Consider the following 54,834-nt stretch of genomic DNA (forward strand, 5'->3'; position numbering starts at 1 on the left):
AATGCTACGCCGACCCCGGCGCCGACCACTTCACCCGCATGGACCCGATCAAAGCCAAAAACAACGCCATCAAAAAACTCAACAGCCTCGGCTACGACGTCACCATCACCCCGGCCACCGCAGCCTGAGTCGCCTTACTTTCGTATTAGGTCCGGTCCGGAACCGGATGTAGGGCACAAAGCCCCGGCCTCGCCTGACCACCAAAATCCGCCTAACCACCAAAAATGTGCTGCCAGACCTAAGCTGGTGGCAAGGGGAAGGTTGTAGTCCCTAGCAGCAACACCGAAGAAAAGGTAGAGGCAGCGTCATGAGCGAAGAGTCCAGCCAGAAAAAGATCGACGAGAAAGTCGAAGCCCTTGAGGACCAGCAGCCCACCCATGAGTTCGAGCACCAGATCAGCGGCGAGGAGTGGCACGGTGATGCCGCCGACCAAGCCAACGACCTGCGCGAATACGAGGAGGAAGCGGAAATCCGGGCGCAGTCACGCCGCCCCGGGGAAGCGGACAAGTAGCGCCAGCGGGCACAACTACTGCCCCCACTGGCCGCGGCTTTGCAGATACACGCGGATGAAGTGGCCTGGCAAGACCACTACCCACGTGACCCGCTACCGAAAGGGCGACGGCGGCGGCCCGCTGATTGCCACCGTGCGGTGCGCCGAGCACACCGATCCGCCGTCCTGACCCGCGTGGTGGACGCGTCCCCTACGTGCGCAGCCTGATCCGAAGTCTCCCGGCCGCTGGGTCCCGGTCCTTTCCAACGGGCGCGCGCCCGTCTACCAGGATGAAAAGGCTGTTCAGGAAACTGCCGGGTCCATAAGCCATAATCACCGCATGACTGAACCCGCGCAGGAGAACACACCGCCCCACGGCGCCACGACAGCTGTCCTGGACACCGGCAGCCCCTCACCCCGGACGGGCGGCCCCGCACGCAACGCCCTGGTCAAGGTCCCGGAAATCACGGCCTGGTTCTGGGTGGCCAAAGTGCTCACCACCGGCATGGGCGAGACCACCTCGGACTTCCTGGTCCACCATCTGGACCCGGCCGTGGCGCTGGCGCTCGGCGCCATCGGCCTGGCCGGTTCACTGATCCTCCAGTTTGCCGTCCGGCGCTATATTGCGTGGGTCTACTGGCTGGCGGTGGTGATGGTGAGTGTGTTCGGCACCATGGCCGCGGACGCCGTGCACGTGGTGCTGGGTGTGCCCTATGCGGCATCGGCGGTGTTCTTCCTGGCAGTGCTCTCGGCAGTGTTCGTCATCTGGTTCCGGACCGAAAAGACGCTGTCCATCCACAGCGTGGACACCCGGCGCCGCGAGGTCTTCTACTGGGCGGCCGTCCTGGCGGCCTTCGCCCTGGGCACCGCCGCCGGCGATATGACCGCGTACAGCCTGGATCTTGGCTACTTCGCGTCCGGCATCCTCTTCGCTGCGGTGATAGGCGTGGCCGCGCTGGCGTACTGGCGCCGCTGGATCGCCGCCATCCCGGCGTTCTGGTCCATCTACATCCTCACCCGCCCGCTGGGAGCGTCCTTCGCGGACTGGACCGCCGTGGGCGCGGACCGTGGCGGCCTGGACTGGGGAACAGGGCCGGTCAGTTTGGGGCTCGCCTTGTGCATCGCGGCCGTGGTTGCCTCCCAGTCCATCGCAGGCAAGAGAGGCTGACGGCGCCCGGTCACAGCTCGGCGGGAACCCAGCCCGGGTCCTCGACCGCCGCTGAGCCGTCGCCACACAAGCTCGGTGTCGCTACGGCGTCCCGGCGGGCTCCAGCTCCCGGACGCGCTCCGGAACAGAACGGACGACGTCGGGCTCCAACCTTTTGGAGGCCCAGCGGCGGATGGGGCGCTCCACAAACCTGAAGGAGAGCCAGGCCATCAGCACGGTCAGCGCTGCCGCGAGCGGGACGCGGAGCCAGAGTGACGGGACGAGCGGTATCAGCAGGAGGTAGACGGGCAGGTGCCAGAGGTAGGCGGCGTAGGAGAGGTCGCGGCCGGGGTTGGCGAGCCAGGGGTGGCTCAGGATGCGTGAGGCGAGGCCGGCCGGGCGGAGGACCAGCGAGCCGATGACCAGTCCGGCCAGCAGCGCCAGGACGGTGGGACCGCCGCTCCAGAAGACATCGAACCAGGTGCCGGCCTCAATCGGCTCCTTGAGGGCGAACACGGCGGCCACCAGGGCGAGCCCGGCGAGCGGGCCGGCCCAGCGGGCACCGGCCTGGAAGGTGGCATGGACGCGGGAGCCCGGGCTGACGGAGGTAAACACCAGGGCCAGGGTGCACCCGAGCAGGAGCTGGTCGGCCCTGGTGTCCGGCCCGTTGTACAGCCGGGCAAGGGGCGCCCCGTCCAGCACCAGGAGGAGCCGTGAGACCAGGAACCCGGCTGCGAGGACGGCGGTCAGCCAGGCGACGGTGCGGACCTTCCAGAACCGCAGCATCACCAGCAGGACCACCGGCCAGACCAGGTAGAACTGCTCCTCGACGGCCAGGGTCCAGGTGGGGCTCAGCGCGTTGCCGCCGGTGGAGGCGCCGAACATCCCGAAGTTGGACAGGTTCATGACGTAGCCGGCCGCCGGGATGGCGTCGGCGGCCTGGCCGCCCCACCCTGACTGGGGGAAGACCAGTCCCCCAGCGACCACCACGGCGCAGACCGCCAGCAGCGCCGGCCAGAGCCGGGCCAGCCGTTTGGCATAGAAGACGCCCAGCTTCAGCCGGCCCGTGGACCGGTACTCCTTCATGATCAGGAGGGTGATCACAAAGCCGCTGAGCGTGAAGAACACGTCCACGCCGATCGATCCGCCGGGGACGAGTTCCGTCACGGTATGGAAGAGGAAGACGCCGATGACCGCGATGGTTCGCAGCCCGTCCAGGGCGTGTTTCCGTCCGGAGATGAGCCCGTCTCCGGGCGCAATCGGACCGTTCGCTGTTGTCGGGGTTCCACTACTTGACCAGAAATTCACTCATCCAGACTACATAACGTTTCTATAACTACGCTAAGTGCCGGCTGGGTAAACCCTTAGCGTGAGGCTCTAGACACGAAGGTTACGCGCCCGAACTTTCGTGCCTCATACGATCTCTGACTGGGGACTAAACAGCACAAGAACCTCTGACCGCCGGATGGCCTAACCATGTGACTCCGTACCAAATGCCGACGGCGGCGGCTTGTCGACCGCCGCGTACGTTGCGCGGAGCACTTTTAGCCCGACGCCTAGATTCGCTTACCCTCCGGGCGGCTCGCTCGACCGGCGATTGGGACTACATGAGGCGCACGTTGCCTGCCGCAGGCCATGTCGCCAACCTGAATCTCCTTTGTGGTCACCGTAGATTTTCCGTCACCAGAAGAGTGTCTTTTACCCACGGCGTAAGTTCACGGCGCATACGGCCGGTTCCTACTGCTCGCCTCTTGACGGATAATAGGAAACCCAACTTTCATCCGGCAACTGTTCCTCTAAGTTGTAGCTGCTGATCTGCTTTTCGCCCATCCGCTTTGAAGCGTTCCACGGCGCCAGTTCGTAGTCTTCAGTGAAGTGATCGAGTTCAGACCCCTCCTCGACGTCCAGAATCCTGTAATTCCTGACGAGGTGGGTCGACTTCCGAACATGCTCGGCCAGTGCCGTACGCGTCGCTACTACGGCCTCGCCGGCAGCCAGCAACGCCTCGTTGCGCGTGACCAGAACGATGTGGATTTTCATGGCCGCGGTCCCAACAGGTTCCGCAGCTGCCAACGCCGCGAGTTCTCTTTCCTTCTGCTTCAGCAGCCCTATCAGCCGGTCCGTCTCTTCGTTGTGTCGTTTGTGCTCTTCAGACGCCCTCATGAAGACATGGTAACGAACTGATGGTTTGGCCTCCTACGTAGGGTCGAGTACCACTGACGCGTCGCCCACTGCCGGAGCCGGGCGAGGCAGTGCCACTGCGCCCAAACAAGACCATGGCACGCAACTGAGACCTGCTGCAAGCCGAAGAGCGCAGTTCTCCCGGACCCTAACGCGACGCGGTGGCAGTCTCATCGTCGTCGGCGGTGATGAGGATGTTGCCTTCGGAGATCGACTCGGACAGGACGTCGTGCTCAATGGCGGTGGCCAGCGGCTTTTCCTTGATGAAGACGAGCACGACGGCGGCGATAACGGCCAGCGGGACCATCCAGATGAAGATGGGAGTCAACGCGTCACTGTAGGAGGAGACGATCAGGTCCTTGATCTCAGCCGGCAGGTGGTTGACCACCGCCGGGGTGAGCGAGTTCGACCCGCCCGTTGTGCCACCGCCGGTTGCGGCGGCGGGCAGGCGCTCGCTGAGGAGGTCTGCCAGCCGGCTCGCGAACAGGCTTCCCACAACGGCTGAACCGAGGGTGGCGCCGATCTGGCGGAAGAAGTTGTTGGACGCCGTGGCGGTGCCCACTTCCCGCAGCGGAAAGGAGTTCTGGACGATCAGGACCAGTATCTGCATGCTCAGGCCGAGCCCAACGCCCATCACGGCGAGGTAGGCGCAGATTTCCCAGAKCGGCTGTCCGGGCTTGAGGGTGGACAACAGCACCAGGGCCACGGCCACCAGCAGCGAACCGGCGATCGGCATCCACTTGTACCGGCCCGTCCTGCTGACCAGCTGGCCGGAGCCCACGGAGGCCACCAGGAGGGCGCCCATCATGGGGATCATCAGCAGGCCGGATTCGGTGGCGTTGACGCTGAACGCCATTTGGAGGTACGTCGGGAGGTAGCCGATGGCGCCGAACATGGCCACGCCGATCAGCAGGCCCGCGAAGGTGGAGAGGTTGAAGTTCAGGTCCTTGAACAGGTGCAGCGGGATGATGGGCTCCGCGGTGCGGCGCTCGACGAAGACGAACGCGACGGCGGCCACGACGGTGACGGCGATCAGGGACAGGATGATGGGGTCAGTCCAGTCGTACTTGCTGCCGCCCCAGGTGGCGAAGAGCACCAGGGCCGTGGTCGCGATGGCCAGCAGGAGCATGCCACCGAGGTCCAGCTTCGGCTTTCCGGTGTGCTTGGGCAGTTTCAGGAAGAAGAAAGCACCGGCGAGGGCCAGCAGCCCCAAGGGGACGTTGATCCAGAAAACCCAGCGCCAGCCGGGCCCCTCGGTGAACCAGCCTCCCAGCAGCGGTCCGGCCACGGAGGAGATGGCGAAGACACCGCCCATCAGGCCCATGTATTTGCCGCGTTCGCGGGCCGGAACCACGTCGGCGATCACGGCCTGCGAGAGGATCATGAGACCGCCGCCGCCCAGGCCCTGGATGACTCGGGCGGTGATGAGCATGCCCATGTCGTTGGCCAGCGCGCCGATGACGGAACCGATCATGAACAGCATGATGGCGGCGATCAGCAGGGACTTGCGGCCCATCAGGTCACCGAGTTTGCCGTAGACGGGCATGGTGACGGTGGAGGCCAGGATGAAGGCGGTGATGACCCAGAGCATGTCGCTGACCCCGTGGAGTTCGCCCACGATGGTGGGGAGCGCTGTGCTAAGCACGGTCTGGTTGAGCGACGCGAGAAGCATGGAGAGCATCAGGCCGACGAACAGCAGGACGATGTGCTGTTTCTCCGGGGGTTTCGCCGCGTCCGGGGCGGTGGAACTGGTCATGAGAGTTTCCTTTGCAAGTGGTGAAAGAGTGCGAGGCCTGGGGCCAGTTCCGCGGGGGTAAGCCCTGCGGCGGGGTCAAAGTCGGGGGATGTCGCGGTGAACTTTGCGGGAACGGCGGCGAGCATGACCAGCATCCGCGCGGTCTCCCCGGGGCCAAATCCTCCGGCGCCGCCGGACCAGGACGGATCGTGTGCCAGTGCAGCCACAACTGCTTCGCAGACCAGGGCTTCACCCTTGGTCATATACTCCATCTGGCGGCGGTGCAGGTTCGGGTACCGCTGCAGCAATTCGCGGCGCCGCCGGGTATCCGTGCCGCCCAGCGCTGACCGGGCCACGGAAACCAAGAGCAGGGACACCTGGCCAAGAAGGTCGGTCGCGCCCTCGAGTTTCGCGGCTTCAGCAGGATCCAGGACCGGTTCGCGGAGGCCCAGGACCGCGTCCTCCTTGGCAGGGAAATAGTTGAAGAACGTCCGGGGTGACACCCCCGCATTCTCAGCGATGACCTCCACCGTGGCCTGCTCCAGTCCGCGATCTTGGGTGAGCGACGCTGCGGCGTCGTGGATTGCGGTCCAGGTTTCACCCTTTTTACGTTCGCGCAGATTGGGAGTGGAGGGTTGGGACATTGGGATATTTTTGCACAGCTGCAGTTAGTGCACAACTGCAAGGATTGAAGACGGAATTGCCTTCCACCTGCAGCGCCGTCTTCTGTCATGGAACGGCTGTGTCAGCCGCCGAAATGGCTCAGCCGAACTGGGCCCACGGACTCGGCGCGGATAATCCTGGCTTCAGCCAAATCGCGGTCGTTTCGTAGCCGTCTTTGACGACTGTGGAAAATCCCCAATGGTCAGCATGGATGGCAAATAGATCCCCGCGGTCAATCACCCTAGCCTGCTCAAAAAATCCAACTGTTTGTCCAAAATATCGCCACACAAATTGGGCTGGCGGTTCTGCCACCGCGTCATTTTTCTCTACCAGAAGCCGGAGCGGACGACGACTGGCTCCAGCTTTATGTCGGTCCATCGCGGCGTGGGCGCATCTGCCAGGCACGGCACGCGAAGCCGCAGCGACCGCACCAGTGGACCAGACGGAGGTGGACCAGCAGGTGCCAGAAATAACTGCCGTAGGACACGTTGCGGCTAGAGTTTGCCAGCTGGAGGTAGCTGAGGATTCTGGCGGCGAAGCCAGCCGGCTGCAGGACCATGGAATCCGATGACTAGTTTGATCAGGAGCGCCAAAGGCGTGGGGCCGTCGGTCCAGAATACGCCCGGGGAACGTCACCTTCTCAGCTTAAACACCCTGGCCAGCAGGACGAGCCTTGCCACCGGCCCTGCCCATGGGGCCGACTGTGCGTAGGGCGGTGGGTGCTTTGAGCCCCGGGGCGACGCTCATCAGGGTGAGGGTCGGAGCAACGCCGAGTTGCAGTTCGCCGGCCCTAGTCGACAGCCCGGAGTAGAAGCGGTTCAGCGGTGTGCCCCTACGACCAAGGCGAAGTGGAGCAGGAGGAATCCGTCGGCAATCAGAGGCGTAAGCATGGACTTTCAGAACCGCAGCAGGGCCACAGGAGCTACGGCCAGAACACATAGAACTACACCTCGAAAGCGAGGGGCCAGATGTGACCTGAGGGGAAGGTCACTTCCCTCCCAGAGTCCAGCTCCGAGACTGTGCGGGAGTGGAAGACTCCTGCCACTTCTGGTGCCGCCGGAGGACGTCGGCCGCGAAGTGCTGTTCCCAAGCTCATCCAGCTCAGGAGGACGTCCGACACACAAGTGCCGAAAACGCCACATCTCCGGCGCCCAGGCATACATACCCATTGCCATGCTGGCCGGCAAAAGCTTCCTTACCAAGTTCACGCGCAGACGCTACGGTTCCGCGACGTATTTCGTGTGCGCGGGCTGAGCTAAACGCGGCACAGGTACAATAAGCAGGACCACACGAATATTGCCGTTCTGGGGGCGTGCCGTGGGGCTGCCCCTGCATCAACTTGGGGGACCCCGTATGGATTTACGCGACTACCTGCGCTTTTTGCGTCGGCACTGGATTCTAATCTTTACGGCAACCCTGTTAGGCCTACTCTGTGGGGGCGGTGCGACCATGCTCGTGAAACCTACGTACACCGCAAATACGCAACTCTTCGTGTCCATCCAAAATTCAGGAACCGTTCAGGAGCTACAGCAAGGGAACACGTTTAGTCAAGCCCGCGTTCAATCCTACGTCAAGACTGTTACGACGCCCGTCGTACTGCAGCCGGCAATCGATGCACTGGGCCTGTCGATGAGCCCGGGCGAATTGTCAAAGCAAGTCAAGGCCAGCACGGACCTGAACACAGTCTTGATAAATATCTCCGTTGAGAACTCCTCAGCAGTACAAGCCGCCGCCACGGCCCAGGCAGTTGCCGACAGCCTCATACGAGCGGTAGATACGCTGGAGAAGCCCAAAACAGGGGGGACTTCGCCGGTTGGCTTGTCAATAATTACGCCAGCCATTGCCCCGACGGCTCCGTCGGCCCCGAACACCCGGCTGAATTTAGCCGCCGGTCTTATCGCAGGTCTTGCGGTTGGTCTAGCGGCGTCCATTTTACGAGCGACCTTGGATAATCGGATTAGAGGCGAGTCCGACCTCCGCCAAGTAACGGACGCTCCCCTACTTGGAGGCATCGCATTCGATCAGGACGCCATGAGAAAGCCGCTCTTAACTCAAACCCGACCACAGAGTCCAAGAGCCGAGTCATTTCGGCAACTTCGAACGAATCTACAGTTTAMGAATCTTTCGGGGAACGCCAAGACGGTACTCGTGACCTCGTCACTACCAGGCGAAGGCAAAAGCACTACGGCCACTAATCTCGCCATCGCATTGGCTCAGGCCGGTCAATCCGTCTGCCTAGTTGATGCCGACCTGCGGCGCCCTATGGTCAGCGAATACCTAGGACTAGAAAGAGACGCAGGCCTCACGACGGCGCTAGTGGGCGCCGCGGACATTGACGACCTCCTGCAACCTTGGGGTGCCGACAACCTTTACGTCCTGGCCTCCGGCCTTATCCCCCCAAATCCCAGCGAACTCCTAGGGTCCGAAGAGATGCGTCAACTAATTCTGCGTCTAGAAACTACATTCGACACGATTATCGTCGACGCCCCGCCACTCCTTCCCGTCACGGATGCTGCAGTCCTCTCACAGCACGTGGGGGGCGTCCTCGTCGTTGTTGGGGCACAGAAACTGAAGAACCAAGACCTAGAGAAGTCATTGAATGCATTGAGTATGGTCGATGCGAAACTATTGGGCGTCGTTCTAAATAGACTCCCTGTAAAGGGACCCGACGCTTATGCATACAGTTACTACGGCACAGGAACCATGGACCGAAAGCTTGAGAACAGTTCGAGTGCCCAAGTGGAGCCGTTGACCAACACCTCTGAGCCTGAATTTGACGACCACGGCGGAACCTATCGACCGGCGAGAAGCTTTCGTCCAGGCGTGCGTCAATAGCCACCTCCTTATAATCGTACGTTTAGCATTTATTCGTACTATAAATAAATCTCAAGATTGATGATTGGAATAACCGAATGAAGGTCGTAGTAACTGGGGCAGCGGGATTCATTGGCGGTAATCTCACGCGCGAACTCCTGCGGAATGAAAACGTTAGTGTGGTCGGCGTAGACAATTTCACAAACTATTACAATCCCGAAATAAAGCGGCTGAACGCTAAGTCACTCACACACGAGAGGTTCCAGTTAGTCGAAGCGGACCTCGCGACGGCTGACTTATCAGACATATTTGCAGACGCCACTGCCGTCTTTCATCAGGCAGGCCAGCCCGGCGTTCGAAAGTCTTGGGGCACCGACTTCGGCACGTACACCAGAAACAACGTAGACGTTACACAGAGGCTTCTTGAAATGGCCAAAGTGACAAGTACTTTGAAATCATTCGTATATGCTTCTTCGTCGTCAGTGTACGGCGACGCGGAGGGATACCCTACCCGGGAATTGGACCTTCCGAAACCTATGAGCCCATATGGCGTCAGCAAACTAGCCGCCGAACACTTGGTCACTCTCTATGCCAAAAACTTCGGAGTACCCACCACCTCGCTACGGTATTTCACAGTCTACGGACCAGGCCAGCGTCCTGACATGGCTTTCAACAAATTCATCAGGGCTGGCCTTCTAGGCGAAGACATTACGATTTACGGGGACGGTGAGCAAGTACGAGAGTTTACTCACGTTTACGACATCGTGAGGGCTAACCTAGCCGTGCTTGATTCTTCCCCTGCTCCCGGCTCGGTTATAAATTTGTCGGGCGGCTCGTCCGTCACCGTAAATGAGACTCTAAAGATTCTGGAGTCGCTGTTGGAGCACCCCCTTAACATCAATTACGGGGCGACAATACCTGGAGACGTCTTCCGAACCGGGGGCAGCACTGACCGGGCCCAAGAGATTCTGGGTTGGTCACCTTCCATCAACATACAAGATGGCTTAGAGTCCGAGGTTCGCTGGATGAAGGGGTTGCCCCAGACGATCCTCGAAACCTTTGGCCGGGTCTCCCCGTGACAGCCGTGACAATGGTGTCAATCGGCCTGCCCTACACTGACCAGGGCGAAGAGCTTTCGCTCGCCATCAAATCCGTACTCGCGCAGACTCACCAGGACTGGGAGCTGATACTTGCAGGAGACGGCCCGAGCCCAGAGACATCAAGAATTGCCCGCCGTTTCGAGGATCCCAGGATCAGAGTGGTCGAGAGCGCCGAGAGGATAGGTTTGGCTGCCACGCTGAACCGCATAGCCGAGGACGCACAACACCCTTTGCTCGCACGCATGGATGCTGATGACATCATGCGTCCCGACAGAATTGAGATCCTGTGTGGGGCCTTTCAGTCCGACCCGACGCTAGACTTGGTTGGCTCTAATGCGTACCTCATCGATGACGATTCCGAGCTAATAGGTGCGTTCGTCGAGCATGCTCTGCCAACATCCGGGGAAGGATTCCTTAGGAGCAACGCATTCTCTCACCCCACCGTCATGGGTCGGACTGAATGGTTCCTGCGGAATCCCTACAATGAGGAACTTCTTCGGGGGCAAGATAAAGAACTTTGGTTAAGAACGTGGGCATCAAGCAAGTTTTGCAAGCTACCCGATCGGCTCATGTATTACCGTGTGTCTCGCCTTATGTCTTCACAGCGGTTGCGACGCAATGAGGCTTACAACCGGCGGATAATGTCAATGTACTCTCATTATGAGTCTTCGTCGCTTTCAAGATTCAGTCGCATCTTTTCTTCGTACCTCAAAGAATTCATTCTGTCGTTTTCGAGTAGACCCTCGATCGCAAATCGTCTATATGACCGAAAATGGGTCGAACTTGAACAAGATGAACGTGAATCTGCCCAGCAATATCTGACAGTCCTCCTGGGGGCTAACGTCTGTCGCGTCACGGACGAGGAAGTTGCAGCCGTTACCGTAACTTACGGATCACGCCATGAAATGGTCCAAAGAACTGTCGAAGCCGCCCTTGCGGCTGGGGCCTCAGAAGCAATCGTCGTAGATAATGGATCGGAGCCGCGGTCACGGGACGCATTGGATGCTTGGGCTCAATCCGATCGCCGAATAAGCCTCCTTCGTTTCGACAACAACGAGGGCTCTGCGCCAGCCTTCGCCCGGGGTATTAACGCTTTTCTCGCGAGTAGTCGCGAATACCTGTGGCTCTTGGATGATGATAATAAGTGTCAGGGCGACACCCTAGAAGCATTATTGTCGGTCCTCCAGCAGCAAGAGGCTCTATCCAGCAAACCCCAAGCCGTACTCCCAGTTCGCTCCGAAAACTCCCACCACCAAGCAGTCCTTGCCGGAGCACGCGTAGAAAACGTGTATCCCAAGCCTGGATCCTTTATGTACTTTGACATCGTTGCCTTCGCCAATAAGAAGCTTCGTCAGTTCAAAAGCGCAAGGCCGAATCAGCACGTAAAAAATAGAATGGTCCCATACGGACCGTACGGCGGGCTTTTGATTGGACGTCAATCGATCGGGCAAATTGGCCTGCCTAATAAGAAGCTCGGACTATACGAGGACGACACAGAGTATACATCCAGAATTACTCGAATGGGCGGACAAGTACTTCTCTGTCTGGATGCGCGCATTGAAGAAATCGATCAGAAATGGTCCCGCCTTGGCAACAAAAATGGCCTTGCCGGACTTGTACATTCACACGATTCTGCGCGCGCTTATTTTGCGGTGCGTAATAGAGTTCATTTCGACGCATCTCGCATTACAACAAGAACACAGGCATTGCGTTTTGGCTTTAACCGCTTCATATTCACCGTCGCCGCTCGCAGCCTGACTTTAGTTCACAGCGGACCCACTCAACTCCCGGTGATTCTCAAGGCAATAAGGGATGGCGCAGACGGAAATCTTTCAATATCGTTTTCGACCGCCATCGACACTGCCGGCTAGACCGACCATGGTTCTAGCATTTATCGCAATATCAACGTCTCTGATAGTCATTGCCAATTTTCTGCGCATGCCTTGGCTCAACCCGATCACTGCACTCGTTTTTCCCTGGGGGACGGTCATGGTCCTGGCTTCTCTGCCAGGTGCCCTGAACCCGGGCCTATCCTCGGCTCTTTGGACCATGGTCATGGTTGGTTTCGTCGCCATAGCAGCAGGCTCACTGACAGGATGGATTATTGTTGGAAAAACTCCAGCTTCTCGTAAGTCGCAGGAGGAAGTCCAGACGACTCGCGTTGGCTTTTTCCATAAGATACTGACCGTCGTACTCGCTGGTTACGCTGTCGTGCAAGGCGTGGATGCGTGGCCAGTACTACAACGTTTGGGTGGTATCCAAGCGATTTTTTCCTCCTCTAGCGCCCTAGGCAATGAGTATAAATACCAATATTCACAGGACCGTCTGGCCACAACAAGCTCCGCTTTAGATAGTGCTTCCTTCGTTACAGGCACACTGGGTTACATACTCTTTCTTGGCCACCTGTCCCTGTTTACCGGGGCCATACTTTGGCGTTCAGGGCGACGGTTGCTCGCCTCGATTCCTCTCATCTTGGCAGCTGGTTACAGCCTATTCAGCCTCCAACGCACCTCATTTTTTATGTGTTTTTTGATATTTGTCGTCACGTACATCTACAGTCGCAGACTGGATATTGGGGTTGTCCAAAAACGTGCCTCATCAAGGACTACGGGAAAGCTAGCGGCACTAGTCTTTGCAGGCGTTGTTTTGATTCCTGTTCTGCTGTATCCCATACAGCAGAGGAACAACACCTCACACAACTCCACAGGCCTTGAATCCCTCGCTCAGTATCTACTATCTTCCGTCGCGGGCCTAAATGCGCGGATAAATTCTGATCTGGCAATCGCTGCGCCGCCTGCTCAATTGAGCGGTGAGGTTGCACCCACAGAAGGACTCGGCGCTTATACTTTCACCGGTCTATTCGCTCTGATGAAACGACTCGGACTTCCTGTGCCTGTTGCTCCTCATTCCCTTGACTATTACTCTGTCGAAATATTTGGCGCTCCCTTCACGACCAACACAGGGACATCGTTTCTTGATTTCTATCTCGACTACGGATGGACTGGAGTAGTGATGATGTCCTTTATCCTTGGACTCATAGCCGCACTGTCGTTGCGTCTCTTTTTGGGCGGAACAATTTCTGCCCTTCCAATATCCGTCATGCTAATTGTTTCTATTTTTTGGTCCTTTTTTGTTAATGCTTTAATGGGCGACTTCCGATACTCATACATGACATTCCTGGCATCCTTCTTGATTCGTTGGATTCTATACGGGCATCGAAACCATCAAGTTAGTTTTCAGTCAAAGGCAGTATCCGCGCGACTTTTTACGAAAGGTGTTTAGCGTGAATAGGGATGGGGGCATCCGGAGAATAATAACCTCCGGCGCGAGTCGCATGCTTGGCTCATATGTTTTCGGTTTTGTCACGCAGGGGCTTTACTTTGTGGTGATTGCCCGCACATTGGGAGCAAGTGAATTCGGGCTCTTCGCTGGCGCAATGGCCCTCGTAGCAGTTCTGGCTTCGCTGGTGGGCCTAGGATCAGGCAACGTATTGGTGCTTAGGAGCGCTAGGGAGCCTGGCGTCATCAACGCACAACTTGGCACTTCATTAATTTACATACTCGTGTCTGCAATTCCATTTGCTGCAGTCGCACTCGCGCTCGGCTTGGTCTCTGGACCGAATTTCTTTGCCGTCCTGATACCTCTAGTCTTTTCTGAAATATTTACACTTCGACTATTTGATCTGGCCCAACAGGTTTTTCAGGCCACAGAACGCCTCGGACGGACTGCAATTTGTGGTATTTTGGCCGGGTCCTTACGGGTTGGCTCAGCTTTGGTTTTCACATTAATCCCTGATCCCAGTGCTCGCGGATGGTCATATTGGTACGCCGCTACAACGGCCGCGACAGCATTTATCGTGATAGTTTGGGCAATTTCGTCGATCGGACGGCCCGCGTATAGTCTTGCAAGTTTGCGCTCTACCTGGCGCCTAGGATTTTTCTTTAGCTTGGGAACGGCTTCGCGCACGCTATACATGGACGCGGACAAGTACATACTTTCCTCGTATGGGCTTCTAGCCGCGTCTGGAGGCTTCTCGGCTGCCAGCAAGATAGTGACAATGGCCTTTGCCCCGATTCAGGCGCTAGTTTACTCGCTCAACACGCGGCTCTTCCGAGCCGGGCAAGCAGGACCGCGCGCGTCCTGGGCTGTTATACGCAGGCCGCTATTCTTGGTCATTGCATATGGTGTTTTTTGTAGCATTGCCCTAGGTATTGCCTCGCCGCTTGTCCCCATTCTACTGGGGAGTAGTTATACAGAAGCAAGCCATTACCTCTTCCTGCTGGCTCCTCTAGTGATGTTTAACGGCTTGCATTATCTGTTCGGCGATGCCCTAATGGGGCTTGGCCGCCAGGCTCTTCGCAGTCTTATTCAATTTGGTGCGGCGTGCGCCGCTGTAGCCACTAACGTTCTACTAATCCCTGTGATAGGAGCAAGCGCCGCCATCTTGTCCGCTCTAGCATGTTCGGTGACCTTAGCTGGGGTAATGAGTCTTATCTTTATGCACACGTATCGCACATCCCCAGCCACATCAGAATCATTGATCCTTGACTCCAAGGAAGACGGGATAAATACGCGTGTCTAGACAACTTAGAGTAATTCATGTGACTCAGGCTAGCAGCGGGGGAGTATTGAACTCCCTCATCCAACTTGCGAGGTCGCAATCCTCGGTGGGAGTAGCTGTTTCAATAATATACAGCGCTAGGGTCGACACGCCGGCAGTTGAGAAACTCATTGAACTGCTGGGGCCGGACATACGGCTAATTAGGGCTCCTGGGATAGGAATGGGACCTCTCGCCGGAATACGGCTATTGGGGGCCATTCTTCGGGGATTTCGCGAGATAAAACCTGATGTGGTCCACCTGCATTCCTCGTTCGCCGGCGCGATTGGTCGGGTCGCGGCCTTCTTCACCTTTCGTCAAAGTATCACCTACTACAGTCCTCATGGTTTCGCCTTTCTGCGGGAGGACCTTCCCCATTGGAAGCGGCGTATGCTCGCGACTATCGAACGAGTTTTGCACCTTTCTGGCAGCTCCATGATTCTTGTATCCCAGTCTGAGCGTCATGCTGCTAGTCGTAGCCTTTCTGGCAAGCGCCTATTCGTCCTCGAAAACGGGATCGCAACCGACTCCTTGCCAGGGAGGAGTGCCCCTTCTCACCGCATAACCATTGGAAGTGCAGGTCGTGTCACTTATCAGAAGGCACCTTGGAACTTCTCTAAGCTTTCAGCGGCATTGAGTAGTAGGGCGGACTTTCTGTGGATCGGGGGCGCTACCACAGCCGAAGCTGAAGAGTGGCTCTCTCCCGCGTCAGTGACGGTGACGGGGTGGTTGTCTGAGGAGGTTGCCCTATCTCGGCTGGCAGATCTGGATATCTACGTCTCGACGTCTCTGTGGGAGGGACTGCCCATATCGGTAATCCAAGCGCAGGCTTTAGGCATCCCCTGTGTCGTTTCCCGGTGTATCGGCAACGTTGACCTCGTCGAACATGGAATCACTGGCTACCTCTACGAGGATGAAGACAGTCTCGAGGAGCTGGTGTCTGAACTAATCGAGAATGAGGATCTGCGAAATCGTATTGGTGAAAATGCCAGAATCCACGCCTTGGCGCGTTTTGATAATCGCAAGCTTGGTCCGTTGTCTATGCATATTTACAAAGGAAAACGTCCAGAGTTGGAGCCAACACATGTTTGAGGATCTCGAAAGAAATTGCAGCATATCCGGGACTGGAAATGTGTCCTTTCCCAACAGGGTGCTGACTTTTGGAACGATGCGGTACCAAGCGGTCTTCCTGTATCGGCTTTCCGCGCGGCTCGGAGTTTTAAGCCCGCTTTTAGGCTTTACGGTTAAACAATTCAACCACTTTTGGACCGGAGCGGACATTGCCTGGCAAGCCTCAATAGGTCCCGGTCTGGTTCTATTTCATCCCACGGGCGTCGTAATAGGACCCGATGTCACCATCGGCACCAACTGTGAGATGCAACAGGGTGTCACGATAGGCGGATCAGGCCGCAAGCCACATGGCGAGGCGGACTCCCCGTCCATTGGCGCTGGCACCAAGATTGGAGCAGGTGCTCGATTAATTGGAAGCATCCACGTCGGCCTTAATGTAACAGTTGGTGCCAATGCCGTCCTCATCCGGGACGTACCTGACAATTCCATTGCTGTCGGAGTTCCCGCGAAGGTCCGCCCGATTTCATGACCTTGGTAAGAATCATTTCCTTTAGCTTTACTAATTTTTGAAAGGACATCCTGCATATGGGGGGTGGGGTAGTTCACGCTGATCCTTGGCGTTCAAGATACGTCCGACGGCTTCGAGCAATTGACGCCTTCGTAATAGTGTGGGCCGTTGCGGGTGCTTTCGGTATTCGGTTTCGGCTCACTGAGGTTTCAAATTCTAACTCGCAGGAAAGCGACTACGTGATATTCGCTACGGCACTCGCCGTGGCATGGTGGTTGATGCTTGAGTTTTGGGGAGCACGTGAGTTCCGTGTGTTGGGTGCAGGATCCGAGGAGTACAAACGCGTTATCGCTGCCTCTGTTTGGCTCTTCGGCTTCGTGGCAGTTGTCTCGTACGGCCTTCGCATCGATACAGCCCGCGGTTTCGTTGGATTAGCCTTTCCCGCAGGAGCTCTTGGACTCCTTGTCGCTCGATGGCTCATCCGTCAGCATCTGAGTATCGAACGAAAGCATGGCCGCAGCAGCTCCAAAGTCTTGATTATTGGAGGTCCGCATTCTGCCGCTCACCTCGTCAGGTCTCTTAGCAGTGCTCCCGCTGCCGGATATCTGCCAGTCGCAGCGCACCTGCCGGGCGCATCCCAGGCCTCCGTAACCGACCAGCACCTCACAGTCCCGGTGACAGGAGTGGAAACTGATTTTGAATCAATATTGTCCGTCATTTTGGAGACCAACGTCGATGCAGTCGCGGTTTCTGCCGGAGTGAATCTGCACCCCCAAGATCTGCGTCGCTTGGGCTGGGAACTCGCTGCAAGGGATATCGGGATGATTCTTGCTCCTGCGCTCACCGACATTGCAGGTCCACGCATTCATACCCAGCCAGTGGCTGGCCTCCCACTCATCCACGTATCGACGCCCAAGCTGACGGGTGGTAAGAAAGTTGCCAAGCGGGCCTTCGATATCACAGTTGCTGGTCTTTTAGTGGCAGCCCTTTCGCCAGTATTCCTGATACTCGCTCTTCTGGTCCGCGTAACGGATCCGGGTCCAGTCTTTTACCGCCAGGAACGAGTCGGACTGCGAGGCACTACATTCAGCATGCTCAAATTTCGGTCCATGAAGGTGGACGCCGACGCACAGCTGGGCGCCTTGCTCGATGCGCAGGGGACCGCCAGCACTCCCCTGTTCAAGATCGAGAATGATCCCCGGATAACCGGCCTAGGGAGCATTTTGCGCAAATACTCCCTGGATGAACTGCCGCAGCTTCTGAACGTGCTCGGCGGCACCATGAGCCTCGTCGGTCCTAGACCTCAGCGGGCAGGAGAGGTCGCCCTCTACGACGATGCAGCTCACCGTCGCCTATATGTCAGCCCGGGCATGAGCGGCTTGTGGCAGGTTAGCGGAAGATCGAATCTAAGTTGGGAAGAGAGCATTCGCCTCGACCTCTACTACGTTGAGAACTGGTCGCTGATGGGTGATGTCCTCATTCTATTCAAGACTTTTAGAGCCGTGTTCGCCAGCGATGGCGCTTTTTAGAATTCGGGCAGAGCCCTCTAATGCTTAATTTTTTTTGTTGAATTTTCTCTGGGGAAGGTGCCTTTAATGCGTATTACAGTTATTGGGTGTGGATATCTAGGTGCAGTACACGCTGCATGTATGGCGAAGCTTGGTCACGAGGTGGTCGGTATAGACGTTGACGAGCGCAAAGTCGCCGAACTTTCTGCGGCCCGCGCCCCGTTTTTTGAGCCCGGGCTGGAAGATCTGTTGCATGAAGTCCAAGAGACCGGCCGGCTGTCATTTACCACTGAGATGTCTGCTGCCGCGGGAAGTAAGGTGCACTTCATTTGTGTTGGTACACCTCAGAAGAAGGGGGAGAACGCCGCAGACCTAACTTTCGTGGATAGCGCCCTGCGCGGTCTACTGCCCTACGTCGCCGCGGGTGACGTCGTTGTCGGGAAGTCCACCGTTCCCGTAGGTACCGCAGCCCGGCTTGCGAACGAGGTCGCCGGAGTACAAGCTGAAGCTCACTTGGTCTGGAACCCGGAGTTTCTCCGTGAAGGCCACGCAGTTTCCGATACCCTTCAACCTGATCGTTTTGTATATGGCTCGCCTACTGGGTCCGAGGACCACCCTGCTGTACAAGTTCTGGACGAGGTTTACGCTGTTCCACTAGAAGCTGGCACCCCACGACTTGTCACAGATCTTCCCACCGCTGAGCTCGTAAAGACTGCTGCTAACTCCTTCTTGGCCACCAAGATTTCTTTCATTAATGCGATGGCCGAGTTGTGTGAAGCGGCGGGAGCTGATGTCACGCTGCTGGCCGATGCAATCGGTATGGACGATCGCATCGGGCGAAAGTTCCTCAACGCTGGCATAGGATTCGGCGGCGGCTGCCTTCCAAAGGATATTCGTGCATTCATGGCACGCGCTGGCGAACTAGGTGCCGATCAGGCATTGACCTTCCTTCGGGAGGTGGATGCCATCAACATGAGGCGAAGGACCCGTGTCGTCGAACTTACGCGCGAACTCTGCGGCGGATCCCTCATGGGACAACGCATCACTGTCCTGGGTGCCGCCTTCAAACCACAGAGCGACGATGTGAGGGACTCCCCTGCCCTGAGCATTGCCGCACAGCTACAGCTCCAGGGCGCGGTTGTCACCGTCACGGATCCCGAGGCGCTGGGCAACGCAGCACGTCGGTTCCCCGAATTGCACTACGAAGAAGCTACAGAGACCGCGCTCGAACGTGCCGATGCCCTTCTTCTCCTCACTGAATGGAGCGAGTACCGCGACCTCGACCCGTACGAGGCCGCCACGCTGGTCTCATCGCCTCGAATTCTCGATGGCAGGAATGTCCTGAATCCCAGCAAGTGGCGGGCAGCGGGCTGGACCTACCGCGGACTTGGCCGTCCCTAACCATGAGACACGACCATCTTCAGGACGAATTGGCGCCGAACAAACAGAAGGACAACAGGCAAGGCATAGCCGACGAGAAGTCAAAGCGACTTAAGACAATCGGTCTGCCAGCGGTTGCCCTAATTGCCCTCCTTGCCGCTGGAGGTGGTTGGTTGGGTCTAAAAGCCGACTCCGTCAAATCGAATCTGGAAGCCGCGGCCGCACTCATCCCGCAGCTAAAACAGGAGATTGCGGCATCGGATCCGGAATCAGCACAGAGGACTGTCACTGAGCTGCAGGTCCTAACCTCAGCCGCACAGCAGTCAGTCGGAGACCCTGTATGGACATTAGCGTCAGGTCTGCCCTGGGTCGGACCAAATCTCAACGCCGTAGCGGAAGTGGCCCGTTCCGCCGACGACGTGGCCAGTTTGGGGCTGGCGCCGTTAGTGAGTGTTTATGGTTCCCTCGACTGGAACAGCCTCTTACCTGACGCCGCCGGTACCGATCTGCAGCCTCTCAAGTCTGCTGCCCCAAGCGTTGCAGCCTCTGCTTACGCTGTTCAAGCCTCGTCTGAGAGGCTTGAATCAATCGACGGCGGCTCGCTCTTTCCCCAAGTTGCGGCACCATTGGCAGCCGCGACAGAGCAGCTTAAGCAGGCCACCAGTGCGCTCAACAGCGCAGCGGATGCGGCCCGCCTAGCTCCTGCCATGCTGGGCGCAAGCGGTTCTAGAAATTACCTGGTGATGATCCAGAACAGCGCAGAGGCGCGGGCCTCTGGAGGCATCCCTGGAGCGCTGGCCGTTTTGAGCGTTGAGAACGGAAGGCTGACCTTGGGCGCGCAAAGCAGTGCCGGGGAGGTGGGCGTCATGTCTCCGGCCCTGCCCGTTGACCAGGAACAGCAACAGATCTATTCGACACGCTTGGGTAAGTACATGCAGGACGTCAACCTCACACCCGATTTTCCTACGGCCGCTGCAACGGCTCAAGCAATGTGGGAGCGAAAGACTGGGCAGCGCGTTGACGGGGTCATCTCCATTGACCCAGCAGTGTTGAGCTACATTCTTCAAGCAACCGGGCCAGTGCGGCTGACAGGGCCGGAATCGGATGTCGTCAAAGCAGCCGACTTGCCCACTGAATTGACTGGCAAAAACGTGGTGCCCACGCTTCTCTCCGACGTCTACGCAAAGATTAAGCAGCCGAAGCTGCAGGACGCCTATTTCGCCGGTGTGGCCAAAGAAGTCTTTTCCGCCCTCTCCAGCGGTAAAGGCGATGCCAAAGGACTCATCAGTGGCCTGACCCAGGGTGTCGAGGAGGGGCGGGTACTTGTTTGGTCCGGTAATAGAGACGAGCAGTCGCTCATCTTCAAATACCCGCTCAGCGGCTCCATCACAGGACCCAGCATCTCGCCAGCACAGTTCGGCGTCTACTTCAATGATGGCACCGGCGCGAAAATGGATTACTACGTGAAACGGACCGTGCAACTCATTCAGGAGTGCCCTGCGGGTGATTACTCGCAAATCACTGTCAGGGTCACGAGCACCAATACCGCTCCGTCTGATGCAGCAACGTCGTTGCCTGCTTATGTGACTGGAGGAGGGAAGTTCGGCATTGCGCCGGGCACGGTCCAAACCAATGTGACGGCATATGGCCCGGTTCAAGCAAATCTGGCTGGCGCGAGTCAAGGTGGCCAACAAGTTTCTGTGAGCTCAAACCGTCACGATGGGCGACCCGTCGGCACGACAACGGTGACGCTAACACCAGGGGAAACCAGCACCGTGGACATAAAGTTCAACAAGATCGTTCAACACACCACCCCCGAAGTTCGGGTTACGCCCACCGTCCAGGACCTCAAAGACGTGATTGTGGGTACCGAATCTGCGGCATGCGCTCCGGCCGGGTAACGGGCCTGTGAACGGTATGTAAAGTGTTTGGACTCACTTTGGATCCGTGACGAACTGGGTGGTATCGTCTTCTTGGGCAGGACACGAGATTCACCCCAATGTCACATGGGGATGGGGAATCTCCACACACAATGTGACATCAATGGTTTAAAAGGTCTCAGGGGGACAAAAATGAAGAAGTCTATAGCTGCGCTCGCGCTTGCAGGGTCAATCGCACTCATCGGCGCAGGGCCGGCCATGGCCGGTCCTGCCGTCCCTTACCCGGCACCGAGCACGGGTACCACGGTTTCGGCCACTATCGTAACGCCGGGCGGAACAGTCATCCTCACCGTCGTTGGCGGTTTCCGGGCCGGTGAAACCATCACCATCACGGTCACCTTCAACGGGGTACCGCAGGCGATCAGCAACAATGTTGGCGGTAGCGCAAGCATGGCGGTTCCGTCCAGGATTGGCATCGTGCCCCAGACGGTAACGAGTACCTCTACCGTGACTGCGAACGAAAACGGCGGCTTCTCGGCCCCGGTAACACTCGGCGCCGCTGAAGGAACCTACACCATCACCGCAGTCGGCAACGCCTCCGGTCACTCGGCTTCGCAGACCGTAACGGTTGACGCCGCGGCTGGCTCGGGTCTGGCTAACACCGGCGGTGGCGCACCGCTTGCCAACACTGGCGGCGGCGCAGGCCTGGCCAACACGGGCGCCGATTCCGGCCTAGTTCTTTGGACCTTGGTTGGCGCCGGTGCACTCGCGGCGGGTGCAGCTTCGGTAGTCGTAGTCCGCCGCCGCGCCAAGACCGACGCATCAGCGTAACGTAACACCCACAAGTACTAACGTAGAGGGTGGTTCTCCGGGCAACCGGAGAACCACCCTCTTGCTTTTAAGTTTCGACAGGCTCAACCGCCGAGCGGTCGGGCGCAATTACCAGACCTGGGAACACCTTGAAGTACCTTGAGAGCCATAAGCTCTGGCGTTTCATGCTGGCGGCCATGCTGGTCCCCCTGACACTGATTGCCTTCTGGCCGAGCCCCGTTGATGCTCCTGTCCAAGGGCAACTGGCCGACGTCCTGAAGTTCCTCCACTCGCATGACGTTCCCGCATGGGTCAACTACCAATTTGTAGAAGCGTCAGCCAACGTCCTACTGTTTGTGCCGTTGGGCGCCGTGGCGGGATTGGCTTATCCAAAACGACCGTGGTGGCGGACCGGAATACTAGGGTTTCTCGTTTCCGGCTGCATCGAGCTGGGACAGCTGCTGTTTCTTCACAATCGATTCGCGAGTCTGGCGGACATTGTCACAAACTCAGGGGGGGCTGTCATAGGCGCCCTCTTGGCCTCACTGGTCCTGAGATGGCTACAGGACCGCCGCTTGTCAGCAACGGTCCTGTAGGCAGCTCACAAAGGCCACCGAGGTTAGCCCACAAAGGCCTTCAGCCACGTCCTCAGGTCCTCGCCGAACTCCACGCGCTCGGACGCCAGGGTGATGACAGCCTTGAGGTAGCTGAGCTTGTCGCCGGTGTCGAAGCGGCGGCCCTTAAAGACCACACCGTACACGCCGGAGCCCTCGCCCGAACCGGCAGCCAGGGTCTGGAGGGCGTCGGTCAGCTGGATCTCTCCACCGCGGCCGGGCGCCGTGTTCTCGAGGACTCCGAAGACTGACGGGTGCAGAACATAGCGGCCGATGACGGCGAGGTTGGAGGGCGCCTCGCCAACAGCGGGCTTCTCCACGAGGCTGTTGACCCGAACGAAGTCCTCGCCTTCAATGGCCGCGACGTCCGCGCAGCCGTAGGCGCTGATCTGGGAGGGGTCCACCTCGATCAAGGCAATGACCGACCCCCCGGTCTTCTGCTGCACCTCCATCATGGTGGTCAGTAGCGTCTCAGCCTCGTCGATCAGGTCATCGCCCAGGAGGACCGCGAAAGGCTCCTCCCCCACATGCTGCTGGGCGCACAGCACCGCGTGGCCAAGGCCCTTGGCCTCGCCCTGGCGGACGTAGTGGATGGGACCAAGGTCAGAGGCCTCCTGGACCGACGCCAGGCGCTGCTGGTCACCCTTGAGCTCCAGCGTCCGTTCGAGCCCGGGGGCGCGGTCAAAATGATCCTCGAGGGCGCGCTTGCTGCGCCCGGTGATCATCAAAATATCGTCGAGGCCGGCTTTGACTGCTTCCTCAACGACGTACTGAATGGCCGGCCGGTCCACGACCGGCAACATTTCCTTTGGCATCGCCTTGGTCGCGGGCAGGAATCGTGTCCCCAGCCCGGCAGCAGGAATGACGGCTTTAGTAATAGATTTCCCCATAGTCATGAGTGAACCTTACAAAACCGATGGAAGAGAATCGCAATTGGTGGCGTCATTTACGAGGGATTTTGAAACACCTTTTGTCAGGCGTTGGCCGCTTGGGTGACAGCAAGGTATGCGTGAAGCGCTTCCCCAGCCGCCCTAGGAGTGAAACCCGTAGCCTTGATTTTTCCCAGTTCGAGCGCACTGTTCAACGGCCGTGGTGCAGCCGCTTTGCCCTTGAAGTAGTCTTCCGTGCTAACGCCGGTGACGGCGTGCCTGGGCCGGCCTGAAGCCTCGTACACGTCTGCGGCGATGTCCGCCCAAGACTGCGGTTCACCGTCGTTGCTGAGGTTGTATGTGCCGTAGGCAGCGCCAGATTCGAGCAGGTGCCTGATGCCTGCGGCGATGTCCTCCGTGAAGCTGAGCCTCCCGATCTGGTCATTGACGACGGACGGCTCGATGCCCCGTGCGGCGAGGGAGGCCATGGTGCGGACGAAGTTGTTCCCTTCGCCGATGACCCAGCTGGTCCGCACGATGTAGTGGCGCGGAACCACACTGACGATTGCGTCGCCGGCAGCCTTTGTTTGCCCGTAGACACCCAGCGGGCTGAACGGTTCAGTCTCATCGTGGCTTTCGAGGGAGCCGTCGAAGACGTAGTCAGAGGAGACCTGGACGAGGGTGAGGTCATGATCGACGGCAGTCCGGGCCAGGCGGGCCACGGCACTGACGTTGATGGCCCAGGCGGCCGTGCGGCCTTCTGGTGTTTCCGCAGCGTCGACGGCGGTATACGCGGCTGCGTTGATGATCGTGGAATAGTTCTTCCAGTTCCGCTCCGTGAAGGCCGCTTCGCTGGCCAGATCGAAGCTGGCGCGGCCGGCGAACTCAACCGTTGCGTCGCCGTCGTACAGTTCCCGCAGGGCCCTGCCGAGCTGCCCGTCAGCGCCGACCACAAGGATCTTCTTCGCCGGCATCGGCACCACGTCTGCGAGTCGGGGATGGGCCTTGTCCTTGTCGGAAAGCTCAGCCTCCTCCAGCGGGACAGGCCAGTCGATGGCTGCGGTCTCGTCGGCGAGGTTCAGGAAGGTGTACTGCCCCTGGGCATCGGCTGACCAATGGTCGTTGACCAGATAGGTATAGGCGGTGTTGTCCTCGAGGGTCTGGAATCCGTTGCCGACACCTCTTGGGATGAAGATTGCCTGGCTAGGGTCCAGTTCGACCGTAAAGACGGCCCCAAAGGACGGGCCTTCGCGCAGGTCCACCCACGCCCCGAAGATCTTGCCGGTGGCCACGGAAATGAATTTATCCCACGGTTCGGCGTGGATGCCGCGGGTGGTGCCGGCCTTTTCGTTGAACGAGATGTTGTTCTGCACCGGACGGAAGTCCGGCAGCCCCAAGGCCACCATCTTTTCCCGCTGCCAATTTTCCTTGAACCAGCCCCGGTTGTCACCGTGGACAGGCAGGTCGTAGACAACGACGCCGGGGATCGGCGTTTCGTGGGCAGTCAGCTTCTTGGAGAATTCGATCGACATGAGGCTACTGGCCCTGTTCTTTGTACTTGGCTTCGGTCTGGGCTTTCTGCGGGCGCCACCAGTTTTCGTTGTCCCGGTACCAGGCGATGGTGTCCTCGATGCCCGCGTCGAAGTTGGAGAACTTCGGTTCCCAGCCGAGCTCGTCACGGAGCTTCGCGGAGTCGATGGCGTAGCGCAGGTCGTGTCCGGGCCGGTCCACCACATGGTCGTAGGCGTCCGGGGACTGGCCCATGTGCTTGAGGATCAGCTCGACGACGTCCTTGTTGTTCTTTTCGCCGTCGGCTCCGATCAGGTACGTCTCGCCGATGATGCCTTTGTCAATGATCGCCAGCACGGCGGAGGAGTGGTCATTGGCGTGGATCCAGTCCCGGACGTTCTCGCCCTTGCCGTAGAGCTTGGGCCGGATCCCGTCGATCACGTTGGTGATCTGGCGCGGGATGAACTTCTCCACGTGCTGGTACGGGCCGTAGTTGTTTGAGCAGTTGCTGATGGTGGCCTGCAGCCCGAAGGAACGCACCCAGGCCCGGACCAGCAGGTCAGAGCCGGCCTTCGTGGAGGAATACGGGCTCGACGGGTTGTACGGGGTGTCCTCCGTGAACCGCTCCGGGTCATCGAGTTCCAGGTCGCCATAGACCTCGTCGGTGGAGATGTGGTGGAAGCGCTTGCTGTGCTTCCGGGCTGCCTCGATCAGCGTGTACGTTCCGATGATGTTCGTGTCCAGGAACGGGCGCGGGTCGTGCAGGGAGTTGTCGTTGTGCGACTCCGCCGCGTAGTGAACCACGACGTCAGCCTCAGCCACGAGGTTGTCCACCAGGCCGGCGTCGGTGATGTCCCCCTGGATAAACACGAAACGGTCGTCCGGCAGACCTTCCAGGGACGCGAGGTTGCCCGCGTACGTCAGCTTGTCCAGCACCGTGACATGGTCATCGGTGTTGTCAAGTACGTAATGGACGAAATTGGAACCGATGAATCCGGCACCGCCGGTCACGAGAAGTTTCTGCATAACATTCATGGTTCCACAGCGACTTGATTTGGCTGAATTTGTAACGGCGGCGAAGATGTTGCATATGCGCGGAATTATCCTCGCCGGGGGAACCGGTTCACGTCTTCATCCAATCACCTTGGGAATCAGCAAGCAGCTGGTCCCGGTCTATGACAAGCCGATGATCTACTATCCGCTGTCGACGCTGATGCTCGCAGGTATCCGTGACATCCTCATCATCACCACTCCCCACGACGCCGATCAGTTCCAGCGCCTTCTGGGTGACGGCAGCCAATTCGGCATCAACATCACATACACCCAGCAGCCCTCCCCCGACGGATTGGCCCAGGCATTCATCCTCGGCGCCGAACATATCGGTGACGGCCCTGTTGCGCTGGTCCTGGGCGACAACATTTTCTACGGGCAAGGCCTCGGCACGCAGTTGCGGCGCTTCGAGAACATCGACGGGGGCGCTGTCTTCGGATACCGGGTCCAAGACCCGTCCGCCTACGGCGTGGTGGAATTCGATGCCTTGGGCAAGGCAATTTCCCTGGAAGAAAAACCAGCGAAACCCAAAAGCCACTACGCTGTGCCGGGCCTGTATTTTTACGACAACGACGTGGTGCAGATCGCACGCGAACTCAAACCGTCTCCCCGCGGCGAACTGGAAATTACGGACGTCAACCGCGTCTACCTCGAACGCGACAAACTGCAGGTGGAGATCCTGCCCCGCGGAACCGCTTGGCTGGACACCGGAACTTTCAACGACCTCAACGACGCGTCCGAATTTGTCCGCACCGTCCAGAAACGCCAAGGCCTCTCCATCGGGTGTCCTGAGGAAGTCGCCTGGCGCCTAGGCTTTCTCAGCGATGACGAGTTGCGGGAACGGGCCGCACCGCTCGCAAAGAGTGGCTACGGGAAATACCTGCTCGATCTGCTCGCAGAAGGCTTGGATGCGGCAACGGAACGCCTCCAGCTCGCCCAGCGCTGACTAGACAGCCGCACCAGTCGCGGTGCCGCACGCAGGAAGCGGATTCGACGCCGTGAGAGCACAATGTAGGGACAGGCAGGACCACACGGCCCTCACTTCCGGCGTCGAGGACGGTAGACCATGAAAGCGATGAGCATGGTTCTGCGGGTACTCACGGCCCTCATGTTGTTCATCGATGCCGGCGTTCATTTCCATCTCGCCCCGGGCTACCAGGCCGCCACATCTGCCGGGATCGGGCAATGCAACCTGTTCCTGCTCGAAGGTGCCGCAGCGGTCCTGTCCGCGCTTTACGTTCTGATCCGGGGCAGCAGGGCCGCCTATGCACTCGCGTTTGCGGTTGCGTTGAGCGGTTTTGTTGCCGTGGTGCTGTACCGCTACGTCGATGTTCCGGCGTTCGGGCCGTTCCCGGCAATGTATGATCCCGTATGGTTTTTCGAGAAGTCACTGAGCGCCGTCGCGGAGGGAGCAGGAGCGCTCCTCGCCGCCGTGGGCCTGGTCCGTTCCGCTCCCAGGGGACGGCGGGTTCGCTGAAATCCATGGAGAGCAGGACTGCTTTGCGTGCTTCGTCCGACGCGATGACCGCAGTTGCCGTCTACGGCGTCGCAGGCACCTGGCTCTCGGCCGTGTCCTGGCAGGACCTCGGCATCCAATCCGTTGGGCTGGGCGCGGGCGCTGTGATCATCGGGAACGCCGCCGCGTCCGTCCTTCGCCGCACCCCGTGCTTCTCCACGCCCGCAGACCGAATCACTTTGCTGCGGGCCGTCATGGTGGCCCTGTGCGCCGTCCTCGCCGTTCCGGTGCTGTTCACGGGGGCCCGCCCGGGCCCGCTCCTGGTCATTGTTGGTGCTGCGGCCTTCCTCCTGGACGCCCTGGACGGGCCGGTCGCCCGGCGCACCAACACAGCTTCGGCGGCGGGAGCGCGCCTTGACACGTCCACGGACGCCGCCCTGGTGATGGTGCTCTCCTGCGCAACGGCGCTGACGGTGGGCGCTTGGACCCTCTGCATCGGCGGGCTCTACTACTTGTTTGTGGCCGCCGGCCGCATCTGGCCCCACCTTCGCAGCCCGCTCCCGCCGCGCGCCGGCAGCAAAGCGATCGGGGCACTGCAGCCGTTCGCACTTCTCCTTGCCTTGACGCCGGGCATTCCGCCGGCTGTTGGCGTTCTGGCGGCCGGCCTGGCCCTTCCGCTGCTCGTGTTCTCCTTTGGCCGCGACGCGGTTGAGCTGGAACGGCGCCGCCGGGTCCCGGTCCCCGTCTAGGCCACCGGATTCCGCCGCGGCCGCGGTCAACTTCGAAGGCAAGGAATCGGTGATCCTGCGTAAAGTAGTGGGATGGAGCGCGGCGCTGCTGCTGGTGCTGTGCACGCTGTCCTGCCTCCAGTCCACCCCCGTTCCGGGCTGGATGCTGCCCTAGCTCCCGCAACCTAAGGAATCACCCGTGCCAACCGCCGCCACAGGAGCCGCCCCCCGCCGTCGTACGCATGACGCGCTCCTGAAAGACATTGAAGCGGACCTGCGCTCAGGAAAAATCAAGGTGGGCGACCGCCTCCCGGGCGAACGCACCCTCGCCGAAAACTACGGGATCTCCCGGGCGTCCGTCCGGGAGGCCATCCGCGTCCTGGACGCCATGGGCATCCTGCGCAGTTCGGTGGGCTCCGGCCCCACCGCCGGTGCGATCGTCATCTCCGACCCCTCGGCCGGCCTGTCCTCCGCGCTGCGGCTGCACGTGGCCAGCAGCCGGCTGCCGGTGGAGGACATTGTGGAGACCCGCATCCTGCTCGAAACCTGGACGGCGCGGGCCGGGGCGGACCGCACCGGCGGGGACGAGGCCCTGGAGCAGGCGGCCCAGCTCCTGCACGCCATGGACGATCCCACCCTGGACCGCGCCACGTTCCACGAGCTGGACGCGAGGTTCCACGTGGCGCTGAGCTCACTGGCCGGGAACACCGTGGTGGCCACCATGATGGAGTCCCTCAGCGGCGCAATCGTGGGCTACGTCAAGGGTGCGACGGATGCCATGGAGCACTGGCCGGACGTGCTGTCCACGCTCCGGTCCCAGCACCACGGCATCTTCGACGCCGTCCAGTCCCGCGACGGGGAACTGGCCGCACGGCTGCTGCGCGAGCACATCGAATGGTTCTACCGTCAGGCGCAGGAAGCCACCCCGTCAGCCGGTGCTGAATAGGCTGCCCGCCGACACAGGAAAATCACCAACCGGAAATACTCCGGCAACCTGGCCACGGCATGCTTGGCCCTACGGGGACAACCACCAGGGGGCACAGCATGACAACGCAGCAGACAGAAACCGCGCCGCTTCAGGTCGATGACTATATCCAGGCGTGGCACAACGGCAAGCTCTTCCACCAGGGGCGCGTGACCGACGTCGTGCGTTCCCTCGAACTGATCTGGATCCTGGACGTGGGCACCGGCACGCGGAAGCTGCTGGATCCGGAGGCGCTTGAGATTGTCCGCGTTGCGGGGCCGCGGGGGTAGCCCCGGCGCGTCCGTCGCCGGGGTCCCTGCCGGGAACCTTGTGTGCGGGTCCCGGCCGGCCCCGCCGCCGTAGAATGGCATCATGACACCGCAGGAGCTGGCCAACCTGGCCCACGTGCGCCGCGCGCGTGACCTGATCGACCGCGAGTACGCCAAGCCGCTGGACGTGCCCACCATGGCCGCCGGCGCGCTGATGTCCGCGGCGCATTTCTCCCGCCAGTTCAAGGCCGCCTACGGTGAGACGCCGTACAACTACCTGATGACCCGGCGGATCGAACGCGCCATGGCGCTGCTCCGCGCGGGCGCCAGCGTCACCGATGCGTGCATGGAGGTGGGCTCCACATCGCTGGGGTCCTTCAGCTCGCGGTTCACCGAGATCGTGGGCATGACCCCCAGCGCCTACCGGGCCCGCGAGCACCACGCGGTCAAGGCCATGCCGTCCTGCATCGCCCGGCAGCACACCCGGCCCGCGCGGTTCGCGGCCAAACCGAGCAGGATTGAAGAAGCGCCCGCGGCCTTGCTGAAATAGCGTGGAAGGCATGAACATTTCACTGAAATACGCCCATGTCACCGTCAACGATCTCGACGAGTCCCTCGCCTTCTACCGCGACGCCCTTGGCTTCGACGTCCGGAACGACGTCGGCTCCGACGGGCAGCGCTGGGTCACCCTGGGCAGCGCCGCCCAGCCCGACCTCGAACTGGTCCTCTCCCCGCCGCACGCCGGCCGCTCCCAAGCCGACGGCGACGCCATCCAGGAACTGCTCACCAAAGGCGTCATGCCCATGCTCGTGTTCACCACGGACAATCTCGACGCCACGTTCGAAAAGCTCCGCGCGTCCGGCGCCGAAGTCCTGCAGGAACCCATCGACCAGCCGTGGGGCCCGCGCGACTGCGCCTTCCGCGACCCCTCCGGCAACATGATCCGCATCAACCAGGGGTAGTTGCCCCACCAGCGGAAACGTACGACGTCGGCACCCAACCCGGGTGCCGACGTCGTGCGTCCTGCGCCTTGGGGCAACCGGTTAGAGTGGGGGCATGACGCTGGACGGTGCGGCCGGGGAGCCGCTTGTGCACATTCAGGACTTCCGGATGGACTTCGGGGACACGACGGTCATCAGGGACCTGTCCTTCGATGTCCGGGCCGGGGAAACCTTCGGGTTCCTCGGCAGCAACGGCTGCGGGAAGACCACCACCCTGCGGGCGCTGCTGGGCATCTATCAGCCCACCGCCGGGACCCTCCACATCGACGGCAGGCCGTTCACCGCCCGCGACGGCGCCCGCCTGGGGTACCTGCCCGAGGAACGCGGCCTGTACAAGAAGGAGTCCGTCCTTGACGTGATGGTCTACTTCGGCCGGCTCAAGGGCATGGACAAGGCCCACGCCAAAAACTGGTCCCGGGAGTACCTGGACCGGGTCGATCTGGCCGACAAGGGAAACATGCGGGTGGACAAACTTTCCGGCGGGCAGCAACAGAAGATCCAGCTCGGCGTCACCATCATGAACGACCCCGAGCTGCTGATCCTGGACGAACCCACCAAGGGTTTCGATCCGGTCAACCGGCGCCTGCTGATGGACATCATCGAAGAGCGGAAACTCGCCGGCGCCACCGTCATCATGGTCACCCACCAGATGGAAGAAGTGGAACGGCTCTGCGACCGGGTCATCCTGCTCAAGGACGGCACGTCCCGCGCGTACGGCACGGTCGAGGAGGTCCAGGAGCAGTTCGGCGGAACCCTTTACCGGCTGGCCTACGACGGGGCCCTGCCCGCCTCGGCCCTCTATGACATCGTCAGTGCCGGCGACGGCAACGCGGAGCTCTCCCCCCGCCCCGGCGGCAACGAGTCCACCGTCCTGCGCGAACTCATCAACGCCGGCGTGGCCGTGCGGTCCTTCACCACGGCCCGGACGTCCCTGGACGAAATCTTCATCAAGGTTTACGGCGAAGACCACCAGATGGCGGAGGCATAACCACATGACACAGCCAACAGCCACCAAAGCCTCCCCCGCTCCCCCGCCCGCGGCCGTCCCGGCCCCGCCGCGGCGCCCGTTCGCGCAGCACAACCTCCGCACCGTGGTCGGGTTCGAATTCACCCGCACCATGAAAAAGCGCGGCTTCTGGATCGCCACCCTGTCCATCCCCGTGGTGATCGCCATCGTGTTCGCCCTCGTCTACCTGAGCAATTCCTCCACCGCCGCCAGCGCCGACGCCCAAAAGACCGCGGCCCTGTCCTTCACCTACACCGATGCCTCCGGATTGGTCGCGGACAACATTGCCAAGGCCATGGGCGGCGTGAAAGCGGCAGACCCCGGCGCCGCGTTGCAGGACGTGAAGAAGGGCCTGTCCGAGGCCTACTTCGTGTACCCCGCCGAGCCGGCCACGCAGGCCGTGAAGGTCTACGGGATAGACAAGGGCATCTTCGAGAACGGCAAATACGACGCCGTCGCCAAGCAGCTGCTGGTCGCTTCAGCGCAGGCCACCGTGGGCTCGCCGCAGCTGACCGCCGCGGCCAGCGGCAACGTCAAAACCGAGTCCGAGGCCTTCAAGGACGGCAAGGCGACCGGCGGCTTTGGCGCCGCGATCCCGCCGCTGATGTTCCTGGTGATCTTCTACGTCTCGATCATCCTGCTCTCCAACCAGATGCTCAACAGCACGCTGGAGGAGAAGGAAAACCGGGTCACCGAAATGATCCTCACCACCCTGAACCCGACCACCCTGATCATCGGCAAGGTGGCTGCCCTGTTCATGGTGGGCCTGGTCCAGGTCCTGGTGTTCCTGACCCCGATTGTGGTGGGTTACCTCTTCTTCCGCGACAGGCTCTCCATCCCGGACCTGGACCTGTCCACCATCAGCTTCGAGCCCGGAACCATCATCGTCGGGGCGCTCCTGCTGCTGGGCGGCTTCACCGTCTTCACGGGTGTCCTGGTGGCGATCGGCGCAGTGATGCCCACCGCCAAGGACGCCGGCACGATTTTCGGACCGCTGATGGCACTGATCTTCGTCCCGTTCTACGCCATCAGCCTGATCATCTCCGACCCGCGGGCGCCCATCGTGCAGATCTTCACCTACTTCCCGCTCTCCGCCCCCGTCACCGCGCTGCTCCGCAACGCGTTCGGGTTGTTGAGTCCGCTCGAATCGGCGATCGTCATCGTGGAACTCTTCGTCATCGGCTTCCTCATCCTCCGCCTGGCCGTCCACCTCTTCCGCTACGGATCCATCCAGTACTCCAGGAAGCTCTCCATCGCCGGCACCTTCCGCAAACGCAGCCCGCTGGCAGGGAAGTAGCGGGCGCAAAAATCGTTCGCAGGGACATCTACAAACAGTAGGTCAACTCCCACGCGGGCGGCACTAAGATATCGTCATGCCGCCGCGCATGTTTTCCCGCCGCACGCGTTCCGTCCCGGACGAGTCATTCCCGGTGCAGAAACGACGACGGCGGGGCCTGCGGGTTCTCGCGATCGCCGCGTTGACGCTGCTCGGGCTGGTGGTTGTCTCCGCCGCTGCGAATCTCCTCCTGGAGCGGGTGGAACGCGCAAACGCCACTCCGTACGGCGAACGGGTCCAGATCGACCAGGGAACCATCAACGTCTCCATTACCGGGGTCAATGGCCCCACGGTGGTGCTGCTCAGCGGACTGGGCACGGGTGCCCCGGGGCTCGATTTTGCCCCGCTGGTCCGGGAACTGCCCGGCTACCGGACCGTGGTGGTGGAGGGGTTTGGCTACGGCTACAGCGACACCGACGTCCGGCCGCGGACCATCGGCAACATCGCCGAGGAACTGCACGCCGTGCTCGCCAAACTTGGCATCACCGGTCCCTACGTCCTGGCCGGGCACTCGATCGCGGGCTTCACCACCTTGTACTACGCCAACAAATACCCTGCTGAAGTGTCTGCCGTCATCGGCATCGACCCCACCGTTCCTACCGTAACCACCGCCTCGCCTGGGGGCCCGGCACCTGCTGATGCGCCGCCGTCGGGCAATTTCTGGGCGCGCCTCCCCTCCACCCTCGGCCTGGTCCGCTGGGCGGCGGCGTTGGGACTGACGGACCCGGAAAGCAGCGGCTATAGGCCGTCGGAAATAGACCAGATGCGGATGCTCACCAGCTGGAACTTCGGCAACGCCGCCGTGACCGACGAAACCGAACGGGTGGGCGAAAACGCCGCGAAACTGCAGGGGCTCAGCTACCCCGCCGGGATGCCTGTGCTGATGCTCCTGTCAAAGGAAAGCCTGGACAGCCGTCCTGAATGGGTGGACCTTCACGAACGCCAGCTGAGCAATGTCACGCGGCACGAGATTGTTGTCCTCGATGGCCCGCACTACCTGCACTGGACCCAGGCGAAGGCGATGGCGGAGAAGATCGGCGAGTTCCTGGGGCCTGCTGCGGTTTCGACTGGCTCAATCACCGGGCAGCGGGGCGGGGTGGCGACCGCCCCGCCTCCCGACCGATAGACCCCGGGCCGGCAGGCCCGACCGGGAGCAAATAATGGGAGTTCCCCGGCTTGTCAGGCGTGGAGGCTAAGCCCCGCAGCACGGATCGCCTGGTCCATCTCCGTCCGGGCCTCGCGTGCCAGGGCGAGCGTTGTTGGATCCCGGAGAACGCCAGCCCGGGAGGCCGGCACGAGGACCGCGAAAGAGGCGAGCACGCCGCCGTCGGCACTATGAAGTGCCATGCCCAGCGCGTGAAGTCCGGCTTCAGTTTCTTCCTGGTTGAGCGCGTATCCGAGCCGCTTTGTCTCCTCAAGCGTGCGCGTCAGGCGCCCGAACTCCGCGTCATTCAGGTAACCGCCGGCGAGCCTCGCTGAATTGCTTCTGTATAACCGCTCCAGAAACGCCTGATCGTGCTCGGCAAGAATGGCTTTTCCGCCTGCTGCGAATCGCGCGTCCTGCACGAGCCCCGTCCGGTCCCCGACGCGGAGGGGCTGACTACCCTCGAGGGTGGTGAGTACGCGGGTTCGCACCCCAGTACGGAACATCAGGCTGACGCTCTCGTCCAGGCGCCCGGCGAGGAGTTCCAGGTGCGAACTGAGAAGGGTCTTCAGTTTGCGTGTCCAAGGAGAAGGTGACGGCGGCGCGCCCATGGACGGACCCGGCGCGTAGGCGCGAGATTCATCCTGGACAGCGAAGTCGCGGTACACGAGCATTGTCAGCAGCCGGTGTGCAGCTGACGGCGAGATGTCCAGCTCCCGCGCGATGTCGGACAGCCGGGCACCGCCTGTGTCGCGCAAAATCTGAATCAGGCGCAGCACGTGATCGACCGAGCTCAAGGCATACCGCGGCCGCTGGTACACGTCTTTTTGTTTCGTCATGATGGAAGTAGACGATACAGCTAACGGATTTCGCTCAGCTCAGCGGTGTGGTTTTCCTTGAGCCACCGGACAAACAGCAGTGACACGAGAAGCACCACAACATTGATGGCGGCGATCAGCCAGAAGTTACCGGTACTGGCGATGGCGGCAGCAACAATCGGTGCGGGCGCGGAGAAGAGCACCTGGGAGAACGAAAGCGACAGCGCTGATCCCGAGAATCGCATATTCGTGGGGAACTGCTCCGCATACAGGGCCGGCTGCGAGCCGAACTCGAACTGGACGCCGCTGATGGCCACGGTAACCGTAAGGACGATCAGGAAGATGTTCCCCGATTCTGCCGAAGGGAAGAATGACGCCACAGCGATGAGTTGGGCGATGATCGCGATGACGAGCACAGGCTTGCGGCCGATCCGGTCACTCACGAATCCACCGAGCAAGCCGATGCCGACGGAGATGCCGTTGGCAACAAGAATCATGACGAACGCGTCCCCCTTGCTGAAGCCGGCGTGGGCGGTCAGGTAATTCAGGCCGTAGACGGAGATGGTGTAGAAGGTCACGTTGGAGCCGGCGCGTACCAGCATCAGTTTGACGATCATCCACGGCATGGTCTTGAGCACCTGAAGGCCACTAATGGATTCGGTGGCGGCTGCCTTTTGTTCCAGGAAGACCGGGGTCTCCTCGAGACGCATGCGGATGTAGATGCCGACGACGACCAGCAGGATGCTCATGAGGAAGGGCACGCGCCAGCCCCAGTCCCGAAAGGCAGCTTCGCTCAAGGACGTACTCAGAATGACGAGGGTGACATTGGCCAGAACCTGGCTGAGCGGGGAGCCGATGTTGATGAACGCCCCGAGGAGCCCCCGCTGGTTGGCGTTGGCGTGTTCGAGTGTCATCAGCTGGGCACCGGTTGCTTCACCGCCGAGGGAGAAGCCTTGAAGGAACCGCAGGGACACCAGAACGATGGCGATTGAGATGCCTTGGTTACCGGGGAGCAGGCCAATCGCCAGGGAGCTGACGCCCATGAGGATAAACGTGGCAAGGAGAACCGGCCGGCGCCCGTACTTGTCTCCGAAGTGGCCGCAGATAATTGCACCCAGGGGGCGGGCCAGGAAACCCACGCCGAACGTTGCGAAAGAGGCGATCAGGGCGGCGGCCTCCCCGAGTCCCGAAAAGAAGATCGCGGGAAAGACAGTGGCGGATAGTGCACCGTAGACCGCGAAATCGAACCACTCCAGCGCCGAGCCGAGCGCGCCGCTCGTGACGGTCTTCGTTTTCTGGGAGCGCTGAGAGGAGGTTTGGATCGAGTTGCCGCCGGAGGGCGTGCTGGGGGAAAGGGTTTCCCGAGTCATGTTTCAAGCCTTTCACTTCGTAGCCAGGTGTTGGCACCGGCGCATCTCGCCTTCGAGACGGATATGAACTTAGTTACAAATTCAGGCATCACCAACAGTATTTCTGCTATGTGGAAAAACTCTGGCGGCTCGCTGAGGCCTTGCTCACGATGAGCGGCTTGAAATTCTGTTATGTGGAAAAGAACATGCGAGGCATGGACGGGACCACCTATGGTCACTATGGCTGCACCGGGCATGAGAATCCGGAGGGCCCTACGAAGGAGCAGTGACATGACCGAACCGTCGTCCCGGGACGTCGTCGTCATCGGCGGTGGGCTGGCCGGCCTGCGGGCTGCATCGGTGGCAGCTGAAGAAGGTGCAAGCGTCACCCTTTTGGAGAAGGAGGAATGCCTTGGTGGTTCGTCCGAGCTGTCTGCAGGCATGTACTGGACCGCACCCGATCTCGCCTCGTACCGCCAGCGGATTCCGCAGGGCGACCTGCGGCTGGCCGGCCGCATCATCGCCGAGTACGAGCCCGCGCTGGCAGCGATTCGCGCCAGCGGCGTTCACGTCGACGCCGGTGCAACGAACGGCGTCATGGGGTTTGGCCGAGGGTATTCCTTCGACGTTAAGGCATACCTGAAGGTCCTTGAAGAGCGGTTACGGGCCTCGCACGGAGAGGCGCACACCGGCATCCGGATTCGGTCCGTGACACGGTCCGGCACTTGGTCCGGCACGCGCCGGTTCCGCCTCAGTATGGATTCAGCGTACGGTCACCGCGAGATCCACACCGACGCGATCGTCCTGGCCACAGGAGGATTCCAGGCATCAACAGCCCAACGGGCATTCCACATGCCTGCCGTTGGCGCCGACATCCTGCTCCGTTCGAATCCCGGCAGTGAAGGCGATGGACTCGATCTGGCATTGTCCCTCGGGGCTGCACTGGCCGGCGACTTAGGAACTTTCTACGGACACCTTGTGCCTCATCCCGTCACCAACTTCACGCCGGACCGGTTCATGCTTTATTCCCAGTACTACTCCAATCACGGGATCCTCGTTGCAGCCGACGGTCGGCGGATCTCCGAGGAATCCCGCGGCGACGAACTCCTCAACCAGGACCTCGCCGAGGTCGACGGGATGACAGCGTTCCTCATCTTTGACGAAAGCGTGCGGTCCACCTACGGAGTGTCAGAACCGTTCGCCAATTTCGGGCGGGTGGACCGGTTCGCGTTTGCGGCGGAGGCCGGAGCCCGGCACGCAAAGGCTCAGACGCTGGATGAACTTGTGGAGCTGCTCGGCGACCTCGGTGTGGATGGGGCGCAGCTCCGGAAGACACTGGCGGGCGACGTCCAGGTGTCGTCACTGGCACGCCGTGTCTCGCGCGGTGAACCGCCTACCGTCCAGCAACTGGACAAGCTATGCAAGCCACCGTTCTACGCTCTCGAGGTGCAGCCCGCGATCACCTTCACGCTCGGAGGGATCGCCATCGACCGCAGCACCTCCGTGCTGAATTCTGCCGGCGAGAGGATCACAGGGCTTTACGCTGCGGGCGCCGACATTGGCGGGTTTTCGAACTACGGCTATGCCGGCGGCCTGGCCCCTGCACACATCACCGGCACCATCGCCGGCGGCAGCGCGGCACGGTTTGTTGCCCACGCGCCCCACAGCCTGTCCCAAGATCAGATGGCAACTGCCATGGAAGGAAGTACACCGTGCTAAGAAAGCGCATTGCATTGCTGCAACGCCGGACCGATATGTCGTTTCAGGACTTCGACCGGCATTGGGCGACCGGGCACGCCGAAATCATCTCTACGCTGCCCGGCCTGAAAGAGTATGTGCAGAATCCCGTCCATTCTTTCTGGACCAACGGCGACCCCACGGAGACGATCGACGGGATCGTCGAGGTCTGGTTCGATGACGCCGTCGTCTCATCGCCTGAAGACCACACGTCCATGGCTCAGCAGGATGACGAGGTCAGCTTCATCCGGACGCTTACCGCGTTCACTGTGACAAACCGCAACAGCTACGACGCTGAGGAGAAGGTGTGGCTACTGTCGCCCGGACCGCTCAGCGCAGCCGAGATGGCAGTGCTGACGGCCGGCGACGACGTTGTCCCCACCGAGCCCGAGGAAGGCATTCGCCTCATGAAGAGGCCGAGGCTCCTGCAGGAACCGGCAGCACCGGCTTCGCTGCTCGTGTATCCGGTGCCCGCGGGAGACACCGATGACCTTTTTAATGCCGTGGTGGATAGGGTTGCGGGCGCCTCGATGAACAGCGGAATCAGGGTAATGAAGACAGTTTCAAGGCGCGTCCGCTGAGGGTTGTGAGCGATTGATGTTCCGGCCTAAATTTGGGCATGACTAATTCCCCCGAGCACGAGCTGCTCGTTGAGCTGCAGGACCTGATCATCGGCACGGGATCGGTGGCTGAATTCCTGGGCGGCCTGTCCGTCATCGCGGCCTCGGCGGTGAGCCGGTCGGCTGGCACGTCCATCGAGTGCGGCGTCACCCTCAAGCACGGCCGGCGCACCACCACGGTAGGCGGCAGCACAGAGCGGGCCGTCCACCTGGACCGGATCGAACAGGCCGTGGGCGACGGCCCCTGCATCGCCGCGTTGAAGGAGAAGGCCCCGGTGCTCCTGGCCGACGTCCACACTGACCCTCGCTGGCCCGTCTACCAGAAGCGGCTCATCGAAGAAGGCTGCATGAGCGCCCTGGGAGTGCCCCTGGAGCTCACCGCAGGAGCCGCCGCCGCCCTGAACTTCTTCGCCCCGGTCACCGGCGTGTTCACGGAGTCAGTCGTCGCCGAGGCGGTCAGCTTCGCCGGCATGGCCCGCAGTGCAGTGGGCCTGGCCGTGAGGGTGGGCACGGCCGAGGACGCTGCCGATGACCTGAGCGCGGCGATGACGAGCCGCACCGCCATCAACCTGGCCTGCGGCATCATCATGGGCCAGAACCGCTGCAGCCAGGCGGAAGCCATGGCCATCCTTGTAAGGGTTTCCAGCCACCGGAACCAGAAACTGCGAGACGTGGCCGAGGAGATGGTTATGAAGGTCTCGGGCGAGGAAGCCATCACCAACTTCGACATCTAAGGCGAATCCTCCTTCGGCTGGGTCTACGGCTTCGGCCGCGCGCGTATGTGCATCCGCTCGCCCTGCTGGCCGAACAGACTGATGAATTCAACCGGCCTGCCGTCAGCGCTGGCGAACCAGTGCGGTGTGTGGGTGTCGAATTCCGCAGCTTCGCCGGGGCGGAGCTCAAAATCCTTGTCGCCCAGCACCAAACGCAGCCGTCCGTTGAGGATGTACAGCCATTCGTAGCCCTCGTGAACACGCGGATCGGGCTCATCGCCGGGGCACCGCCGTCGAGCACCATCTTGAATGCCTGCAGCCCGCCCGGCCGCCGCGTCAGGGGAACAGCCGTATGACGTTGTCATCATTGGCGGCGGCGCGGCAGGACTGAGCGCGGCCACAACACTGGCCCCGGCGAGGCGGTCTCGGCACGGCGGACCACCGACGGGCTGCGGGAGCAGTGGGGCAAGGGCGTGGTGCACTGCCCCTACTGCCATGGCTGGGAAATCCGCGGGCAACGGATCGGCGTTTTGGGCACCGGACCGCTGTCCATCCACCAGGCACTGATGTTCCGGCAATGGTCACCGGAGATCACCCTCTTCCTCAATGACACCGTGGAGCCCACCGAGGAGGAATGGGACAAGCTCGCCGCCCGGTCCATCCGCGTCGTGGAAGGCGCTGTGGCCTCTGTTGTCACCAACCTCATGGCCCAGGTGATCACCGCAGCGGCCGAGGGTGTTATGGCCGGCGCAAGGATCAACGCGGACCTCATCGAAGAGGAAACCCGCTGGGCCGTTGAAGGGCGCTTCGGCCCCTTCTCGGCTTCCTCGGAAGCTGCCGTCTCAAAGATCGTGCTGGGTGAGCGGCGTCACGGCCTGACAAGGTAGGGTTTCGCACATGGAACTCCGACTCGAGGTTGTGCAGGTGCCCGTCTCCGATGTGGACCGCGCCAAGGCCTTCTACACTGACCAGCTCGGCTTCGTGCTCGATCACGACGTCGAACACATTCCCGGGATGCGCGTGGTCCAGCTGACCCCGCCGGGCTCTGCGGCGTCGATTGTGATCGGCACCGGCATGACCGGCATGACCCCGGGCAGCCTTGAAGGCCTGCAGCTGGTGGTGCCGGACATGGCTGAGGCCCGCACTGAGCTGGTCCGCCGCGGCGCCCCCGTCAGCGAGGCCCAGGACATGGGCGGGTTCGCCTTCGCCTACTTCAGCGACCCGGACGGCAACCGCTGGGTCATCCAGGAGATCCCGGCGCGGTAAGCGCGCCACAGCTTGACCGCTAGGCCACGTGCTCCATGGGGGCCTTGTTCTTCACCGCTGCCCGTCCTGTGGGAGGCGACGTGGATTCCCGCACCACCAGCCCCACCGGGAGCTTGACTGCCGGACGCGGCGCCGCTTGCGGGTCCACAATGTCCAGCAGCCGGTTGACCGTTGCCTGGCCGATCTGCCGCAGCGGGGTCCGGACCGTGGTCAGGGCAGGCGAGGTCAGGTTCGCGGACTGGATATCGTCGATGCCCACCACGCTGAAGTCGTCCGGGACGCGGTAGCCCCGGCGCCTCAGGCGGGCCATGATCTCCAGCGCCATAAAGTCGTTGAACGCCAAGACTGCCGTCGCCCCCGAGGCCATGGCAAGGTCCGCGGCGGACCCGCCGCCGCCGAACCCCGGCTCGAAATGGCCCAGGTCCGTGATCTCAAGCCCAGCCAGTTTCGGGGCCGTGGCGGCAAGGCCCACCCTGCGCTTCTCATCGGACCAGGACCCCTCCGGGCCGCCCGCGTAGGCAATGCTTCGGTGACCCAGCGCGTGCAGGTGCTCCACGGCCTGGCGGACCGTTTCCGTGGAATCAAAGCCCACATCCGCGACGCCCGGGCAGACCCGGTTGGACAGCACCACTGGCCCCGCCGCGTTCAGCGACTCGATGTCCTTCTCCGACATCTTGGACGAACAGACAATGAGCCCGTCCGTAAGGTCCTGCAGCCGGCGGGCCGCCTCGATCTCATACGACGCATCGTTGTCCGAGTCCGCAATCACCACCGAGTAGCCCTCACGCAGGGCCTGCCCGTACACACCCTTGGCAATGGCCGAATAGCAGGGGTGCTCGATATCAGGGACCAGCAGCCCGATGGTCCTGGAACGCCCTGCCACCAGGCCCTGGGCTACCGGGCTGGGCCGGTAACCCAGGTTCTGGGCCACCTCAAGGATGCGGCGGCGCGTCTCGGGTGCAACCAGGTCCTCTGAAGACAAAGCGCGGGAGACGGTGGACGCGGAGACTTTAGCTTCTGCCGCCACATCCCTTACCGTGACCTTGTCAGCCATTACGTCCCCTTTCGTGAATGATTGTCCATGAAACCGTTTGCATCCTATTTTAGGGTCAACATCACATGGACGCCTGAACATCGCTGAGTGTTGGCGTTGACGCCACAAGCTGCCGAGTGTAGTCGGCCTGGGGCGACGTGAACAGAAGCTCCGTGGTGTCGGCCTCCACCACCTCGCCATTCTTCATCACGATGGCGGTGTCCGCCATGTGGCGGATCACCGACAGGTCATGGGAGATGACCACCAGGGACAGCCCGCGGCTTGCCCGCAGTCCCATGAGCAGGTTCAGGATCTGCGCCTGGGACGAAATGTCCAGGGACGACGTCGGCTCATCGGCCACCAGAATCTTCGGGTCGCTGGCAAGTGCCCGGGCGATGCCCACCCGCTGGCACTGGCCACCGCTCAGCTTGGACGGCGACTTATCCATCGCCTCGTCGGGCAGCCCCACCTCGTTGAGCAGCTCCCCTGCCCTGCGCAGTGCATCCCGCTTGGGTAGTTTGTCCCACCGCATAAACACCTCGGCCACGGCCTGGCGGGGCGTGCGCCACGGCGTCAGCGAGCCGTACGGGTCCTGGAAGATCATCTGGACCGAGCGGCGCGCCGGGTGCCGCCAGTTCACCTCGGCCAGGTTCTGCCCCTCCAACCGGATGTCACCCGTGGTGGGCTGCAGTGCGCCGACGAGGACGCGGCCCAGCGTCGTCTTGCCGCTGCCGCTCTCCCCCACAATGCCGATGGACTTGCCGGCCTTAATGTCCATGCTGATGGGAGCCAACGACGGCGTGACCGTCCCCGGGTAGGTAACGCTGACGCTCTGCACTGACATCAGGACGTCCGGGGCCACCTCCCGCGCTTCGGGCTGTTCCGGCTTGCGCAGTTCCCCGGTGGTCCGGTCCAGGACAGTGAGCGTCTCACCGGCCGGCGTGGCTTCGGGACGTGCCGCCAGCATGGCCCGCGTGTAGGGGTGGCTAGGGGTAGTCAAGACCGTCTGGGTGGAGCCGCTTTCAATGAGGCGCCCCTGCCGCATCACGGCAACGCTGTCCGCGACCATATTCACCACGGCAAGGTCGTGGGCGATCAGCATCAGCGTCATGCCCGTTTCTTCCTTCAGCTCCCGGATCAGGCTCAGGATTCCGGCCTGCACCGTCACATCGAGTGCGGTGGTGGGCTCGTCCGCGACAATAAGCTCAGGCCGTCCGGCCAGGGCCAGCGCGATCATCACACGTTGGCGCATGCCACCGGAGAGCTCGTGCGGGTAGGCCTTGAGCAGGGCGTTGGGCCGCGGCAGCTGGACCTGTTCCAGCAGTTCCAGCGAACGCGCCCGCTGATCCGATTCCGGGTCCAGGAAGCGCACGGTTTCGGCAATCTGCTTGCCGATCCGGATCACCGGGTTGAGGCTCGAAAGGGAGGCCTGGGGCACCAGGGCGATCCGGCGCCCCCGCAACTTCTGCCGCTCCGGGGTGTCCCCCTGACCCAGCCCGACGCCGTCGAACGTTACAGTGCCGCCGGTGATCCGGCCCCCGATGTTATCCAGCAGCCCGGTCACCACCCGGGCGGTGACGGTCTTGCCGGAGCCGGACTCGCCCACCAGGGCGAAGGCTTCGCCGCGGGCGATCTCGAAGGAGACGTCGTGCAGGACCTGGCGTCCGGCCAGTTCCACCGACAGTCCGGAGACGCTCAGGAGCGGGCTTCCAGAGGATACCGCGGTCATGCCGTTGCCTTCTTTCGGGAATCGAGGAGTGAATCTGCCATGAAGCTCAGCGAGAGGCCCGTCAGGGCCAGCACGGCGCCGGGGAACAGTGTGATCCACCACGCCTGGCGCAGGAAGCCGCGGCCTTCGTACATGATGCTTCCCCACTCCGCAGCGGGCGGCTGGACACCGACGCCAAGGAACGGCAGCGAGGAAAGGATGACGGCAACGAGCACCAGGTCACCCACCGCCAGGGCCAGGTTCACCCGGGCAACGCCCGGAACGATGTGCCGCATCACCACGCGCAGCGGTGACAGCCCCGACACGCGGGTGGCCAGGATGAAGTCCGAGTTCCGCATGGCCAGGGCCTGGCCGTGCGCCATCCGGGCGTAGCTGGACCACATCACCAGCATCAGACCGGCCATGGCCGCCAGGAGACCGGCCGGGGCGAGGCCACCCGCCTCCACCTTCCCGAAAACCACCACGAGGGCCAGCAGCAGGATCACGGTGGGGAACGCGATCACGGCGTCCACGAACCGCATCAGCGTGCCTTCAAGCCAGCCCAGCCGGGTGGCCCCGGCGAGCGTGCCAAGGGTGGTGCCGATGATGAACACGGAACCGGCCACGACGACGGCGGCCACGAGGTCGATCCGGCCACCGGCGAAGGTGCGGACGAACAGGTCCCGCCCCACGCCGTCGGTCCCGAAGGGATGGGCCAGGCTGGGCGCCTGCAGGGCCCTTGCCACGAGGGCGTCAGGGGCGTACGGGGACAGGATGGGAACGAAAATGCACATCAGGACGATCAGGCCAAAGACCGATGCCCCGATGATGAGGCTGGCCTTCGCGCCGACGAGCCGGCGGAGCCAGCCCAGGGCCAGGGGTTTGCGTTTGTTCATGATCGCCTCGCACGTGGGTCGACAAGTGTGTAAGCCAGTTCGGCCAGGAAGCTGCTGAGCACAACGCCGATCGCCGTGATCAGCGCAATGCCCTGGATGACCGGATAATCGCGGTTGATGACGCCTTTGATCATCTCCGCGCCGAGGCCGGGAAGCCCGAAGACAGCCTCGATGATGATGGCGCCCGTCAGCAGGGAGCCAAAGCTGATGCCGACCAGCGTGATGACCGGCATCACGCTGTTGGGCAGGATGTGGCGGAAGTTGAGCACGCGCCGCGGCAGGCCGCGGGCCATGGCGGCCTCAATGTACTGCTGCCCGCTCACGTCAATGGCCGACTGCCTGACAGCGCGGGCAATGACGGGGGCGAGGTGGGCTGACAATGCCAGCCCGGGAAGGATGAGGAAGGTGAAGTTCTGCGGGTACTTCGCGGCCCAGCCGCCGGCCGGGAGCCAGTCCAGCCGGATGGCGAAGACCAGGATCAGGAGGAGCCCGATGAGGAACGTGGGGATGGCGTAGGACAGCATGACCCACGTGCGGACGGCCACGTCCACGCCCTTGCGGCGGCTGGTTGCCGCCACCAGGCCCAGGACGGTGCCCAGCAGTACTGCGACAAGGATTGCCATGATCACCACCGCGAGCGTGGTGGGCATGGCCCCGCCAATGACGGCCGATACCGAACGGCCGCGTTGGGCCAGTGAGGTGCCCAGGTCCCCCTGGAACAGGCCGCCGATGTAGCTGGCGAACTGTTCCAGGGGTGACTTGTCGAGGTTGAGCTCTCGGCGCAGGTCCGCTGCAGTTTCCGGGGTGTACTCGATGCCCAGGATGACCTCAACAGGGTCACCCGGGATCAGCCTGGCCAGCAGGAAGACCAGAACTACGATGAATCCGACGGTCCCAATGGATTGGCCTGCCCTGAGTGCCAGCCGCCGCGCTCCTGCGCCCAGTTTCATTTGGTGACGCTGCCAATCTGTCCGCGGGAGTCCTGCAGGGCGAAGAAACCGTCCGGCAAGGTGGTGGCTGCGCCACGGACCCAGGGGGCGAAGATAACGTACGGCTGGTCCTCGGCGAACTGCTTCTCGACGTCGGCCAGGGCCTTCGTGCGCGTGTCACCCAGGTTTTCGCGGACAACCTTGACGATGTCATTCATCTTGGGGTTGTTGTAGCCGGTGAACTCGGCGTTGGTGGGTGCGCCACCGAGCACTGCGTTGTTGAGCAGGGTGTCCGGGTTGTCGCCGGTGGTCGGCATGGAACCGGGGTACATCTCGTAGTCGCCGGCGCGTCCGCGCTTGGTGGCCGTTGCGGCGTCCACCTTGTCCAGCTTGACGGTGATGCCGATCTCGGCGAGTTGGCTCTGGACCAGGAGGGCGAACTGGGAAGCGAACGGGTGGGACTGGTCCTGGTACATCATGTTGACCGTGCAGCCGGTCTTGCAGTTTTCGGTCTGGGACAGGTACTTCCTGGCTGCATCAAGATTGCGGGGCTTATTGCGGTCGGCCTCGTGGCCCGGCATGTAGGACGGCCAGAACCCTGTCTGGGGAACGTTGCCGTCGCCCCAGATGGCGTTGACGATGGCAGGCCTGTCCAAGGCTTCGTTGACGGCCTTGCGCATGTTCACATCCGAGAACGGGCCGGACGGGTTCCACAAACGCAAATCGTAGAAACCATTTACGGGAGTGTAGTGGACCTTGATCTTGTCCGTGCCGCCCAGGGAGTTCAGGAAGTTGGGCGCGAGGTCACCGGCGAAGTCAATCTGGCCGCTTTCCATCTGGCTGATGGCGCTGTTGGCATCGGAGACGATCTTAATGGTCACTTCCTTCGCCAGCGGCTGCGGGCCGTTGTACTGCTCGTTGGCGGTGAGCTTCAGTTCGTCACCAGCCCAGGCGGACTTCACCGTGTACTGTCCGGAAGTGACGTTGAGCTTATTGAAATAGGGGTCGACGCCGGCCGCGAGGGCTTCGGAAGGATAGACCCCGAAGGATCCAAGGGGAAGGAACGATTTGAACGACGGGTACGGGGAGCTGAAGTTGAACGTCACGGTTGTTTCATCGGTGGCCGTCACCGAGGCGAGCGGCGTCAGGTAGGAAGCCAGCGAGCTCCCTTTGGCGGTGCGTGCGAAGTCGAAGGAGGCGGCCACATCCTTAGCCGTCAGCGGAGAGCTGTCGGAGAACTTCAGGCCCTTCTGCAGCGTGGCCGTTCCCTGCGTGTAATCCGCGTTGAAATTGAAGTCCGTGGCGAGGCCCGGCGTGACCTTACCGTCAGGTGCCAGGGTGAAAAGGGTGCCGTTGGTGAGCTGCTGCTGGATCCTGTCCGTAGGCGACTGCGTTGCCGCCGGGTTCAGGCTCTGGCTCGCCGCCGGCATGGCCACGACGATGCTGTCGCGCGGTGCCAGGGGTCCCGTTTCTGCTGCGGGGCCGGCGGTGCCGCCGCCGCAGGCAGTGAGGGCCACCACCGAGGCGGCGACAATGCCGGCCTGGTAGATCCGCAATGAGCGTTTTGCGTTCATGCTGTTTCTCCTTGTTTCATGCCTTAACTAATGGCCGTATCAACGGCCAGGGTTACGTGGGTTGGAACGTGGATATGACGCGGTCTTCAGCGTCGTAATCGAACGGGTCCGAAGTCCCGCCGAAGAATGTCCGGACACCGAGGCCCGGGTTGCCGAACTTGCTGTTGGCAAGCCGTTCGTGGAAAGCGCCGGAGGCAACGTCCCGCAACAGGGAGTCGACGGTCCGCGCCACTCCGGCGGCGTAGGTCAGGACGGGCTCGTAGCCGAGCTGGGTCCGCGCCGCTTCCGTGTCCAGGAAAACCGGAGCGGGGAGTGACCACGGTGAAGCCACCGGTGGTTGGCCCGGGACCAGCACGAAGTCGACACTGACGTTCATGGCCTCAGCGATGCCTTTGGCGATGTCATGCTCGGTTGGTGAGCCCGGGTCCCCCGCATTCAGGATCCGGTGCCCGGGATTTCGTGCGGCCAGCCGGATCATTTCGGCGAGGTTGCCGGTGGAGACGGGGTGGTAGCTGCCCTGCCCGTCGAAGCCCAGGACAAAGGTCCGGCGCCCATCGAGGATGCGCCGCGCGTAGAACCATTCCCTGGCCTGCGGGGTATTCGGGCCATGCACCGTTGCGGGACGGATCACCGTTGCGGGAACCGGTCCGTTCGCCAGGGCCAGTTCGACGGCCCGTTTCCGGCTGGCGTAGGTGCCGGTTCCGGTGTCCACCGTGCGGGCCGACTCCGGGACCGGCCCGTTGAACCGGGGGCTGCTTTCAAGGTCAGTGATGGATTCGAGCGCCCGGCCCTGCGGGTCCACGTAGAGGCCGCCTGTGGAGATGGCAACGATCGAGCCGATGACACCTGCATGGCGCGACAACTGGTCAACGTGCTGCGGATCGAAGGCCACCACATCCACCACCACATCGAAGCCCTCCTTGAGGACGGCATCCATGCTCTCATCGTCTGCGCGGTCCACCTGGCGGAAGTGGGCGCCGCCCGGCGGCTTGGCCTGCCCGCGGCTGGCGACCGTGACGTCCCAGCCATCCTCGAGAAGCCGCACCGTGGCGGCCTGCCCTATCTGGCCGGAACCGCCGATGACCAGGGCATTGGGCCCGGTCAACTTAAGGTCCTGACCCGCGGGGTCCGCGGCGAGGGAGGGAACGCTTTCATGTGCACTGCTCCTGAATCATGGGGCGGAATGTTTCATGTGACTCGTAACACAATGAATTGTTGCTGCGCTGCTTGTCAAGTGTTGCGGCATAACTTCTCATTTGTTGCACTCGATGATTCGGCAAACTCTGGAAAATGCCCACAACTGCAAGGATTTGCATGCCTGAAACGTATTGACAGTTTGTTGCATTCTGTTGCAGACTGATTCACGCCGGGCCAGCTGGTGTGAGTGCCGCCACCAGCTTGCGGGACCGCGAAAGCCGTTCGTCCTGTGAATATCCACATAAGCCAGCACACAAGGGAGTCAGCAATGGGATCAGTTTCGGTCGGCGTCATCGGATCAGGATTCGCTGCCGGCCTGCACGTCGAGGCGCTCCAGCGCGTTTACGGAGTGGACGTCAAAGTCCAGGCCGTCACGGCCAGGAGCAGGCAGAGCGCCGACATGTTTGCGCGCAAACATAGCATTCCGAATTCCTATGCGACCTACGAGGAACTCCTCGCCGATCCGAGCATCGACGTCGTGTCCATCTGCACCCCGAACGCCCTGCACGGCAACATCGTCATTGAGGCGGCGCAGGCCGGGAAGCACGTCATCTGCGAGAAGCCGCTCACCGGATCCTTCGGGCCAGCGAAGGACCAGGGCCTCATGCGTGCCATCCGGGAACGGGAAGAAGCCCAGGCATCGCTGGCCACCATCAGGGAGGCGGTGCAACAGGCAGGAACCCAGTTCCTTTACGCCGAAAACTGGATTTACGCACCGGCCACCACCAAAACCAAGACCCTCATGCGCGCCTCAGGGGGATCCGTCGTCGACATCCGTGCGGAACAGAGCCACAGCGGCTCACACGCCGCCGCCACCCGCCGTCGGGAAACAGCAGGAGGAGGCGCGCTGCTGACACTGGGAGCCCACCCCATTGCAGCAGCACTGCACTTGAAAGCCTTCGAGGGCGAGCTTTTAGACGCCAAGCCAATCCGCGTGGAGTCAGTGACGGCGGAGACCGCAGCCCTCTACTCGAGTGCCGCCGTGCGCCGGTCCGGGAGCCGCAACTGGCTCGTCAACGATTGGAAAGACGTGGAAACGTGGGCCAACCTCGTGATGAATTTCGAGGATGGCACCAAAGCCGTTGTTAATGCCTCCTTTGCCATGCTCGGCGGCATCAGGAACACCTTCGAGGTCTACACAACGAACGCCGTCTTCCATAACAAGATGACGCCGAATTCCTCCCTGCAGGTTTTCACACCCGACCATGCCGCCTTCGGCGACGAAAGTCTGCACGAAAAGGTGGAGAGCCGGGCCGGCTGGATCTCCGCCTCACCCGACGAAGACTGGGCCAAAGGCTACCCCCAGGAAATGCAGGACTTTATGGAATGCATCGCCGAGGGACGCCAGCCTGTCGCAGGGCTGGAACTGGCCAGCGACGTAGTCGATGTGATCTACGCAGCTTATGAATCCGCGGAAGCGGGCCAGCGCGTCCTGCTGTAAACCAACCGAGTTTCGCTTAAAAACACAAAGGAGCAGAACCATGATTTATGAACTCAACCACTTCGGTATCTTCGTCGAGGACATTGACGCGACCCTGGACTTCTACGCCAAGCTGGACGCCAAAAAAGTCTTTCACCACACCATCGAAGGCCCCCAGGTCCAGGTGGTTTACCTGCAGCTGGCTGGCGGCATGATTGAACTCGTCTTCAACCCCAACGCTCCGGCTGGGTGGAAGTACGGCATCGACCACCTGGCGTTTATGACCGACGACCTGGAAGGCGATTACCAGCGACTTATCGACGCCGGCTGCACCGGGGACGAAGCCCCCAAGAAGGCCGGCACCGGCAAAGGCACGCTGGCGTTCCTGCGCCGTCCGGACGGCGCCCGGATCGAGCTCCTGGAACGCGATGTGGACTTCCGGATCGCCGATGCGGGCGACGGCCTGATCAAGGGCTTCGACCACTACGCATACGGCGTGGATGACCTCGATGAGGCCTCGGAGTTCTTTGCCAAGACCATGGGCATGGCACACGTCCTCAACATGCCACGCGACGGCGGCACCCCCACCCGGTCCTTCCACAACATTGGCTACGACGTCCTGAGCCTCCGCGTTGCCGAGGAGGGCACGGATCGCTTCCCCCACTTCGCCCTGCGCGTGGAGAACGTTGACGAGACCCTTGCGGTGCTGGCTGGCCGTGGCGTGTCGCCTGCTGTTCCGTCCGCTGCATCCAAGTCCGGCGTTGGCCGCAACGCCTACCTGACCGACCCCGACGGCGTCAGGATCGAACTGCTGGACCGTCCCGAACTCAGCACGCTCTAGATCTGCTGCATGTGGGCGCCGCAGGCTGGACGATCTTCCGTCCGGCCCGCGGCGCCCTTTTGGTGAGCTCCTAACGGAGGTCCGGGAGGCGCCGATCCAAATATTTGCGACCCGGTACACACTTGGTTCGGCGTCCTGAAGACGAAAGTCGGGTACCCCCTACCCTTGTCCTGCGTGCCTCGCCTCCCTACGATGATGCATACCGACTCTGGGGGTTTGGGCATGCTAATTGAACAACATATGATCTGGCGTGGTTCCGGCTCGGGAGCCCTGCTGGATATCCATGGCCATTCGGAGGCGGCCCTGGCGGGTTCCCTGGCGCAGCTCGTCGCGTCGTCGATAAGCCGCCTTTCATGCTGGCCGGTGGAGAGCACTGTGACGGTGGTGAGGCCGGACGGGACGCCCTGCATTGGGGCAAGTACTGAAGGTGCCGCCGTCGAGCTTTCCCGGTGGGATCAGCGCACCGCTGCGGGCCCCACTTCGCGTGCCCTGCGGGGCCGGCTGTCCATCATCCTCAACGACCGCTGCCCGGACCCGCGCTGGCCGGAGTACTGTGCCAGCCTCACGGCGGCCGGTTACCGATCCGCCGTCGCAATCCCCCTGCCGCTGGAACACGGTTACAGCGCTGCCCTGACCCTCTATTCCGCGACGGCGAACGTGTTCTCTCCCGTTGTCGCCGCCAAGGTTCTAGTCTTCGCCGGCGTGGCGGCCACGAGCCTCCGGCTGGCGCTGAAGCACCGTGCCGATTTGGCCCTGTCCGCCGAACACCGCGCCACTCTTGCCAGCAGCACCGTGATCAACACCGCGTGCGGCGTGCTCATGGGGCAGAACGGCTGCTCCTACGAGGCCGCCCACCAGATGCTCCTTCAGGAATCGAAGCAGCGGAACCTGACCATCCGTGACGTTGCCGAGGGCCTCCTGCAGGTCCTGCCCGGCGGTGTCCCGGCCAGTCACTTCACAGCCCGCGCCTGACCGCTTCACTCCCCCAAATGTAAGTCGCAGCAGATGCCCTTATGAGGGCTCACAAGGACATCTGCTGCGACCCAGTTGGGCGGGGACGCGCAGGACGGTCAGCGCAGAATGACTGTCCGCCCGCCGTCGAGCATTACCCGGCCTTCACAGTGCCAGCGCACCGCGTTGCTGAGCGCCTTGCACTCTGCGTCGCGGCCCACCCGCACCAGATCCTCGGCCGTGTGGGTGTGGTCCACCTCGATGACCTGCTGGGCGATGATCGGTCCCTCATCCAGCTCGGCGTTGACGTAGTGCGCCGTGGCACCCACGGTTTTTACGCCGCGGTCGTACGCCTGGTGGTACGGCTTGGCACCCTTGAAGCTGGGCAGGAACGAGTGGTGGATGTTGATGGTTTTGCCCGTCAGCTTCGCGGACAGCTCATCGCTGAGGACCTGCATGTAGCGGGCCAGGACCACCAGCTCCACATCAAACTCGTCCACGATTTCCAGCAGCCGCGCTTCCTGGGCCGGCTTGGTTTCCTTGGTGACCGGCAGGTGGAAGAACGGGATGTTGTGCCACTTGACCAGGTCCTCGTGGTCCGTGTGGTTGGAGACCACGGCCACGATGTCCACCGGCAGATCCCCGGTGCGGGCCCGGAACAGCAGGTCGTTGAGGCAGTGCCCGAACTTGGACACCATCACCAGGACCCGGCGTTTGCGGCCGTTCGGCTCCAGCTGCCAGTTCATGGCCCATTCGGCTGCCAGCGGCTCGAAGTCCCGGCGCAGTTCCTCGGTGCTGAACTCCTTCGCGCCGGAGGCGAAGTGCACCCGCATGAAGAACTGCTGCGCCTGCCGGTCACCGAAGTGCTTGGTGTCGATGATGTCGCAGTCGTGGTCCAGCAGGAAACCCGTGATCGCGTGGACGATGCCCGGCGACTCGGCGCAGTTGACGGTGAGGACGTGTTCGGTTTCCATTTAGCGCTCCCGGTCTGCTTTGGCCTCGGCAGCGGCCTTCTCATCCGCCACCACCTTCTCGCCGGCGAGGTCCTTCTGGAACTCGGCGTAGCGGGCCAGGTGGGAGGGGCGCTTGCGCAGGATGAACCAGGCGATGCCGAGGACGAAGAACCAGATGGGGGTGACCAGCAGTGCCAGGAAAGTGTCAGGCTGCGTGGTGAGCGCCCACAGCACGAAGGCGAAGAACGCGAAGACCACCCAGACCATGGGGATGCCGCCGGGCATCTTGTACTTGGAGCCCTCATGCAGGTGCGGACGGCGCGAGCGGAACTTCAGGTAGCTGGCCAGGATGATGGACCAGACAAAGACGAAGCAGACGGCCGAGACGGTGGTGACCATGTCGAAGGCCAGGCCGATGTCCTTGCCCGCGTACATGAGGATGACGCCGGAGAGCAGCAGGACGCAGGAGAGGAACAGGGCGTTCTGCGGCACCTTGCGGCGGGACAGGCGGCTGAACACGCCCGGCGCGTCGCCCTCCTGGGCCAGGCCGTAGACCATGCGGGAGGTGGAGTAGATGCCGGAGTTGGCCGAGGACATGGCCGAGGTGAGCACCACCAGGTTCACGATGGTGGCCGCGGCGCCGAGGCCGGCCAGGGAGAACATGGCAATGAACGGGCTGTGGCCGGCCTGGAACTGGGTCCACGGGGTGACGGACATGAGGATGATGAGGGCGCCCACGTAGAAAAGCAGCACGCGGATGGGGATGGAGTTGATGGCCTTGGGCAGGTTCTTCTCCGGGTCCTTGGCCTCGGCGGCGGTGGTGCCCACGAGTTCAATGCCAACGAAGGCGAACACGGCGATCTGGAAGCCGGCAACAAAGCCCATGAACTCGTTCGGGAACATGCCGCCGTGGCTCCACAGGTTGGAGAAGGTGGCAGGGCCGGCGTCGGACTGGAAACCGCTGAAGATCATGAAGAGGCCCACGATGATCAGGGCCGCGATGGCGATGATCTTGATCAGCGCGAACCAGAATTCGGTCTCACCGAACGCCTTCACGGTGGCGAGGTTCAGGACCAGGAGGATGATGACGGTGGCAATGCCCGGGATCCACAACTGCACGCCCGGCCAGAGTTCCTGGGAGTACCCGGCAATGGCGATGACGTCCGCGATGCCGGTGATGACCCAGCAGAACCAGTACGTCCAGCCGGTGAAGAAGCCGGCCCAYGGACCCAGCAGGTCAGCGGCGAAATCGCTGAAGGACTTGTAGTTCAGGTTCGAGAGCAGGAGTTCACCCATGGCCCGCATCACGAAGAACAGCATGAAGCCGATGATCATGTAGACAAAAATGACGGACGGGCCGGCCGCCGAGATGGTCTTGCCAGAACCCATGAACAGGCCTGTGCCGATGGCGCCGCCAATGGCGATCAGCTGGATGTGCCTGTTGCTGAGCTGCCGCTCCAGGTGGGGCGGCGTGCCCGGGGTGTTGACGGTTTTAGTACTCACGTGCTGCTCCTCGAATAAGTGCTGGCTGGAGTGCCGTAGGGGAAGACGCGGGACCCACTTCATCGGGGACCGCATCGAGGTTGTTGAAGCTGTAAAGATGGATCCCTGCGAGGCCGGGCTGGCTGTGCAGCGCGGCGACCAGGGAGTTGGGTGAGTAACGGTCACCGCTGAGCAGCTTGCGCGCCAGCGGGCCTTTGCGGCTGAGGAACTTCAGGGAACTTCCGACGCCGATCTGCGCGGCCAGGTTGACCAGCTTGGTCCGCTGAACGGACCCCGCCACGCCCGCCCAGAGGGGCAGGTCCAGGCCCTCGCGGCGCAGGAGCGCCGCGAAGTCGAGGATTTTTGGGGCGGAGAAACACATCTGGGTGACAACGCTCGTGGCCAGGTGCTGCTTCCCTTGCAGGGCATCGATCAGGTCCAGGGCGGCCACCGAGGGGTGGCCTTCCGGGTAGCCTGCCACGCCTGCGCGCATCAGGCCACCGGTGTACTGGGAGATGTCCTCGAGTACCGGCAGGGCCGACTCGTACGGGCCGGCCGGGTTCTTCCGGTCCCCGCCGATCACAAACACCTCGTTGATGCCTGCCACATCGCACTCCCGCATGATGCGGGTGAGCTCGGCACGGTCACGGATGCTGCGGGCGGCCAGGTGCGGGATGACCTTGTAGCCGAGCACGGCCAGCTCCACCGAGGCGCGCATGGTCCGTTCGATGCCGTGGTGGGGCAGGCACGTCATGGTCAGCGTGGTGGTCAGCGGAACCATCTTTTGGACCTGGTCCACGATCCCGGCTGAGGGGATGATTTCGATTCTTGTAGGGAACATCATTGGTCCGTTCGTACTATCGGCTCTGAATACCGGCGCGGTCTACTGGCGCGCTCAGCTGGCGTGGGCGGCCAGCAGTGAGCTGGCTTCCTGGCGGGTGCTGCCGGAGGATTCGATGTGGGCGAGTTCGGCCGGGATCTCCCAGCCCTTCTTCCGCATCGCGGTGGCCCAGAGCCGGCCGGCACGGTAGGAGGAACGGACCAGCGGGCCACTCATCACCCCGAGGAACCCGAGCTCGTTCGCCTCCTCCTGCAGGTCCACGAACTCCTGCGGCTTGACCCAGCGGTCCACCGGCAGGTGCCGCTCGGACGGGCGCAGGTACTGGGTGATGGTGATCAGGTCACAGCCGGCCTCGTGCAGGTCCCGCAGGTGGATCTTCCGGACCGTCTCGGCGTACAGCCACACACCCTCATCCTCGAGGTCATCCCGGGCCACACCCGTRACGGTGGCGTAGCGCAGCTGCATGGCCTGGACMSWSCGGGCCACCTTGGTGGGCTCGAACATGTCCACCGGGGAMGGCTTGCCGGTATCGATCTGGCAAAAATCACAGCGCCGGGTGCACTCGGAGCCGCCGATCAGGAACGTGGCTTCCTTGTCTTCCCAGCACTCAAAAATGTTCGGGCAGCCGGCCTCCTCACACACCGTGTGCAGGCCTTCCTTCTTCACCAGGTTCTT

53 protein-coding genes are annotated in these 54,834 nt (G+C 61.8%); 32 read left to right on the plus strand and 21 right to left on the minus strand.

From position 1 onward, the window contains the following. Nucleotides 1-307 precede the first annotated feature (307 nt). Entirely contained in the window at nucleotides 308-511 is a 204-nt protein-coding gene (locus AC1DIM_RS16565; protein WP_477711591.1) for a hypothetical protein, read from the plus strand. 319 nt (nucleotides 512-830) lie between these two features. Then, the gene (locus AC1DIM_RS16570; RefSeq protein WP_477711592.1) at nucleotides 831-1,658 is read left to right on the plus strand and encodes a COG4705 family protein; all 828 of its coding nucleotides are present in this window, start codon (nucleotides 831-833) and stop codon (nucleotides 1,656-1,658) included. An 81-nt stretch (nucleotides 1,659-1,739) separates the two neighbouring features. On the opposite strand, the gene AC1DIM_RS16575 is transcribed toward AC1DIM_RS16570, so the two are convergent. The 4 genes from AC1DIM_RS16575 to AC1DIM_RS16590 all read right to left on the minus strand — a co-directional run bounded on the left by AC1DIM_RS16575 (nucleotide 1,740) and on the right by AC1DIM_RS16590 (nucleotide 6,197). Then, the gene (locus AC1DIM_RS16575) at nucleotides 1,740-2,945 is read right to left on the minus strand and encodes an acyltransferase family protein (protein ID WP_477711593.1); all 1,206 of its coding nucleotides are present in this window, start codon (nucleotides 2,943-2,945) and stop codon (nucleotides 1,740-1,742) included. Nucleotides 2,946-3,374: 429 nt separating this feature from the next. Further along, nucleotides 3,375-3,800 carry a hypothetical protein gene (locus AC1DIM_RS16580; RefSeq protein WP_477711594.1) on the minus strand — a complete coding sequence of 142 codons (426 nt, stop codon included), beginning with the start codon at nucleotides 3,798-3,800 and terminating at the stop codon, nucleotides 3,375-3,377. A 166-nt stretch (nucleotides 3,801-3,966) separates the two neighbouring features. After that, the gene (locus AC1DIM_RS16585; RefSeq protein WP_477711595.1) at nucleotides 3,967-5,574 is read right to left on the minus strand and encodes an MDR family MFS transporter; all 1,608 of its coding nucleotides are present in this window, start codon (nucleotides 5,572-5,574) and stop codon (nucleotides 3,967-3,969) included. Continuing rightward, entirely contained in the window at nucleotides 5,571-6,197 is a 627-nt protein-coding gene (locus AC1DIM_RS16590; RefSeq protein WP_477711596.1) for a TetR family transcriptional regulator, read from the minus strand. Before AC1DIM_RS16590 ends, AC1DIM_RS16585 begins: the two co-directional genes overlap by 4 nt. Nucleotides 6,198-7,569: 1,372 nt before the next feature. On the opposite strand from AC1DIM_RS16590, the gene AC1DIM_RS16595 reads away from it, so the two are divergent. The 12 genes from AC1DIM_RS16595 (at nucleotide 7,570) to AC1DIM_RS16650 (ending at nucleotide 22,481) form a co-directional block, all read left to right on the plus strand. After that, nucleotides 7,570-9,051, plus strand: a complete 1,482-nt coding sequence (locus AC1DIM_RS16595) for a tyrosine-protein kinase domain-containing protein (protein ID WP_477711597.1) — start codon at nucleotides 7,570-7,572, stop codon at nucleotides 9,049-9,051. A gap of 77 nt (nucleotides 9,052-9,128) precedes the next feature. Further along, a complete protein-coding gene (locus tag AC1DIM_RS16600; protein WP_477711598.1) occupies nucleotides 9,129-10,109 on the plus strand; it encodes an NAD-dependent epimerase/dehydratase family protein in 981 nt (326 codons plus the stop codon). Continuing rightward, nucleotides 10,106-12,001 carry a glycosyltransferase gene (locus AC1DIM_RS16605; protein WP_477711599.1) on the plus strand — a complete coding sequence of 632 codons (1,896 nt, stop codon included), beginning with the start codon at nucleotides 10,106-10,108 and terminating at the stop codon, nucleotides 11,999-12,001. Before AC1DIM_RS16600 ends, AC1DIM_RS16605 begins: the two co-directional genes overlap by 4 nt. Then, nucleotides 11,943-13,412, plus strand: a complete 1,470-nt coding sequence (locus AC1DIM_RS16610; RefSeq protein WP_477711600.1) for an O-antigen polymerase — start codon at nucleotides 11,943-11,945, stop codon at nucleotides 13,410-13,412. Before AC1DIM_RS16605 ends, AC1DIM_RS16610 begins: the two co-directional genes overlap by 59 nt. A 52-nt stretch (nucleotides 13,413-13,464) precedes the next feature. Further along, the gene (locus tag AC1DIM_RS16615; protein ID WP_477711642.1) at nucleotides 13,465-14,712 is read left to right on the plus strand and encodes a lipopolysaccharide biosynthesis protein; all 1,248 of its coding nucleotides are present in this window, start codon (nucleotides 13,465-13,467) and stop codon (nucleotides 14,710-14,712) included. Nucleotides 14,713-14,731: 19 nt separating this feature from the next. Next, the gene (locus AC1DIM_RS16620) at nucleotides 14,732-15,820 is read left to right on the plus strand and encodes a glycosyltransferase (RefSeq protein WP_477711601.1); all 1,089 of its coding nucleotides are present in this window, start codon (nucleotides 14,732-14,734) and stop codon (nucleotides 15,818-15,820) included. Then, nucleotides 15,813-16,328, plus strand: coding sequence for a serine O-acetyltransferase (locus tag AC1DIM_RS16625; RefSeq protein WP_477711602.1), 516 nt, complete (start codon nucleotides 15,813-15,815; stop codon nucleotides 16,326-16,328). The genes AC1DIM_RS16620 and AC1DIM_RS16625 overlap by 8 nt, the downstream gene beginning before the upstream one ends. A 56-nt stretch (nucleotides 16,329-16,384) precedes the next feature. After that, nucleotides 16,385-17,836: a sugar transferase gene (locus AC1DIM_RS16630; RefSeq protein WP_477711603.1), complete on the plus strand. Its 1,452-nt coding sequence runs from the start codon at nucleotides 16,385-16,387 to the stop codon at nucleotides 17,834-17,836. Nucleotides 17,837-17,902: 66 nt separating this feature from the next. After that, nucleotides 17,903-19,216 (plus strand): UDP-glucose dehydrogenase family protein, encoded by a 1,314-nt coding sequence (locus AC1DIM_RS16635; protein ID WP_477711604.1) that lies wholly within the window; start codon nucleotides 17,903-17,905, stop codon nucleotides 19,214-19,216. A 2-nt stretch (nucleotides 19,217-19,218) separates the two neighbouring features. Continuing rightward, nucleotides 19,219-21,096, plus strand: a complete 1,878-nt coding sequence (locus AC1DIM_RS16640; protein ID WP_477711605.1) for a DUF4012 domain-containing protein — start codon at nucleotides 19,219-19,221, stop codon at nucleotides 21,094-21,096. A gap of 171 nt (nucleotides 21,097-21,267) precedes the next feature. Further along, the gene (locus AC1DIM_RS16645; protein ID WP_477711606.1) at nucleotides 21,268-21,906 is read left to right on the plus strand and encodes an LPXTG cell wall anchor domain-containing protein; all 639 of its coding nucleotides are present in this window, start codon (nucleotides 21,268-21,270) and stop codon (nucleotides 21,904-21,906) included. Nucleotides 21,907-22,082: 176 nt separating this feature from the next. Continuing rightward, nucleotides 22,083-22,481, plus strand: a complete 399-nt coding sequence (locus AC1DIM_RS16650; RefSeq protein WP_477711643.1) for a VanZ family protein — start codon at nucleotides 22,083-22,085, stop codon at nucleotides 22,479-22,481. Between the two features lie 23 nt (nucleotides 22,482-22,504). On the opposite strand, the gene galU is transcribed toward AC1DIM_RS16650, so the two are convergent. The 3 genes from galU to rfbB all read right to left on the minus strand — a co-directional run bounded on the left by galU (nucleotide 22,505) and on the right by rfbB (nucleotide 25,903). Continuing rightward, entirely contained in the window at nucleotides 22,505-23,395 is an 891-nt protein-coding gene (gene galU, locus AC1DIM_RS16655; protein ID WP_477711607.1) for a UTP--glucose-1-phosphate uridylyltransferase GalU, read from the minus strand. Between the two features lie 77 nt (nucleotides 23,396-23,472). Next, complete coding sequence (locus AC1DIM_RS16660) at nucleotides 23,473-24,900, minus strand: sugar nucleotide-binding protein (RefSeq protein ID WP_477711608.1); 1,428 nt, start codon at nucleotides 24,898-24,900, stop codon at nucleotides 23,473-23,475. Between the two features lie 4 nt (nucleotides 24,901-24,904). Continuing rightward, the gene (gene rfbB, locus AC1DIM_RS16665; protein ID WP_477711609.1) at nucleotides 24,905-25,903 is read right to left on the minus strand and encodes a dTDP-glucose 4,6-dehydratase; all 999 of its coding nucleotides are present in this window, start codon (nucleotides 25,901-25,903) and stop codon (nucleotides 24,905-24,907) included. Between the two features lie 64 nt (nucleotides 25,904-25,967). Here rfbB and rfbA point away from each other — a divergent pair, with 64 nt between their 5' ends. The 10 genes from rfbA (at nucleotide 25,968) to AC1DIM_RS16715 (ending at nucleotide 33,813) form a co-directional block, all read left to right on the plus strand. After that, nucleotides 25,968-26,873 carry a glucose-1-phosphate thymidylyltransferase RfbA gene (rfbA, locus tag AC1DIM_RS16670; protein ID WP_477711610.1) on the plus strand — a complete coding sequence of 302 codons (906 nt, stop codon included), beginning with the start codon at nucleotides 25,968-25,970 and terminating at the stop codon, nucleotides 26,871-26,873. A 120-nt stretch (nucleotides 26,874-26,993) separates the two neighbouring features. Continuing rightward, nucleotides 26,994-27,404 (plus strand): hypothetical protein, encoded by a 411-nt coding sequence (locus AC1DIM_RS16675; RefSeq protein WP_477711611.1) that lies wholly within the window; start codon nucleotides 26,994-26,996, stop codon nucleotides 27,402-27,404. Between the two features lie 5 nt (nucleotides 27,405-27,409). Beyond that, nucleotides 27,410-28,132, plus strand: a complete 723-nt coding sequence (locus tag AC1DIM_RS16680; protein ID WP_477711612.1) for a CDP-alcohol phosphatidyltransferase family protein — start codon at nucleotides 27,410-27,412, stop codon at nucleotides 28,130-28,132. A gap of 178 nt (nucleotides 28,133-28,310) precedes the next feature. Continuing rightward, complete coding sequence (locus AC1DIM_RS16685; RefSeq protein ID WP_477711613.1) at nucleotides 28,311-29,057, plus strand: FadR/GntR family transcriptional regulator; 747 nt, start codon at nucleotides 28,311-28,313, stop codon at nucleotides 29,055-29,057. Nucleotides 29,058-29,155: 98 nt separating this feature from the next. Further along, a complete protein-coding gene (locus AC1DIM_RS16690; protein ID WP_477711614.1) occupies nucleotides 29,156-29,365 on the plus strand; it encodes a hypothetical protein in 210 nt (69 codons plus the stop codon). Nucleotides 29,366-29,447: 82 nt separating this feature from the next. Further along, nucleotides 29,448-29,894, plus strand: coding sequence for a helix-turn-helix transcriptional regulator (locus AC1DIM_RS16695; RefSeq protein ID WP_477711615.1), 447 nt, complete (start codon nucleotides 29,448-29,450; stop codon nucleotides 29,892-29,894). Nucleotides 29,895-29,904: 10 nt separating this feature from the next. Further along, complete coding sequence (locus AC1DIM_RS16700; protein ID WP_477711616.1) at nucleotides 29,905-30,306, plus strand: VOC family protein; 402 nt, start codon at nucleotides 29,905-29,907, stop codon at nucleotides 30,304-30,306. A 94-nt stretch (nucleotides 30,307-30,400) separates the two neighbouring features. Further along, nucleotides 30,401-31,333: an ABC transporter ATP-binding protein gene (locus AC1DIM_RS16705; RefSeq protein WP_477711617.1), complete on the plus strand. Its 933-nt coding sequence runs from the start codon at nucleotides 30,401-30,403 to the stop codon at nucleotides 31,331-31,333. A 4-nt stretch (nucleotides 31,334-31,337) separates the two neighbouring features. Further along, nucleotides 31,338-32,648, plus strand: coding sequence for an ABC transporter permease (locus tag AC1DIM_RS16710; protein ID WP_477711618.1), 1,311 nt, complete (start codon nucleotides 31,338-31,340; stop codon nucleotides 32,646-32,648). A gap of 76 nt (nucleotides 32,649-32,724) precedes the next feature. Beyond that, a complete protein-coding gene (locus AC1DIM_RS16715; protein WP_477711619.1) occupies nucleotides 32,725-33,813 on the plus strand; it encodes an alpha/beta fold hydrolase in 1,089 nt (362 codons plus the stop codon). 53 nt (nucleotides 33,814-33,866) lie between these two features. On the opposite strand, the gene AC1DIM_RS16720 is transcribed toward AC1DIM_RS16715, so the two are convergent. The 3 genes from AC1DIM_RS16720 to AC1DIM_RS16730 are packed head-to-tail and all read right to left on the minus strand — an operon-like array spanning nucleotide 33,867 to nucleotide 36,291. Further along, on the minus strand, nucleotides 33,867-34,670 hold the full coding sequence (locus tag AC1DIM_RS16720; RefSeq protein WP_477711620.1) for an IclR family transcriptional regulator: 804 nt from the start codon (nucleotides 34,668-34,670) through the stop codon (nucleotides 33,867-33,869). A 20-nt stretch (nucleotides 34,671-34,690) separates the two neighbouring features. Further along, complete coding sequence (locus AC1DIM_RS16725; RefSeq protein ID WP_477711621.1) at nucleotides 34,691-36,019, minus strand: MFS transporter; 1,329 nt, start codon at nucleotides 36,017-36,019, stop codon at nucleotides 34,691-34,693. Further along, nucleotides 36,016-36,291 carry a hypothetical protein gene (locus AC1DIM_RS16730; RefSeq protein ID WP_477711622.1) on the minus strand — a complete coding sequence of 92 codons (276 nt, stop codon included), beginning with the start codon at nucleotides 36,289-36,291 and terminating at the stop codon, nucleotides 36,016-36,018. The genes AC1DIM_RS16725 and AC1DIM_RS16730 overlap by 4 nt, the downstream gene beginning before the upstream one ends. Between AC1DIM_RS16730 and AC1DIM_RS16735 the strand changes: the two genes are divergently transcribed. The 3 genes from AC1DIM_RS16735 to AC1DIM_RS16745 are packed head-to-tail and all read left to right on the plus strand — an operon-like array spanning nucleotide 36,290 to nucleotide 39,089. After that, complete coding sequence (locus AC1DIM_RS16735) at nucleotides 36,290-37,717, plus strand: FAD-dependent oxidoreductase (protein ID WP_477711623.1); 1,428 nt, start codon at nucleotides 36,290-36,292, stop codon at nucleotides 37,715-37,717. The genes AC1DIM_RS16730 and AC1DIM_RS16735 overlap by 2 nt on opposite strands. After that, on the plus strand, nucleotides 37,711-38,316 hold the full coding sequence (locus AC1DIM_RS16740) for an EthD family reductase (RefSeq protein WP_477711624.1): 606 nt from the start codon (nucleotides 37,711-37,713) through the stop codon (nucleotides 38,314-38,316). The genes AC1DIM_RS16735 and AC1DIM_RS16740 overlap by 7 nt, the downstream gene beginning before the upstream one ends. A 38-nt stretch (nucleotides 38,317-38,354) precedes the next feature. Then, on the plus strand, nucleotides 38,355-39,089 hold the full coding sequence (locus AC1DIM_RS16745) for a GAF and ANTAR domain-containing protein (protein ID WP_477711625.1): 735 nt from the start codon (nucleotides 38,355-38,357) through the stop codon (nucleotides 39,087-39,089). Between the two features lie 23 nt (nucleotides 39,090-39,112). Here AC1DIM_RS16745 and AC1DIM_RS16750 read toward each other — a convergent pair whose 3' ends face one another. Beyond that, entirely contained in the window at nucleotides 39,113-39,469 is a 357-nt protein-coding gene (locus AC1DIM_RS16750; protein ID WP_477711626.1) for a cupin domain-containing protein, read from the minus strand. Between the two features lie 72 nt (nucleotides 39,470-39,541). Here AC1DIM_RS16750 and AC1DIM_RS16755 point away from each other — a divergent pair, with 72 nt between their 5' ends. Together AC1DIM_RS16755 and AC1DIM_RS16760 are read left to right on the plus strand one after the other, a co-directional pair. Continuing rightward, the gene (locus tag AC1DIM_RS16755; protein ID WP_477711627.1) at nucleotides 39,542-39,955 is read left to right on the plus strand and encodes a hypothetical protein; all 414 of its coding nucleotides are present in this window, start codon (nucleotides 39,542-39,544) and stop codon (nucleotides 39,953-39,955) included. 10 nt (nucleotides 39,956-39,965) lie between these two features. After that, nucleotides 39,966-40,334 (plus strand): VOC family protein, encoded by a 369-nt coding sequence (locus AC1DIM_RS16760; protein WP_477711628.1) that lies wholly within the window; start codon nucleotides 39,966-39,968, stop codon nucleotides 40,332-40,334. Nucleotides 40,335-40,353: 19 nt separating this feature from the next. Here the strand turns inward: AC1DIM_RS16760 and AC1DIM_RS16765 are convergent, their stop codons facing one another. The 6 genes from AC1DIM_RS16765 to AC1DIM_RS16790 form a co-directional block, all read right to left on the minus strand. Next, complete coding sequence (locus tag AC1DIM_RS16765; RefSeq protein ID WP_477711629.1) at nucleotides 40,354-41,388, minus strand: LacI family DNA-binding transcriptional regulator; 1,035 nt, start codon at nucleotides 41,386-41,388, stop codon at nucleotides 40,354-40,356. 61 nt (nucleotides 41,389-41,449) lie between these two features. Continuing rightward, a complete protein-coding gene (locus AC1DIM_RS16770; protein WP_477711630.1) occupies nucleotides 41,450-43,096 on the minus strand; it encodes a dipeptide ABC transporter ATP-binding protein in 1,647 nt (548 codons plus the stop codon). Continuing rightward, nucleotides 43,093-43,971 (minus strand): ABC transporter permease, encoded by an 879-nt coding sequence (locus AC1DIM_RS16775; protein WP_477711631.1) that lies wholly within the window; start codon nucleotides 43,969-43,971, stop codon nucleotides 43,093-43,095. The genes AC1DIM_RS16770 and AC1DIM_RS16775 overlap by 4 nt, the downstream gene beginning before the upstream one ends. Next, nucleotides 43,968-44,921 carry an ABC transporter permease gene (locus AC1DIM_RS16780; RefSeq protein WP_477711632.1) on the minus strand — a complete coding sequence of 318 codons (954 nt, stop codon included), beginning with the start codon at nucleotides 44,919-44,921 and terminating at the stop codon, nucleotides 43,968-43,970. The genes AC1DIM_RS16775 and AC1DIM_RS16780 overlap by 4 nt, the downstream gene beginning before the upstream one ends. Next, nucleotides 44,918-46,474, minus strand: coding sequence for an ABC transporter substrate-binding protein (locus AC1DIM_RS16785; RefSeq protein ID WP_477711633.1), 1,557 nt, complete (start codon nucleotides 46,472-46,474; stop codon nucleotides 44,918-44,920). The genes AC1DIM_RS16780 and AC1DIM_RS16785 overlap by 4 nt, the downstream gene beginning before the upstream one ends. Nucleotides 46,475-46,526: 52 nt before the next feature. Beyond that, nucleotides 46,527-47,579 (minus strand): NAD-dependent epimerase/dehydratase family protein, encoded by a 1,053-nt coding sequence (locus AC1DIM_RS16790; RefSeq protein ID WP_477711634.1) that lies wholly within the window; start codon nucleotides 47,577-47,579, stop codon nucleotides 46,527-46,529. Nucleotides 47,580-47,939: 360 nt separating this feature from the next. Here AC1DIM_RS16790 and AC1DIM_RS16795 point away from each other — a divergent pair, with 360 nt between their 5' ends. The 3 genes from AC1DIM_RS16795 (at nucleotide 47,940) to AC1DIM_RS16805 (ending at nucleotide 50,904) form a co-directional block, all read left to right on the plus strand. Continuing rightward, the gene (locus AC1DIM_RS16795; protein WP_477711635.1) at nucleotides 47,940-49,112 is read left to right on the plus strand and encodes a Gfo/Idh/MocA family protein; all 1,173 of its coding nucleotides are present in this window, start codon (nucleotides 47,940-47,942) and stop codon (nucleotides 49,110-49,112) included. A 40-nt stretch (nucleotides 49,113-49,152) separates the two neighbouring features. Continuing rightward, a complete protein-coding gene (locus AC1DIM_RS16800) occupies nucleotides 49,153-49,932 on the plus strand; it encodes a VOC family protein (protein ID WP_477711636.1) in 780 nt (259 codons plus the stop codon). A gap of 222 nt (nucleotides 49,933-50,154) precedes the next feature. Continuing rightward, complete coding sequence (locus tag AC1DIM_RS16805) at nucleotides 50,155-50,904, plus strand: ANTAR domain-containing protein (RefSeq protein WP_477711637.1); 750 nt, start codon at nucleotides 50,155-50,157, stop codon at nucleotides 50,902-50,904. 98 nt (nucleotides 50,905-51,002) lie between these two features. Here AC1DIM_RS16805 and purU read toward each other — a convergent pair whose 3' ends face one another. The 4 genes from purU to AC1DIM_RS16825 form a co-directional block, all read right to left on the minus strand. Beyond that, on the minus strand, nucleotides 51,003-51,857 hold the full coding sequence (purU, locus tag AC1DIM_RS16810; protein WP_477711638.1) for a formyltetrahydrofolate deformylase: 855 nt from the start codon (nucleotides 51,855-51,857) through the stop codon (nucleotides 51,003-51,005). Next, complete coding sequence (gene cycA / locus AC1DIM_RS16815) at nucleotides 51,858-53,339, minus strand: D-serine/D-alanine/glycine transporter (protein WP_477711639.1); 1,482 nt, start codon at nucleotides 53,337-53,339, stop codon at nucleotides 51,858-51,860. It abuts the gene before it with no gap. Next, entirely contained in the window at nucleotides 53,329-54,162 is an 834-nt protein-coding gene (locus AC1DIM_RS16820; protein ID WP_477711640.1) for a methylenetetrahydrofolate reductase, read from the minus strand. Before AC1DIM_RS16820 ends, cycA begins: the two co-directional genes overlap by 11 nt. 51 nt (nucleotides 54,163-54,213) lie before the next feature. Beyond that, the coding region (locus tag AC1DIM_RS16825) for a lipoyl synthase (protein ID WP_477711641.1) at nucleotides 54,214-54,834 on the minus strand (621 nt) is incomplete at its 5' end.

Source organism: Pseudarthrobacter sp. 01T43, from assembly GCF_056398665.1.

Coding starts and splice junctions, on each gene's coding strand:
- AC1DIM_RS16565 (WP_477711591.1), top strand. CDS start 308: ATGAGCGAAGAGTCCAGCCAGAAAAAGATCGACGAGAAAGTCGAAGCC.
- AC1DIM_RS16570 (WP_477711592.1), top strand. CDS start 831: ATGACTGAACCCGCGCAGGAGAACACACCGCCCCACGGCGCCACGACA.
- AC1DIM_RS16580 (WP_477711594.1), bottom strand. CDS start 3,800: ATGAGGGCGTCTGAAGAGCACAAACGACACAACGAAGAGACGGACCGG.
- AC1DIM_RS16590 (WP_477711596.1), bottom strand. CDS start 6,197: ATGTCCCAACCCTCCACTCCCAATCTGCGCGAACGTAAAAAGGGTGAA.
- AC1DIM_RS16600 (WP_477711598.1), top strand. CDS start 9,129: ATGAAGGTCGTAGTAACTGGGGCAGCGGGATTCATTGGCGGTAATCTC.
- AC1DIM_RS16610 (WP_477711600.1), top strand. CDS start 11,943: ATGGCGCAGACGGAAATCTTTCAATATCGTTTTCGACCGCCATCGACA.
- AC1DIM_RS16615 (WP_477711642.1), top strand. CDS start 13,465: ATGCTTGGCTCATATGTTTTCGGTTTTGTCACGCAGGGGCTTTACTTT.
- AC1DIM_RS16625 (WP_477711602.1), top strand. CDS start 15,813: ATGTTTGAGGATCTCGAAAGAAATTGCAGCATATCCGGGACTGGAAAT.
- AC1DIM_RS16630 (WP_477711603.1), top strand. CDS start 16,385: ATGGGGGGTGGGGTAGTTCACGCTGATCCTTGGCGTTCAAGATACGTC.
- AC1DIM_RS16635 (WP_477711604.1), top strand. CDS start 17,903: ATGCGTATTACAGTTATTGGGTGTGGATATCTAGGTGCAGTACACGCT.
- AC1DIM_RS16640 (WP_477711605.1), top strand. CDS start 19,219: ATGAGACACGACCATCTTCAGGACGAATTGGCGCCGAACAAACAGAAG.
- AC1DIM_RS16645 (WP_477711606.1), top strand. CDS start 21,268: ATGAAGAAGTCTATAGCTGCGCTCGCGCTTGCAGGGTCAATCGCACTC.
- AC1DIM_RS16650 (WP_477711643.1), top strand. CDS start 22,083: ATGCTGGTCCCCCTGACACTGATTGCCTTCTGGCCGAGCCCCGTTGAT.
- galU (WP_477711607.1), bottom strand. CDS start 23,395: ATGACTATGGGGAAATCTATTACTAAAGCCGTCATTCCTGCTGCCGGG.
- AC1DIM_RS16660 (WP_477711608.1), bottom strand. CDS start 24,900: ATGTCGATCGAATTCTCCAAGAAGCTGACTGCCCACGAAACGCCGATC.
- rfbB (WP_477711609.1), bottom strand. CDS start 25,903: ATGCAGAAACTTCTCGTGACCGGCGGTGCCGGATTCATCGGTTCCAAT.
- rfbA (WP_477711610.1), top strand. CDS start 25,968: ATGCGCGGAATTATCCTCGCCGGGGGAACCGGTTCACGTCTTCATCCA.
- AC1DIM_RS16675 (WP_477711611.1), top strand. CDS start 26,994: ATGAAAGCGATGAGCATGGTTCTGCGGGTACTCACGGCCCTCATGTTG.
- AC1DIM_RS16680 (WP_477711612.1), top strand. CDS start 27,410: ATGGAGAGCAGGACTGCTTTGCGTGCTTCGTCCGACGCGATGACCGCA.
- AC1DIM_RS16690 (WP_477711614.1), top strand. CDS start 29,156: ATGACAACGCAGCAGACAGAAACCGCGCCGCTTCAGGTCGATGACTAT.
- AC1DIM_RS16695 (WP_477711615.1), top strand. CDS start 29,448: ATGACACCGCAGGAGCTGGCCAACCTGGCCCACGTGCGCCGCGCGCGT.
- AC1DIM_RS16700 (WP_477711616.1), top strand. CDS start 29,905: ATGAACATTTCACTGAAATACGCCCATGTCACCGTCAACGATCTCGAC.
- AC1DIM_RS16705 (WP_477711617.1), top strand. CDS start 30,401: ATGACGCTGGACGGTGCGGCCGGGGAGCCGCTTGTGCACATTCAGGAC.
- AC1DIM_RS16710 (WP_477711618.1), top strand. CDS start 31,338: ATGACACAGCCAACAGCCACCAAAGCCTCCCCCGCTCCCCCGCCCGCG.
- AC1DIM_RS16715 (WP_477711619.1), top strand. CDS start 32,725: ATGCCGCCGCGCATGTTTTCCCGCCGCACGCGTTCCGTCCCGGACGAG.
- AC1DIM_RS16720 (WP_477711620.1), bottom strand. CDS start 34,670: ATGACGAAACAAAAAGACGTGTACCAGCGGCCGCGGTATGCCTTGAGC.
- AC1DIM_RS16725 (WP_477711621.1), bottom strand. CDS start 36,019: ATGACTCGGGAAACCCTTTCCCCCAGCACGCCCTCCGGCGGCAACTCG.
- AC1DIM_RS16735 (WP_477711623.1), top strand. CDS start 36,290: ATGACCGAACCGTCGTCCCGGGACGTCGTCGTCATCGGCGGTGGGCTG.
- AC1DIM_RS16730 (WP_477711622.1), bottom strand. CDS start 36,291: ATGTCACTGCTCCTTCGTAGGGCCCTCCGGATTCTCATGCCCGGTGCA.
- AC1DIM_RS16745 (WP_477711625.1), top strand. CDS start 38,355: ATGACTAATTCCCCCGAGCACGAGCTGCTCGTTGAGCTGCAGGACCTG.
- AC1DIM_RS16760 (WP_477711628.1), top strand. CDS start 39,966: ATGGAACTCCGACTCGAGGTTGTGCAGGTGCCCGTCTCCGATGTGGAC.
- AC1DIM_RS16765 (WP_477711629.1), bottom strand. CDS start 41,388: ATGGCTGACAAGGTCACGGTAAGGGATGTGGCGGCAGAAGCTAAAGTC.
- AC1DIM_RS16770 (WP_477711630.1), bottom strand. CDS start 43,096: ATGACCGCGGTATCCTCTGGAAGCCCGCTCCTGAGCGTCTCCGGACTG.
- AC1DIM_RS16775 (WP_477711631.1), bottom strand. CDS start 43,971: ATGAACAAACGCAAACCCCTGGCCCTGGGCTGGCTCCGCCGGCTCGTC.
- AC1DIM_RS16780 (WP_477711632.1), bottom strand. CDS start 44,921: ATGAAACTGGGCGCAGGAGCGCGGCGGCTGGCACTCAGGGCAGGCCAA.
- AC1DIM_RS16785 (WP_477711633.1), bottom strand. CDS start 46,474: ATGAACGCAAAACGCTCATTGCGGATCTACCAGGCCGGCATTGTCGCC.
- AC1DIM_RS16795 (WP_477711635.1), top strand. CDS start 47,940: ATGGGATCAGTTTCGGTCGGCGTCATCGGATCAGGATTCGCTGCCGGC.
- AC1DIM_RS16800 (WP_477711636.1), top strand. CDS start 49,153: ATGATTTATGAACTCAACCACTTCGGTATCTTCGTCGAGGACATTGAC.
- AC1DIM_RS16805 (WP_477711637.1), top strand. CDS start 50,155: ATGCTAATTGAACAACATATGATCTGGCGTGGTTCCGGCTCGGGAGCC.
- purU (WP_477711638.1), bottom strand. CDS start 51,857: ATGGAAACCGAACACGTCCTCACCGTCAACTGCGCCGAGTCGCCGGGC.
- AC1DIM_RS16820 (WP_477711640.1), bottom strand. CDS start 54,162: ATGATGTTCCCTACAAGAATCGAAATCATCCCCTCAGCCGGGATCGTG.